Here is a 54,919-nt window from a genome sequence, read left to right on the forward strand (position 1 = left end):
GTACGGACCGGGCCCGGGGCGGTGGCGCAGGTCACGATCTCGTACAGCGGACGCCCCGAGGGGTCCTTGGCGCGGCCGAAGATCCGGTGCGGGATGCCCAGTTCGAACGGGAGCAGGCCGGGCAGGGCGAGCACGGCGACGCGATGCGGCGCGGCTGCGGTTCGCATCGTGGACTCCCTCCGTAAAGGAGTGGTGGTCCAGACCACCATCCTGATAGCAGTGTGGGTCGTGACGGACAACGCCTACAAGGGCAACACGTACGAGGATGACACCGACGAGGGCGCTACGTACAAGCCCGCGGGCGCCGCGCGGATTCCCGCCCCCCTGGGGTCCGGTCCGGCCGGGCCGCCGTCCGGACCACCGCCACCTTCGGGCCCGGACGCGCTCTGGAACCGCAACTTCCGGCTCTTCTTCGTCGCCCGCGCCGCCGCCGTCCTCGGCGAGGGCATGGTCCCGGTCGCCTTCGCCGCCGGACTCATCGGCGCCGGCCACTCCGGCTCCTCCGTCGGCTACGCGCTCGGCCTGTGGACCGCCGCCTTCGCCGTCTTCGTGCTGTTCGGCGGGGTGCTCGCGGACCGGTTCACCGCCCGCCGCATGATGATCATCGCCGACCTGGTCAGGCTGCCCGGCTCGCTGCTCCTCGCCGTCACCTTCGCGCTCGGCAGCCCGCCCCTGTGGGCGGTGTACGTGCTCTCCGGCGTCAGCGGCATCGGCGCCGCGCTCTTCCAGCCGGGCGTCGCCTCCACCATCCCGCGCATCGCCCCCGACGTGCAGCGCGCGAACGCCGTGCTCCGGGTCGTCGAAGCCCTGATGACGATGGCGGGCCCGGCCCTCGCCGGTCTGCTCGTCGCCTTCTGGAACGCGGGCGCCGCCTTCGCCGTCAACGGCGCCACCTTCGCCGTCAGCGCCTGCTGCTTCATCCTCCTGCGGGTCGCCCCGATGCCCTCCGACACCACCCGGCGCGGCTCGCTGCTCTCCGAAATGGCCCTCGGCTGGCGGGAGTTCACCTCGCGCAGCTGGCTGTGGGGAGTGATCGCGATCTGGACGGTGTACGGCCTGACGGTCGCCGGGCCCATGGTGCCGCTCACCGCGAGTCTCGTCACCGAACAGCACGGCTCCGCCACCTACGGCGTGCTGATGGCGGCGGGCGGCGCGGGCAGCGCCGTCGGCGGCCTCCTCGCGCTGCGGCTGCGCCCGGTCCGCCCGCTGGCGGCGGGCGCGGTGGCGCTGCTCGGCCTGCCGGTGAACCTCGTCCTGCTCGGCCTCGACGCGGCGGTGCCGGTGCTGTACGCGGGCCAGTTCCTCGGCGGCGCGGCCTTCGCCTTCTGGCTGGTGATGTGGTCGACCTCGGTGCAGACGCACGTGCCGCAGGACGCGCTGAACCGGATGCACGCGTACGACGTGGCCGGATCCTTGCTGATGATGGGAGTCGGCCGGACCCTGTCCGGGCCGGTCGCGGCGGTCGTCGGCACGGAGGAGGTGCTGCTGGCGGGGGCGGGGATCGCGGTGCTTGTGGTGGCGGCGCTGCTGGTGGTGCGGCCGGTGCGGACGTTGCCGCGGGTGTGACGCGGGTGTAGGGGGTTGTGTGTCCGTCGGACCCGTTGTCCGTGGTCCGTTGTCCGTTGTCCGTTGTCCGTTGTTTGATCCTTGGCCCGGCCCCCTTGGCCCGATCCGTTGGAAAGCTGTCGTTCGGGCCAATGGTGGGGGCGGGTCCCGGCCACGATCCTTGCTGACGTGACCCAGACAACCGACACCTCGGCCGCCGCCGCCAGTCCCGCCGCCCCCGTTCCGGGCCCCGGCCCGGGCCGTACGCCCCGCGTCCACCGCGCGTGGTTCGTCGCCGCCGTCACCTTCGTCACGATCATCGGCGCCGCCGCCTTCGCCTCCCTGCCGGGCCTGCTCATCGAGCCGCTGCACGGCGAGTTCCACTGGTCGCGGGGCACCATCGGCTTCGCGGTGTCGGTGAACCTCGCGCTGTACGGCCTGACGGCGCCGTTCGCCGCCGCGCTGATGGACCGGTTCGGCATCCGCCGGGTGGTGGCGGTCGCGCTGACCGTCATCGCCGCCGGATCGGTGCTGACCGTCTGGATGACCGAGCCCTGGCAGCTGATCCTGTTCTGGGGCGTCCTCGTCGGCCTCGGCAGCGGCTCGATGGCGCTGGCCTTCGCGGCGACCGTCACCAACCGCTGGTTCGTCGCGCGGCGCGGCCTGGTCACCGGCATCCTCACCGCCGCCGGGGCCTCGGGCCAGCTGATCTTCCTGCCGCTGCTGTCCTGGCTGGTCGAGGAGCACGGCTGGCGCCCGGCCGCGGTCACCGTCTCGCTCGCCGCGCTGGCGGTCGTACCGTTCGTGTGGCTGCTGCTGCGCGACCACCCGGCGGACGTCGGGCTCGCCCCGTACGGCGGGGAGTTCGCCCCCAAGCCCGCCCCCGTCACCGGCGCGGCCCGGCGCGCGGTCACGGTCCTCTTCAAGGCGGCCCGCACCGGCCCCTTCTGGCTCCTCGCGGGCACCTTCGCGATCTGCGGCGCCTCCACCAACGGCCTGGTCAAGACCCACTTCGTGCCCGCCGCCCACGACCACGGCATGCCCGTCACGGCGGCCGCAGGACTGCTCGCGGTGATCGGCGTCTTCGACGTCGTCGGCACGATCGCCTCCGGCTGGTTCACCGACCGCTTCGAGGCGCGGCGGCTGCTCGCCGTCTACTACGCGCTGCGCGGCGTCTCCCTGCTCTTCCTGCCGATGCTCCTGGCGCCCGCCGTGCACCCGCCGATGCTGTTCTTCATCGTCTTCTACGGCCTCGACTGGGTCGCCACGGTTCCGCCGACGATCGCCCTGTGCCGCGAGCACTACGGCGAGGACAGCGCCATCGTCTTCGGCTGGGTCCTCGCCTCCCACCAGGTCGGCGCGGCGGTCGTCGCCTTCCTGGGCGGGGTGGCGCGGGACGTCTTCGGCTCGTACGACGTGGTCTGGTACGCGTCGGGGGCGCTGTGCGCGGCGGCGGCGCTGATGGCTCTGATCATCCGGCGCCGCCCGGACACCGGGGCGGGGGCCCCGGCGGGGGCGGCGGTGACGGCGGGAGCATGATGGCCACCGGGGGTGAGGCTCATGGTGGGCACGGGGGATGCGGTGCGGGGCGTGGAGCGAGGTGTGGCCGGGGGCCCGGGTGAGGGTGCGGGGCCGCCGGGGCCGGACCCGGCGCGGGCGCGCGGCGACGGGCGGCGTTTCGATCGGATGATGCTGGTCTCGATGCTGGGGCTGTTCCTCGCGGCGGCGGTCCTCTGGTTCACGGACTTCCTGTTCCGGCTCGACGAGCCGGTGCCGAGTGCGGGCTACAGCGCGCTGGGGCTGTTCGCGGTGCCGTTCGTCGTGGCCCTCGGCTCCGTCGTCGGGGCGGTGCTCTCGGCCGGCCTGGTGCTTCCGGCGGTCCGGCTCGGCGAGTTCCTCGCCCGCCGCGCGGGCGGCCGCGCCGCCTGGTGGCACGCGGCCCTCGCGGCGCTCGTCACCGTGCCGCTCGCACTGGCCGCCCCGTTCATGGGCGCGGCCTGGTGGCTGGCCGTCGGGGCCTCCCTCTGGGGGACCGTCCTGCTCACTGCCCGGGCCGGGCGCGGCACCTTCGTGACGGTGCTGCTGTGGGGGACGCTGGGCCTGCTGGGTGTCGGTGCGGTGGGCGGTGGCCTGCTGTACGCCGATGTCATCGACGAGTACGCGCCGCCGCGGATGTCGCACCGGTCGCTGACCGGCGTGTGGGCGGACGCCGAGGGCGGCACCCTGACCCTGACGGCGGACGGCCGCGCGGTGGTGCGGGACATCGGCTACGAGGGCCCGGCCGCGGCCGACTCCTTCGAGCGCGACTGGAAGAGCTGCCGGGGCGAGGGGAGTTGGACGTTCCGCCCGGTGGCGGAGACCTGGCGCCAGTCCGTCGAGATCGCGGTAGGCGGCTGCGCCCTCGGCCCGTGGGAGGTCGGCGGCACCGAGTCCGCCCCGACCCTGTACGTCTACCGGGGCGACCCGGACCAGTGGGACCTGTACGAGCTGCGCGGGCCGCGGTAGCGCGGCGGTCGTTGCCGCTGGCCCCGGCCCCGGCCCCGTCGCCGCCGGATGCCGGATGTCCGGTCCGCCGACGCCCGGCCCGGCCCGCCCCCCCACTACCCCGCGAAGCGGCCGAACTTGCCCTGGTGGAAGAGGAGCGGCTCGCCGCGCTCCGTCGCGCCCAGGGCCTCCACGCGGCCCACCACCAGCAGGTGGTCGCCGCCCGTGTGGACCGCGGCGATCTCGCAGTCGATCCAGGCCGGGGCCTCCGGCAGGCGGGGGGAGCCGGTCACCGGGGTCGGGTGCCAGGGCACGCCCGCGAACTTGTCCGCGCCGCTCACCGCGAACGAGCGGCACAGGCCGCCCTGGTCCGCGCCCAGGATGTTGACGCAGAAGCGTCCCGCCCTGGCGATGCGCGGCCACGTCGTGGAGGTGCGGGCGACCATGAAGACGACCAGCGGCGGGTCGAGCGACAGCGAGGCGAAGGACTGGCAGGCGAAGCCCGTCGGGCCCTCGTCGTCCAGTGCCGTCACGATCGTGACGCCGCTCGCGAAGTGGCCGAGGACCCGGCGGAACTCGGCCGGGTCGACGGGCATCCGCTCGTCCTCGCGGACCGCCCGGAGCGCGGGGCGGGGCAGGGGGTCCACGGCCGTGGGCGCCCCGGCCGCTCTCAGGTATCGGACGGCGGTGGCCGCCATCCCAGCGTGTCCCATCACGCCACCCATTGAAGCTGACGGTTCGTCAGATGAGAAGGGGTGTGGGCGGTGTGGGTGCGGGGCGGGTGCGGGACGGGTGCGGGCAGGTCCGGGGTGGGTGCGCGTGGGCCGTCCAGGGGGGTGGGTCCTGGACTGCATGATGTACGACGCGGCCAGGTCCAAAGAGATGTGAAGCCCCGCCCCCGCGCCACAAATCACGCTTCACGTCCCGGACCCACCCCCCTGCCCGTCCCCCGCTCCCGCCACCCCAACTCCGTCAGCGCCGCCCGCAGTTCCTCGAACCCCACCCGCGCCAGCTCCGCCGCCACCGAGAGCGACCCGCTGCCGCTCACCGGACCCGTCGCCGACGAGGGCGATGCCGTACGGAACATCGCGGCGGTGATCGGCGGACGCCTCGGGCTGCCCGTACGGGCCCTGCGGGGTCCCGTACCCCCGAAAACCCCTACCTGCCCTCGTACTCCGCCGTCCGGCGCTCCACGAACGCCGCCACCCCCTCCTGCGCGTCCCGCGTCGTCATGCACAGCTCCTGCGCCGTCGCCTCCGCCGCGAACGCCGCCGCCCTGTCGCTGTCCAGGGACGCGTTCACCAACTGCTTGGTGAGCGCCAGCGCGCGCGTCGGGCCCTGGGCGAGCCGCTCCGCCCACTCCCGCGCCGTCTTCTCCAACTCCTCGGCGCCGACCACCCGGTTGACCAGGCCCATCGCCCGCGCCTCCGCCGCCGGCAGCGCGTCGCCGAAGAACATCAGCTCCTTCGCCCGCTGCGGCCCCACCAGCCGCGGCAGCAGATACGCGCCTCCGCCGTCCGGCACGATCCCGCGCCGTACGAACACCTCCACGAACTTCGCCGACTCGGCCGCGATCACCAGGTCGCACGCGAACGCCAGATGCGCCCCGATCCCGGCCGCCGTCCCGTTCACCGCCGCGATCACCGGCTTCTCGCAGTCCATGACCGCCGCGATGAAACGCTGCGCGCCCTGCCGGATCATCCGGGCCACGTCCCCGGCGACCCGCTCATCGGCGGGCCGGGCCGGCGGGCCGCCCCGCAGGTCCGCGCCCGCGCAGAAGCCGCGCCCGGTCGCGGTGATCACGACCGCGCGGACCGCCGGGTCCGCCGACGCCTCGGCCAGCAGCGCCATGATCCGCTCGCGCTGGTCCCAGGTGACCGCGTTCATCGCCTCGGGGCGGTTGAGGGTGATCCACGAGACGCCGTTCTCCACGGCGTGCAGCACATCCGTCACGACACAAGCCTCCTCAGTTCGCGTCACGCGGCCTCACGCGGCCTCACGCGGCCTCACGCGGCCTCACGCGGCCTCACGTGGCCTCAGCTCCGCTCAGGTCGCCTGGCGGCAGACCGCGAGCGCGTCGAGCGCCACCGCGCCCTGCCCCCGGGGCAGCACCATCAGCGGATTGATGTCCAACTCGGCCAGATCGCCGTCCAGTTCGAGCGCCATCCGCTGCACCCGCAGGACCACCTCCACCAGCGCGTCCACATCGGCGGGCGGCGCCCCCCGCACCCCGTCGAGCAGGGCCCGCCCCCGCAGTTCGCCGAGCATGTCGCGGGCCTCCCGCTCCCCGAACGGCGGTACGCGCACAGCGGCGTCGTTCAGGACCTCCACCAGGACCCCGCCGAGGCCGACGGTCACGGTCGGGCCGAAGAGGGAGTCATGGGTCACCCCGACCACCATCTCCACCCCGCGCCCGACCATCTGGCACACCAGGATGCCGTCCAGGTCGATCCCCTCGTAGCGGGCGATGTCCGTCAACTCCCGGTAGGCGTCCCTGATCTGGCTCGCCGACGTCAACCCGACCTTCACCAGGCCCAGTTCGGTCTTGTGGGCGAGCTGCGCGCCCGACGCCTTCATCACCACCGGGTAGCCGACGAGCCCGGCCGCCCGGACCGCCGCCGCCGCGCTCGTGACGAGCTGCTCGCGCGGGACCCGGATCCCGTACGCGCGCAGCAGCTGCTTCGCCCCGTGCTCGCTGAGCCGGTGGCCGGGGCGCATCAGGGCCTGGGCCTTGCGCAGCGAGGGGGAGGGGGTGCGCGGGGCCTCGTCGAAGGGGGAGCGGTAGCCGGTGGTGAAGCGGTGGTGGTCGAGGTACGCCTTGACCGCGCCGATGCAGTTGCCGAAGGTGCGGAAGGTGGCGACCCGGGAGGAGCCGAGCAGGGTGGTGCGGTAGGCGTCCTCGGTGCCGACCGGCGAGCCCCACACCACGCAGATCAGCTTGTCGGTGCGCTCGGCGGCGTCCACGAGGTCCTGCGCGAGCTTGTCGCTCATCGGCGGGAAGGGGCCGGTGATCGGGCAGATCAGCACCCCGACCGAGGGGTCCGCGAGGATCGCCTCGATGATCTTCGGGCCGCGCCAGTCGCCCACCGGGTGGCCGCCGTTGTCGACCGGGTTGGCGACGCTCAGGTACTCGGGGATCCACTGGTGCAGCTCGTCCTGCTTGGCCTGGCCGAGGGTGGGCAGGCTGAGCCCGGCGGCGGTGGCCAGGTCGGAGAAGTGGGCGCCGGTGCCGCCGGAGATGGAGTAGACGACGACGCCGTCCGCGACGGGCTTTCGGGCCCGGGCGAGCAGCGCGGCGGTGTCCTGGAGCTGGTCGAGCCCGTCGACCCGGATCACGCCGAACTGCCGCATGGCGGCGTCGACGACCTGGTCGGCGCCGGTCAGTTTGCCGGTGTGCGACGCCGCCATCCGGGCGCCCGCCTCGGTCCTGCCGACCTTGACCGCGACCACCGGGACCTGCCGCCGGGCGGCCTGGTCGGCGGCGAGCAGGAAGGACCGGCCGTCCTTCAGCCCTTCCACGTAGCAGGCGATGGCGCCGACCTCGGGGCGGTGCGCGAAGTACGAGATGAAGTCGGCGGTCTCCAGATCGGCCTCGTTGCCGGTGGGCGCCCAGTGCGAGAGCCGGACGCCCAGCTCCTGCATGGTGAAGACGGGGCGACCCTGGTGGCCGGACTGGGTGATCAGCGCGACGGCGGGGCCTTCGAGGTCGTCGCGGAACCGCTCGAAGGCGTTGAGGTTGGTGTTCGGGCCGAGCAGCCGGAGCCCGGAGCGCTCGACGGCGGCGGCGAGCCGTTCCTGCGCGGCGGCGCCCGCCTCACCGGTCTCGGCGAAGCCGGAGGCGAAGGCGACCGCGAACTTGACCTTGGACTCGGCCAGTTGCTCGATCACCGGCAGCGGATCGCCGACCAGCAGCACGGCCAGGTCGACGGACTCGTCGAGCTCGGTCACCGACGGCACGCACGGGATGCCGAACACGGCGGTACGGGTCGGGTGCACCGGCACCACCCGGGCGCCGACCCGCCCGGCCCAGTCCATCAGCTGCCGGGTGATCCCGGTGTTCGGGCGCCCCTCGGTGTCGGACGCGCCGACGACGGCGACCACCTCGGGCCGGAAGAACCGGTCGAGCTCGGGCACGGGCGCGTGCAGCGGACGCCCGCTGACGTCGGTGTCCCCCTCGACGGCCGTCACTCCGTGCACGACCGTCCGGTCGGGTTCGTCGCCGCAGGCGACGACGCGGGCGCGGAGGTCCGTGGTGAAGGTGCCGTGCGTGGATCCAAGCATCGTGTCGCTCCGCCCGTCCGTCGTCGTCGCTCTCCGTCTCTGACGCACAGTCAGATTACAGACCTGACGGTCAGTCAGGAATGCTCGTGCGTACACAGGATGCGGGGCGCTGGACGGGTTGCCCGCCGGGCGGGCCGCCGGGTTGCCCGTCGGGCGGCTGCTCCGCGGCTGCCCCGCGCCTGCCCCGCGCCCGCCGTGCGGGCGCCGTGCGGGACCCTGCGGGGCCGGTACGGGCACCGTACGGGAGCGGCGCCGGGCGCGGTACGGGTACGGGCGCGGGCGCGGGCGCGGTACGGGCACGGGGGAGGTGAGGGGCGGGGCACGATGCTCCGCCCGTACGAGCGCGGCGGCCCGGCGCGATGCTCCGCCCGTACGGGTGCTCCCGCTGCCGCTCAGCGCGGCGGCAGCGTCCGGGTCGTCCGGCCGATCGCCCGCGCGATCTTCTCCGCGTCCCGCGCCATCTCCCGGAACATCCCGCTGATCGGGTTCGTGAACCCGGTGAAGTACAGCCCCGGCGCCCGGCGCGGCGAGCGGCGGCCGTGTGACACCGGCCGCCCGTGCTCGTCGAGGACGTCGAGGTGGCCGAGCAGCGGTTCGAGGGCGCGGTCGTAGCCGGTCGCGGCGATCACCGCGTCCGGGGTGAGCCGGGTGCCGTCGGCGAGGAGGACATCGGGGCCGTCGAAGCCGGTCACCGCGGCCACCGGCAGCACCGTGCCCGCCTTCACCGCCGCCACCAGGCCCACGTCCTGCACCGGGATCGCGCCCGCCCGCACCCGGGAGTAGAGCCCGCCGTCGGGACGCGGGATGCCGTACGCCGAGAGGTCGGCCGCCACCGCCCCGCCGAGCAGCCGCGCGACCCGGTCCACCAGGCCCGTCGGCAGCCGCCGCACCAGGATCCCGGTGCGCTGGGCGGGCCAGCCGAGGGTGGCCCGGCGCAGGATGTACGGGGGCGTGCGGACGGCGAGCCGTACCCGCCCCGCACCGCCCGCCGCCAGGTCCGCCGCGATCTCCGCGCCCGTGTTGCCCGCGCCGACGACGAGCACGTCCTGCCCGGCGTACGGCTCCGGGTTCCGGTACGCGCCCGCGTGCGCGAACGTCCGTCCCGGCGCCGCCAGGAAGCCGTCGAGGCCCGGCCAGTCCGGGACGCGCGGGGTGTGGTTGTAGCCGGTGGCGACGACCACGGCGGCGCCGACGAGCCGCCGCCCGCCGGTCGCGTGCAGCACCCAGGTGCCGTCCGCGCCACCGTCCGCACCGTCGCCCGCGCCGTCGCCCGTGCCGCTGTCCGCGCCGTCGCCCGTGCGCTCGACCCGGCTCACCTCCACCCCGGTCACGATCTCCAGGTCGTGGAACTCCGCGTACTTCTCCAGGTACCGCACCACATCGGCGCGCGCGACCCACCGCCCGAACGCGCGCGGCATCCTGAGCCCCGGCAGCGCCGAGAGCCGTCGGGTGGTGTGCAGTCGCAGCCGGTCGTAGTGGTGGCGCCAGGAGTCGCCGACGGCGTCCGACTTCTCCAGGACGACGGCCCGCACGCCCCGCGCGCGCAACGCGGCGGCGACGGCGAGGCCGCCGGGTCCCGCGCCGATGACGTAGACGGGGTGGGTCTGGGGGGTGACGGTCATGACTGCTGAGCGTAATGACGCGTACACGCCGTGGGTCTCGGTCAAGAGGGAGTTCGGTTGCGAATCGATCACGCAGGCAGGGGTCTTGCGGAGAAGCGGTGCGATCCGCTGAACTGACGACCTGTCAGATACGAAGAGGTGAAGGGCGGTCGGGGCAATGCAGACGATCTGGCTCACCGGGGCCGAATGGCTCGCCGTCCTGCGCATCGGCCTCGGCCTGTGGTGGCTGGAGAGCTGGCGCCACAAGGACAAGAAGGGCTGGTTCGAGCGCGGCACCGGCATCGCCTGGGCCGCGGACGTCGCGGGCAAGCACCGCTGGGCGGCGGTCAGGAGCGGCTTCACCACCGTCGTCGCGCCCCGCCCCAAGCTGATGGCGTACGTCGTCGTGTACGCCGAACTCGCCCTGGGCCTCGGCCTGGTCACCGGCCTGCTGACCCCGGTCGCGCTCGTCGGCGGCCTGCTGCTCAACCTCCTCTACCTCGTCCTGATGATCCACGACTGGGCCGAGCAGGGACAGAACGCGATGATGGCGCTGATCTCGCTCGTCGCCCTCTTCGCGATGTCCTGGCAGACCTGGTCCCTCGACCACGCGATCGGACTCTTCTGATGACGGCCACGCCCCGCACCCCCGCCGCAGCTGCCTCCGCGAGCGTCCCGGACATCGACGCCTTCACCCGCCCCTACTGGGACGCCGCCGCCGACGGCCGCCTGCTGCTGCGCCACTGCACCGACTGCGACCGGCCGCACCACTACCCGCGCGAGTTCTGCCCGTACTGCTGGAGCGAAGCCGTCGAATGGCGCCAGGCGGCCGGCCGCGCGACCCTCTACACCTGGTCGGTCGTGCACCGCAACGACCTCCCGCCGTTCGGCGAGCGGGTGCCGTACGTGGCGGCGGTCGTCGACCTCGCCGAGGGCCCGCGGATGATGACCGAGGTGGTCGGCTGCGCCGAGGCCGACCTGCGGATCGGCATGGACCTGGAGGTCGCCTTCCGCCCCGAGGGCGAAGGCGGCGACCTCCAGGTCCCGGTGTTCACACCCCATCGACGGGGGAGCGGGCTCGGCTAGGACGCTCGCCTAAGGAGCGTCGACCCGCTCCACCGGGACCCACAGCTGCGAGTCCGTCGGCGTGCCGATCTCCACCGGCAGCGTCTTCAGGAGCTCGGGCCCCGGCCGCGACACGTACGACGGGTTCGACGGGAACCACTGCGTGAACACGTCCCGCCACAGTTCCTGGAGCGCGATCGGGTAGGGGCCGTGGTTGTCGAACACCGCCCAGGTCCCGCCCGGCACGTCCACGCCGTCCAGCTCGGGCGCCTCGGTCCCCGGGCCGGTCGCGACGCCGATCCAGTAGTCGACCTCCTCGCCCTCCTCCCGGCTCTCGGACAGGTACTGCACCGCCGACAGGACCCCGGCGGGCTCCCGGTCGGACAGCTCCTTCATCCGGACGATCGCCTCCATGCCGAGGCTCGCCACGTGCGCGGCGCCCGCCTCGTTCACGCCCTCGTGCACGAGGGGGATCCTGGCCTTCTTGCCGACGACCCGAAACGCGTCCTTCTCGACGATCCGGTACCGCATGGTCGTACTCCCTTCGACGACGACCCGGAAGGACATCCGCGGCTGGGCGGTGAGCACCGCGCCGGTACGGCGGGCCTCACCGGGCCCGATGCCGTGCACCGACCGGAACGCCCGGGCGAACGCCTCGCCCGACCCGTACCCGTACCGCACCGCCACATCGAGCAGCGTCCGCTCCCCGCCAAGCACCTCGGCGCCCGCGAGCGTCATGCGACGCCGTCGTACGTACACCGACAGCGGCATCCCGGCGAGCGCCGAGAACAGCCGCCGGAAGTGGTACTCGGAGGTCGCGGCGACCCGTGCGAGCGTGGCGACGTCGACCTCGGCCGCGCCACCACCGGCCCCGTCGGCCGCCGTGAGGCGCTCCTCGACGAGGTCGAGCGCCCGGTTGAGCCCTTCCAGCACGTGCGTCTTCCTTCGGTCTCGTTCCTGCTTCTGATGTCATCACCGTAGGAAGACCCACCCTCCCAGGACCCGACCATCCGTGCCCGGTCCTGTCGGGTACGGATGGTCGGGTACGGGACGGGGCGCGGTGGGCGCGGTGGACCGCCGGGTGACGACTTGCGGTTGCCGCAGCGTCAACTCCTACGGTCTTGGTGTGGGGCCGGAAGGACCGGCCCCGACGAGGGAAGGACCCGTCATGGCCTGGTCGATCGCGGAGGTCGCCCGGATGTCCGGAGTGACGTCACGGACGCTGCGGCACTACGACGAGATCGGCCTGCTGCCGCCCGCGTACCTCGCGGCCAACGGGCACCGCTACTACGAGGAGGCCGACCTGCTCCGCCTCCAGCAGATCCTGCTGATGCGCGAGCTGGACGTGGGCCTGAAGGAGATCCAGGCCGTCCTCGACAGCCAGGCCGACCGGGTCGCCGTGCTGCGCGAGCACCACGAGCGGCTGCTCGCGGAGCGGGACCGGATCGGCACGCTGGCCAGGACCGTGGCCCGCACGATCGCCGCCCTGACCCCCGACCCCCTGACCCCCGACGAACACCGAGAAAACGGCACGGAAGGAACGAGGAAGATGAAGATCAACCGCCCGGAGAACCTGTTCGAGGGCTTCGCACCCGACCCGGACATGGAGGCGGAGGTGCAGGAGCGCTGGCCGGCGGCGTACGAGGAGTCCCGGCAGGCCGTCGAGGGCATGACGCCCGAGGTCACCGAGGAGTGGCAGCGGGAGACCACCGCCCAGATGATCCGCTTCGCGGAGTTCATGGCGGCGGGCACCCCGGTCGCCGACCCGGCCGTGCAGGCCGAGGTCGACGTCCACTACCGGGCCGTGTGCCGCTTCTGGACGCCGAACGCGGAGGCGTACCGGGGCCTCGCCGCGATGTACGTCGACGACCCGCGCTTCCGCGCGAACTTCGACAAGATCGCGGAGGGGCTCGCGGAGTACCAGCGGGACGCGATGTCCGTGTACGCGGACCAGCGCCTGTCGTAGCCGGGCGTACGCGCCCCGTCGAGGGGCTGCAGACCCTCGACGACCGGGCCCCGCCCCCTTCGCCCCCCCCGCGTCCCGCGAGCCGTCAGTGCCCGGCAGACCCGGCAGACCCGGCAGACCCGGCGGCCCCGGCGGCCCGTTCCTTCTCGTCCGCCTCCATCGCCGCCTCGCCCTCCGTGTCCAGGTGCGGCAGCATCCGGTCCAGCCACTTCGGGGTCCACCACGCGTGCTTGCCGAGCAGCGTCATCACGGCCGGTACGAGCAGCAGCCGTACGACCGTCGCGTCGATCAGCACGCTCGCGGCGAGCCCGAGGCCCAGCATCTTGATCACGATGTTGTCCGAGACGATGAACGCGGCGAACACCGACACCATGATCAGCGCCGCACAGGTGATCACCCGCGCCGTGATCTCCAGGGCGTGCGCCACGGCCGCCTTCGGATCACCGGTCTTCAGCCACGCCTCCCGCACCCGGGACAGCAGGAAGATCTCGTAGTCCATGCTCAGGCCGAAGACGATCGCGAACATCATCATCGGCACGTAGCTCTCGATCGGCACCTTCCCCGACACCCCGAGCGCGGGCCCGCCCCAGCCCCACTGGAAGACGGCGACGACGACCCCGTACGAGGCGGCGATCGACAGCACGTTCAGGACCGCCGCCTTCACCGCCACGAGCAGGCCGCGGAAGACCACCAGGATGACGAGGAAGGCGAGCGCGACGACCACCGCGATGATCAGCGGGAGGCGGCTCGACACGATGTCCAGGAAGTCGACCTGCGCGGCCGTCGTGCCGGTCACGTACGTCTGCGCGTCCGTCCCGGCCACCGCCTGCGGCAGCACGTCGTCCACCAGGTGGTTGGTCAGCTCGGTCGTCTTCTCGTCCTGCGGCGAGGCCACCGAGTACGCCGTCCCGATCAGCACGTCGCCGTCGGGCGTGGCCCGCAGCGGGGTGATCGAGGCCGCGTCCGGCACGTGCGCCAGCGAGGACTGGAGCTTGGAGGCGAGCGCGGAGCGGTCCGCGGCCGGCACCTGCGACTGGTCGACGACGAGGGTCAGCGGGCCGTTCGCGCCCGGCCCGAAGGCCGTCGAGATCAGGTCGTACGCCCTGCGGTCCGTGAAGGACTTCGGATCGGCGCCGTCCCCGATGTGCCCGAGCTGGATGAAGAACAGCGGGAAGGCCAGGACCACGAGGGCCACCACCCCGCCCACCAGGAACCACCACGGCCGCCGCTCCACGCGCTGCGCGTACCGGTGCCAGGTGCCGTGCGCGGTGTCCGTCCCCGGGTCGGTCTCGGCGACCGGCTTCCGCACCCGGACGCGGTCGATCCGCTTCCCGACGAGCCCGAGCATCGCCGGTACGAGGGTGAGCGCGGCCAGGACCGCCGTGACCACCGTGAACGCCGCCGCGAGGCCCAGCTTCCCGATGAAGGTGACGCCCGAGACCCACAGCCCCGACAGCGCGATGATCACCGTGCAGCCGGACACGAGCACCGCGCGCCCGCTGGTGGTGGTCGCGAGGGCCGCCGCGTCGGCGGGATCGTGGCCGTTCATGATGTTCTGCCGGTGCCGGGTGACGAGGAACAGCGCGTAGTCGATGCCGACGCCCAGGCCGATCATCGTGGCCAGGGTCGGCGAGACCGTGCCGAAGGTGAAGGCCGCCGCCATCAGACCGAGCAGCGCGAGCCCGCAGACCGCCCCGAGCAGGGCGGTGACCAGCGGCATCACGGCCGCGAACACGCTGCCGAAGCCGATGAGCAGGACCACGATCGCGACGGCGAAGCCGATCGCCTCGCTGGTCCGGTCGTCGGCCGTCGGCCGGGCGAGCTCGCCGAGCGGACCGCCGTACTCGACGGTGACCCCGGCGTCGCGCAGCGGCTGCACGGCGGAGTCGACGCCGTTGAGGTAGTCGGTGCCGAGGGTGGACGGCGGTACGGAGAAGCGCACGGTGATGTACGCGGTCTTGCCGTCGGTCGAGAGCGGCCCGGTGTTCGGTGTGGTGGGCGGCGGCGTCGTCGTGTTCGGCGTGGTGGTGTTCGGTGTGGTGGGGGGCGTGGCGGGCGGCGGGGTGCCGGGCGGCGGCAGCGGGTTCTGCACGCTCAGCACGTCCGGCAGCTTCTGCAGCGCGGCGACGGTCGAGTTGACCGCCGTGGCCTCCTGGGTGAGCGGTCCGGACGGCCGGTTGAGGACGATCTGCGTGCCGTAGCCCCCGGCCGCCGGATCGTGCGCCTTCAGGACGTCCAGACCGTCGGCGGACTGGACGCCCGGCAGCGCGAAGTCGTCGGAGAACTGCCCGCCCACCGCCCGGTCGGCGATCTGGAGCCCGGCGACGGCGGCGAGCCAGAGCGCGATGACGACGAGGAAGCGCCGGGCGCACCAGTGCCCGAGGCGGTAGAGCAGGCCCTTGCCCTTGCCGGAGGGGCCGGACGGAGCCGGGTGCGCGGGGGCGAGGCTTCGAGCGTTCATGCTGCCGCCGAGTGCGGAGGTGGGTCCCGAGCATTACGTCCATGGTCCGCCCGGTGCGGACCCCCGTCATCTCGAACAGGCCGGGTACGGGGTGAACAGGCCGGGCCCTGGTCGCGGGGCGACGGTGGGGTCGCGGGGCGATAGTGGAGGGGTGAAGCGGTACCCGCTGATCGCCGACCACGGCCTGATCGGCGATCTGCAGACGTGCGCGCTCGTCTCGGACGAGGGCGTCGTGGACTGGTTCGCGGCGCCGCGCTTCGACTCGCCCGGAGTGTTCTCGGCCCTCCTCGACCACGACCGCGGCGGCTACTTCCGCGTCTCCGTCGACGCGGCGGAAGGCCGCGAGGTGACGGTGAAGCAGCTCTACTACCCGGACACGGCGCTGCTCGTGACCCGCTTCATGTCCCCCGACGGAGTAGGCGAGTTGATCGACTGGATGCCGCCGGACCGGACCGGCACGCCGAGCGACCGGCACACCGTCCTGCGGGTCCTTCGCTGCACCCGTGGCACGGTCACCTTCACCCTCGAATGCCGCCCGCGCTTCGGCTTCGGCCGCAACCCGCACACCACCCACCTCGAAGGCCCCACGGCGACCTTCCGCGCGCCCGGCCTGACCGCCTTCCTGCAGACCAACATCCCGCTGGAGCGGGACGGCCCGTACGACGTGCGCGGCAGCATCACCCTCACGGAGGGGGCGGGCGGCGAGCCAAAGGGTGGGTCGGGGGAAGGAGCCGGGTACGGGTCGGTCGCGGGGGCGTCGTTCACCGTCGCGGGCCCCGACGCGCCCGCCCCGCCGCTGCCCCGGGCCCACGAGGCCGAACGGGCCCTGTGGGACGCGGTCGACTTCTGGCAGGGCTGGGTGCGCACCGCGCGCTACCGGGGCCGCTGGCCCGACATGGTGCACCGGGCGGCGATCACCCTGAAGCTGCTGACCTACCTGCCGACCGGCGCGCCGATCGCCGCCGCGACCCTCGGACTGCCCGAGTTCGTCGGCGGCGAGCGCAACTGGGACTACCGCTACACCTGGATCAGGGACGGTTCGCTGTCCGTACGGGCGCTGCTCGACCTCGGTTTCGTGGCGGAGGCGGCGGCGTTCACGGACTGGCTGACCGAGCGGGTGAAGGAGCGGGTCGGGGCACCGGCCGACGGCGGGCGGCCGCTGCAGATCATGTACCGGGTGGACGGCGACCCGTGGCTGCCGGAGGAGATCCTGACCGAGTTCGAGGGCTATCGCGGCTCCGCGCCCGTACGGATCGGGAACGGCGCCGCCGACCAGCTCCAACTCGACATCTACGGCGAGGCGTTGTACGCGCTCGCGCAGGACAGAGGTGCGCAGGACCGCGGCGGGCGGGGCGGTGGCGGGCGGGGGCGGCGGGGGGACACCATGCCGACCCACCAGGGCTGGCAGGCGGTCTCGTCGATGCTCGACTGGCTGGCCAGGTCCTGGGACGCGCTGGACGAGGGGATCTGGGAAACCCGGGGCGGGCAGCGGGACTTCACCTTCAGCCGGGTGATGTCGTGGGTGGCGTTCGACCGGGGGCTGCGGCTCGCGGAGGAGTTCGGCCGCCCGGCCGCCCTGGAGACCTGGCGGGCGGCCCGCGACGAGATCCATGCCCAGGTCATGCGCCGCGGCTGGAGCGAGAGCCGCCAGGCCCTGGTGCAGTACTACGGCGGGGACGTCCTCGACGCGTCCTTGCTGCTCCTGCCCCGCTCGGGGCTGCTCAGCCCCACCGACCCGGCCTGGCTGAGCACCCTCGACGCCATCGAACGCACCCTGGTCCGCGACAGCCTCGTCCACCGGTACGACCCCGCCGCCTCCCCGGACGGTCTGCGCGGCGACGAGGGCACGTTCAGCCTGTGCACCTTCCTGTACGTGGACGCGCTGGCGCGCGCGGGCCGGGTGCGCCAGGCCCGTTTCACGTTCGAGAAGATGCTCACGTACGCGAACCACGTCGGCCTGTTCGCCGAGGAGATCGGCCCGAGCGGCGAGCAACTGGGCAACTTCCCGCAGGCGTTCACCCACCTGGCGCTGATCATGTCGGCGACGACGCTGGACGACGTCCTGGACGCGGCGGCGGAGGCGCGGGCCTGAGGGCTCTCAGGCCCGGGCCTCGGCCCGGCGGACCATCTCGTCGATCCACACGGGTGCGTACGGGGAGGTGCAGCCGGGGGACGTCGGGTAGTCCTTGAGGACCGCGAGGCGCTCGCCGATGGCGAGGGCACGGGCCCGGTGCGCCGGGTGCTCGATGCCGATCTGGGCGAGGCAGGTGTTCATGGCCCACTGGAGCCGGTCCGGGGCGTCCTTCAGCTCCGCCTCGACGGTGTCGAGCAGCCCGTCGAGATCGAGCCCGGCGGGCTTCTTCACCACCCGGTCGGCGGTCAGCGACCACCCGGCCGCCGCGACCGCCGGATCGGGGTCCTGGAGCCACCCGACCCGCAGCTCCTCGGCGTACGGGCTCTTCTTCACCACGTACGCCACCAGCCAGTCCTGCACCTTCGGCGTCCGCGCCTCGCGCATCATCGTGTCCAGCTCGTCCCGCCCGTACCCCTTCGGCCGGCACACGAGGAGGGCGAGCAGCCGCGCGGCGGAGTCCCCGGTCGCCCACAGCTCGCGGGCGAGCGCGGGCCGGGTCTTGAGCCGCTTGGCGACGGCGCGCAGCTTGGTCAGGTTCACCCCGTGATCGTCGCCGTGCCGCTCGTTGACGGCCCGCACCTTGGGCTCGTCGAGCGCGCGGAGCTCGTCCAGGACTGCCTGGAGGACCGCCGGAAGGTCGTTCTCGCTGGTGCCGCTCACGATGTCGCTCACCTCGCCAGAGTAGGTGGGAAAAGGATTGGACGAGGGGGCGGGCGGGCTCGTAACGTGGGTGATGACCGTGACTCTGCCGCAGGAGGTGGTACCCGTGAACGCTGTAACGACGTGGGTGCTCCCTCTGTGCGTCACGGCCGGCGACTGACGTAGGTGTCGCCGGGAGCGCCGTTCATTCAGGCACTCCCGAAAGGCCACACCATGGCTTCTCAGCTTTCCTCGCAGTCTCCCTCTTCCGCTCCGGCCTCCTCTTCCGCCTCGCTTTCCGAGCTGCCCTCGTTCCGGTTCACCGCCGAGTCGACGGCGGACGGCGTGATCGAGCGCGACTTCCTCCTCGGCGGCGCCGACGGGGACATCCCCGGCGTCCTCTGGTCCCCGGCCGGTGACGGCTCCGGTACGGGGTCGGGCTCCGCGCCTCTCGTGCTGCTGGCCCACGGCGGCGGCGCCGACAAGCGGCACCCCTCGATGATCGGCCGGGCCCGGCTGCTCACCCGGCACGGCATCCACGCGGCCGTCCTCGACGCACCCGGTCACGGCGACCGTCCGCGCTCCGAGGCGGACGAGCGGGACATCGCCGCGCTGCGCGCCGCGCAGGCGGCGGGCGAATCGGCCGCGGCGGTCGCGGCGGTCGTCGTGCCGTACAACGCCCGCCTCGCCGAGCAGGCCGTACCCGAGTACCGCGCACTCCTGGACGCCCTCCAGGCGCTCCCGGAGATCGGCCCCGGAGGACCGGTCGGCTTCGCCGGGGTCGCCATGGGCACGGCCGTCGGCATCCCGCTGGTGGCCGCCGAACCCCGCATCCGGGCCGCGGCCCTCGGCCTGATGTGGCCGGACGCCCTGATCGAGCACGCGAGGCGGATCACGGTGCCGGTCGAGTTCGGCATGCAGTGGGACGACGAGCGCATCCCGCGTGAGGCGTCCCTGGCCCTGTTCGACGCGTTCGGCTCGCGGGAGAAGTCCCTGCACGCCAACGCGGGCCTGCACATGGACTGGCCCAAGCTGGTGGAGGCGGACAGCGCGACGCGTTTCCTGGTCCGGAATCTGCTGGTCTGACGGCTTGATGGCTTGACCGCCTGACGGCTGACGGTCCGACGCGGTGTCCCGTCCGGGCGCGCCCTTTCGGGGGCGGGCCCGGACGGGGCCCGTTCAGACGCTGTCGCTGTGCCGCTCGGTGAGCGGCCCGACCCCGAGGTCCTCCCGCATCAGCTTGCGCATCCGGGCGGCCTCGATCCCGCGCTCCTCCCAGCGCTCCCGGTCCTCGGGGCCGCCGACGACGGTCCCGTCGGCGTACCCGTCGCAGATCCGCCGCAGACAGTGGAAGACCCCGTTGGACGCCTTCACGACGGGCTCCGGCGCGATGAGCCACATCCGCTCGGAGGCGACGGCTATCCCCGACTCCCGAAACGCCTCCCGCAACGCGAGCGCCCGCTCGTCGTCGGACTCGTGCTCCCGGCGGGCCAGGGCCTGGAGGGTCTCGCCGAGGACCTTCACGGCGGTCGTGTACTGCGTGTAGACCTCCATCCGCAGCCGGAGCGCGTCCTTGGAGTCCTCCCGCCGCCACCGGTTCCGATCCGCGACGAGCGTGGTGACGATCCCGATCGCGGCTCCGACGAGGGTGGAGAGGAGGGGAAGCAACAGATCCATGGGGGCCAGCTTGGGCCATGTGGGTGCCGGGGCACCAGATGGTCCGTGGGAGTGAAGTCGGGGGTGAGGGTTGGGCGTTGCCGGTGGGGTGGAGCCCTGGAAAACGGCCCGGCGGCCCCCACCGGACACCCGCGCACCCTCCCCCCGGGGCAGGTCGTTGAGCAGCTCATGAACAGGAAGATCGCTGTGGCCGCGCTGGCCGGTGCCGCGCTCATGGCCGTTGTCGGGCCCGCAGTCGCCGATGACGGAGGGCTCGATCAGGGGCGGGGGAGGGATCACGACGGTGCGCACAGTGCGGGGGAGTTCCCCGACTCGCCGGACCTGCCCGAGTTCCCCGAGGGTGTCGACGAGGAGGCCGACGACAGTGCCGAGGACAACGGCCTGATCGCCAAGCCCGTCAACCACCAGAGCAACTTCACGGCGGACCTCGCCCAGCAGCCTCCCCTGTAGGCAGGAGCACCCCCATGCGCAGCGTCACGTACTCGATGGCCGTCTCCCTCGACGGCTTCATCACCGGGCCCGACGGCGGGATCGACTGGACGACGCCCGACGACGAGATCTTCCGGCTGGTCACCGACGAGATGCGCGGTGTCGGGGTGCACTTCATGGGGCGGCGGCTCTACGAGGCGATGCTGTTCTGGGAGACCGCCGACGAGGAGACCGACTTCGACCCGGGCCTGCGGGAATGGGCGCGGCTCTGGAACGTGCTGCCGAAGGTCGTCTTCTCGTCGACGCTCACGGAGGTCGTGGGGGACCACACCCGGCTGGCCACCGGCAGCGTCGCCGAGGAGATCGAGCGGTGGCGGGCCGAGCCGGGCGACGGGGAGATCGCGGTCGGGGGCGCGGGGCTCGCCGCGCAGGTCGCCGGGCTCGGGCTGATCGACGAGTACCGGGCGCGGGTCTGCCCCGTGCTCCTCGGCGGCGGCACCCCGTACTTCGCCCGCGACGAGCGCCGGGTCGAACTCGAACGCGTCGAGTCCCGCCCCCTCGCCTCCGGCATCGTCTACCTCCGCCACCGCGTCAAGCGCTGAACCGAGGCCCGTGCACCTCGGCCCGAAAAGAATTCTCGCTCCCGTGTCACACGCTCCGCGCGGGCGGTGTCAGACCAGTGAGCCCGTCGGAAGGACGGGCCACCGCCCGGCACCGAGGAGCCCGAGATGTCCACCACCGCCACCGTCGTCACCGCCGTCGCCGCCTTCATGGCCGGGTTCTCCGGAGTCTCGGTCTTCGTCGGAGCGAAGTTCGTCGTCGAGCCGCTGGCGGCGTACGGCGTGCCGCGCCGCATCTGGAACCTGCTCGGCGCCGCCAAGCTCGCCGGGGCCATCGGCCTCCTGGTCGGGTACGCGGTCCCCGCGATCGGCATCGCCGCCGCGATCGGTCTGATCCTCTACTTCACCGGCGCCGTGATCACCGTCGTCCGCGCCCGCTCCTACGGTCACGTCCCCTTCCCGCTGATCTACATGGCCCCCGCCGTCGCCGCCCTCGCCCTCACCGTGTGAGGGGCGGGTGCCCCCGGCCTACGCCCGGCCACCCGCCGCCCACCCCAGGATCCCCGGCGCCGCCTCCGCCAGCGTCGCGAAGTGGCGCTGCGAACCCTCCGCCGCCTCGGGCGTGTTGACCGTCCACACGGTCATCCCGGCCGCCCGGCCCGACCGTACGCCGGACGGCGCGTCCTCGATGACGAGACAGTTCGCCGGGTCCGCGCCGAGCAGCTTCGCCGCCCGCAGGTACGGCGCGGGCGCGGGCTTCCCCTCGCTCACCGTCGCCGCGTCCACGACGACGGCCGGCATCGGAAGACCGGTCCGCTCGAACCGCCCCCGCACCCGGTGCTCGTAGTTCGAGGTGACGAGCGCCCAGCGGTCGGCGGGCAGCGCACCGAGCAGCTCCGCCGCCCCGGCGAACGCCCCGTACGTCCCCGTCCGCACGTCCTCGTCCTCCAGCGCGTGCAGGAGCGCCAGGCACGCGGCGGGATCCGCCCCCGGCGCGACGGCCGCGAAGGTCTCCACCGGCCGCGTCCGCAGCGCCACCGCGTGCACCTCGTCCCCGTCGAGTCCGTGCCGCGCGGCCCACTCGTGCCACACCTTGCGCTGGTTCTCGACGGCGTCCATCAACGTGCCGTCGACATCGAACAGGACGAAGTTCTCGCTGGTCATGGCGCCGAGGCTAGCCCGCGCCCCCGAAGGACCGGCAAGCGGGCGACGTATCCGCGAAGTCCGAGGTTGAGCGGGCATCAGGTGAAGTTGTTCACTTTGCCCGTCTTTGGAGATGCGACGAATCCGCTTGTCCGGCAGAGGAGAATCGGAGCATGAAGCTCTTGTTCATGGTTGCTTTAGTGATCGCCACCGTCGCGGAGATCGTCGTGGTCGCCGCGCTGATCTTCCAGGGCTTCCGTCATCGTGACGGCAGCGAGCCTTCCCGCAAGGTGCTCCGGGGTGACGACGTGCTGGCGTCCGCGGGCCTGTTCGGCGGGCTGATGACCGCGACCGCGCTCATCGCCCACGGCTGGGACGCGTACGACTCCATGAACGTCCTGCTCTTCGCCGCGACCTTCGGCATCGTCACGGCCGCGCTCCTCGAACGCTTCCGCGACAAGCCCGCCGCGCGGGCGGCCTACCTCCTGCCCGCCGGGTTCGGCATCGTGGCCGGACTGGCGGGCAGCGGTCTGTGACCTGAGCCGACCTGACGGGCGCGTCACGACATGTCGGCCCGTACGGCCCGCCGTCGAGCGGGTCGTACGGGCCGACTCGTCGTCACGCCGTCGCCGCGCCGCCCACGAAGGCGGCCCAGGCGGCGGGAGCGAGGGCCAGCTGCGGGCCGCCGGGGTTCTTGGAGTCGCGGACGTGGATGGTGGTGGGGTGCGCGGCGACCTCGACGCAGTTGCCGCCTTCGGAGCTGCTGTAGCTGGACTTGCGCCAGTCGTACGCGATCTCGACGCACTCGCCGCCCTCGGAGCTGCTGTAGCTGCTCTTGAACCAGGCCAGTTCCGCGGTGTTCATAGTTCTCCCAGCAGTTTTTCGATCCATACCAGGGACTCACGAGGCGAGAGAGCCCGCGCCCGGATGATCCCATACCGCTCGGCGTACTGGCGGACTTCGTCCGGCGCTGTGATGAGCCGGGCGTGCCCGTAGATCTCGGTGTACGCGACCTCCCGACGCCCCTTGGGCGTGAGCAGGGTGAATGCTCCGTCCAGGTAGGGGTGTTCGGTGTGGTCCTGCGGCATGATCTGGAGCTCGACGGTCCGTCGCTTGGCCACGTCCAGGATGCGGAGCAACTGTTCGCGGTGGACGTTCGGACCGCCGAACGGACGAAGCAGCACGGCCGCTTCCATGACGAAGCTGACCGTAGGCGCGGGCCACTTGTCGAAGAGCGACTGTCGGGAGATCCGGTCGGCCAGCCGCTTCTCGATCGTCGCCTCTTCCAACATGGGACGGCGGTTCTCGAAGAGATAGCGGGCGTACGCTTCCGTCTGCAGGATGCCGGGCACGGCCTGCACCTCGTAGTAGTGCAACGCCAGCGCCTTCGCCTCTTCGTCGGCGAAGTCCCGGAACCAGTCCGGGTGCCGCACCCGCGCACGCGCCAACGCCGCCCGTACGTCGTCCACCGCCGCGAGCAGAACACCCTCCGCGCCCAGCACCGGGTCCGCCCGCTCCAGGAACTCCGGCTGCGGAGTTCGTACACCTCGTTCCATCGCGGAGATCAGGTCCTCGCCACAGTGCGTGGCCTCGGCGAGGTCCACCTGGCTCATTCCGGCGTTGTTCCGGAACACCTTGATCATCTTGCCCAGCGCCTTGAACAGGTGCGCCGTGCCGTCGACTTCGGACGGCCGTTCCGGCCGGCCCTCTTTGTTTCCCGACATCCGTACCGCCCTTTTGGCGTGCTCGTACCGCTACTCAGCGTCGTCGTGTCGCCCCTGGTCAGCGTAGGACCGTGACGCCAATCTCGGTGCCATGAAGACGGAAATGACCACCCCAACCAGTGAGTTCGGGGCTGCTGGTGGCGAGTTCTCGCAACCCTTCGTGCAACGGCTGTCCGCGACCCGGCGAGGGGCTAGGCTCGCGCGCTTGCTCGCCGCGCAGCAGCTGCGGGACTGGGGGCTCGGCGGGGCGGTCGTCGAGGACGTGGAGCTGGTCGTGGGGGAGCTGGCGAGCAACGCGGTCACGCATGGGCGGGTGGCCGGGCGGGACTTCGAGGTACGGCTCTCGCTCGCGGGGGACCACGTACGGATCGAGGTGTCGGACGCCCGGGCCGAGCGGGAGCCGGAGGTCGCCGGGCGCACCGGCCCGCAGCCGGACGAACACGGGTACGGGCTGCTCCTCGTCGCCGCGCTCGCCACCGGGTGGGGGGTGAAGCGGCGGTGTGTCGGCAAGACGGTGTGGGCGACGGTCGCGTACCGATGAGTTTTCGGGGGCCCGGCCGTCCACCCCTCGTCGTGCGCGCCACCGCTTTCGTGTGAGAGGACCGATCACCATGCCTTACGTCGACGTCAACGGGGTCTCCCTCTGGTACGAGGAGTACGGCTCCGCCGACGGCGCCCCGCTCCCGCCGCTCGTCGTCCTCCACGGCGGATTCGGCTCGGGGGAGATGTTCCAGCCGCTCATCGAGCGCGGTGTCGGGGCCGGGCGGCGGGTGCTCGCCGTCGACCTCCAGGGGCACGGGCGGACGCCCGACGCCGCCGGACGGGAGATGTCGGCGGAGGCGATGGCCGACGACCTCGCCGGCCTGGTGAAGCACCTCGGCCTGGCGGCCGTCGACGTGCTCGGCTACTCCCTCGGCGCCGCCGCCGCCCTCCGGCTCGCGATCCAGCACCCGACCCTGGTCCGCCGGGCCGTCCTGATCTCCGTACCGGTCCGGAACGAGGACTGGTACCCCGAGGTCAGGGCGCAGATGGAGCTGATGAGCGAGGAGTCGGCCGGGATGCTGCGGCAGTCGCCGATGTATGAGCTGTACGAGCGGATCGCGCCGCGCGTCGAGGACTGGCCGGTGGTGGTGGGCAAGGTCGCCGAGATGATCAAGCGGCCGTACGACTGGAGCGGCGAGATCGCCGGGATCACGGCGGCCGTCCTGCTGGTGTTCGCCGACGCGGACTCGGTCGCCCCGGTGCGCGCCGCGGAGTTCTTCGCGCTGCTCGGCGGCGGCCAGGGCGACCCGGGTCCGGACGGCAGCGGTCGGCCCGCCTGTCAGTTGGCCGTGCTGCCCGGTGCGACGCACTACGACCTCATGGAGTCCCCGCTGCTCCCGGCCGCCGTGCGCGGGTTCCTGGACGGGGCGACGACGGAAGCGTGATGTCCAGGCGCGGGGTCCCGGGGTCCGTACTGGAACAAGGACCTCCGTGCCGTGCAGAAGGACACCTTCGCCCGCTGAAGGTGAAACCGGTCCGCCTGGAGAGTGAGTAAAGCACTCGTCATACGACCTTCGCGCTTGTCTCCCGAAATCATCTTGTTTTGGCAAAACGCCCGCGTGTTGATGAGGAGTCAGGCAGTGGTTCGGATCGACAAGGCAAGCCCCGGCGGCACCGGAAACGGCACCGGATACGGCAACGGCAACGGCAGCAGCTACGGGAACGACCTCCGGGCGCGGATCGCCGCGCCCGGCACCACCCCGCTGATCGGGGTGTACGACATGTACTCGGCGTCCGTCGCCGCCGAGCACTACGACGGCATGTTCGTGTCCGGCTTCGGCTTCGCCGCCTCCTACTACGGGCTGCCGGACATCGGCTTCATCGCCTGGCCCGACATGGTGGCGTTCGTGCAGCGGCTGCGCGGGGCCTTCCCCCGGCACCACCTCCTGGTCGACATCGACGACGGCTATGTCGACCCCGAGGTCGCCTGTCACGTCGTCGAGGGCCTGGAGCGGATCGGGGCCTCCGGGGTGATCCTGGAGGACCAGAAGCGCCCGCGCCGCTGCGGGCACGCGGACGGCAAGCAGGTGCTGCCGCTGGACGAGTACCTGGCCAAGCTCGACATGGTGCTGCAGACCCGGCGGGACATGGTCGTCGTGGCCCGGACGGACGCCACGGACGAGGACGACATCCTGCACCGCGCGGAGTGCCTGGCGGCGACGGACGCCGACGTCGTGCTCGTCGACGGGGTGCGGAGCGTGGAGTGGATCCGGCGGATCCGGGAGGTGGTCGGCGGCAAGCCGCTGCTCTTCAACCAGATCGCGGGCGGCAAGTCGCCCCGGCTCTCGCTCTCCGAGCTCTCCGACCTCGGCGTCGACGTGGCCATCTACAGCACGCCCTGCCTGTTCGCCGCGCACCGGGCGATGGACTCGGCACTGACCGAGCTGAAGGCGGCGGACGGCCGGCTGCCGTCGTTCGACCCGGACGGCGGGGTCGGTGTCGCCGTCTCCACCCGGCTCCTGGAGCGGAACATCGCCCGCCACCACGACACGGACACGGGCACTGCCACGCACACCGCCGCGGCCGAGTCTGCCGAGCGGGTCGGCGCGTGACCGCGCTCAAGGTGCTCGGGACGGTCGCCGTGATGATCGCGGCCGCGGCGGCGGGCGCCGCGCCCGCCGCAGCGGGCGGCAGCCTGGTCACGGTGATCGACAACTCGCACGCGGACTCGGTCGTCGAGGTCGACCGGGCGGCGAACCTCCAGTACGGCAGCAGCGGCACGGCGGGCAGCGACCACGACGGCAGCGCCGTCGACGCGATCAACGCGCTGGTCGGGACCGTGCACTCCGATCACGAGGAGTGACCTCGGGGACGGGGGCGGGGGCGGGGACGGCCGGGGCAGACGAACGGCCGGACACCGCCCTCGTGGTGTCCGGCCGTCATGCGTCACAGGGGTGGGACGGGGGCGGTCAGTCCTCGGTCTGGTCGGCCTGGCCGTCCTCGTTGAACTCGACCGGCTCCTCGCCGGTGCCCTCCGCGCCCTCCGGGCCGTCCTCGCCCTCGTGGCTCAGCACGAAGCCGGTGGCGTCGGGCGCGGTCGGGGCGGCGGGGGCCGCCGGGGTGGCCGCCTGGGCGGCGGAGGCGAAGCCGACGAGGCCGCCGGTCAGGGCGAGGGCGGCGACGAGGGCGCGGGGGGTGCTGGAGAGGTTCATGCCCGGCCAACGAGTCGGCGCCCGTGCCGGTCACGGAGTGTGACGCGGGAGAGGGAGAGGCGCGCGCCGATTGACCGGGCGCCCCCGGGACCGTACCGGCCCGGATCCCTCGGTACGGGGCTACTTCCGGCGCTCCACCAGGCCCCGTACGTACGCCGCCTGGCCCGCGTGCTGGTTGTCCTCGGCGATCACGCTGACGAGCCGGACGCCGAGGGTGACGGGCGGCTTCCAGCGGGTGTCGACCACCCGGTCGAGCGCGGGGCCCGTCACCCCGGAGACGTGCTCCAGGGTGCGGGCGTGGACGGCGTCGTAGTAGCCGAGGAGCAGCTCGGCGGGGGCGCGGACGGCGGCGACCTGGTCGCTGGTGTGGCCGAAACCCGTCGCGTGCTCGGGGAACGGCAGGCCGAACCGCCCGGACCAGCCGTCCTCGGTCCACACCTGTGCGGTGCCGAAGGCGTCGGCGACATGGTCGTCCTGGACCCGGGTCAGGTGCCAGACCAGCCAGGCGATCGAGTTGGCGTCGTCGTCGACCCGGACGGCCAGGTCGTCCTGCGAAAGGCCCTCGACGGCCTCGTGCACGGCCTCCTGGACCCGCCCGAGGGCGTCGACGAGAAGCTCGGCGCTCTTCATGACCCGGGGGCCTCCTCGCGGTGACGGTCCGGTCGTCCTCCCGCACCACGGTACGCCGAAGCCCGGGGCCGCGCCGGGCCCGCCCTGCCGGGCTCAGCCGCGCTCGTAGTGGTAGCCCTCCCCGTGGGACGGGCCCACGTAGTGGCGCAGGCCGGTCGGGGTGGCGAGGGCGAAGTACGTGGGGTCGGTGTCCTGGCAGAAGGTGGCGGAACGGGCCTGGTCCACGATCCCGCTGCCGAGGTTGAGCCGCTTGCCGCCGTCGGAGAGCGAGACGAACGTGGCGACGTACTCGCAGTGGATGCTGCTCTGGCTGTCGGTGATCATCTTGGCGGCGATCTGGCCGGGCGCGACCCGGTAGATGTACACCGTGGTCGGCTGGTCGATGTTGAACTGGGCGGTGTACTTCCAGGTGCCGACGAAGGCCGAGGGCACCTTGTTGGAGCTGCCGCCGCCGCTCGGCGGGGTGGTCTTGGCCGGGGGCTTCGGCGGGGTGGTGGCGGGCGGCCGGGTGGTGCCGGTGCCGCCGCCGGAGGCGGAGCCGGTTCCGGTGCCCTGGCTCGTACCGGAGCCCGATCCCGTACTGGAGCCCGAGCCCGAGCCCGAGCCGGAGCCCGTACCGGGTCCGGTGCCCGTGCCGCCGCCGCTCGCGGGCAGGCCGCCCGCGCCGCCTCCGCCGCCCGCGCCGCCGTTCGCCGCCGTGGCGGGCGGCTGGGCCGCCGGGCCCGTGGTGGTCGCGGCGGGCGGGGCGCTGGAACCGGGGGAGCCGGTGGTGCCCGGGGTGCCCGTGCCGGGGGTGCCGGTGGTGCCGGTGGTGGTCGGGGGAGTGGAGGCGCTGGGGGCGCCGCCCAGGTCGCTCTGGTGGGCGTCGTTGTCGATCAGCTTCACGACCGTGCCGCTGACGCCGAGGACGACGAACACGGCGGCGACCACCGCCCACACCCGCGAGACCCGGGAGGAGCCGCGGGGCTGCGCGCCCGGGACCGTACCGGGGCCTGCCGCGCCGCCGGGGGCGCCCTGCGGGCCCTGGGGGCCTTGGGGCAGCAGGCCGACCGTCCCGGTGTCCGTGGCGGCCGGGGTGCCCGCCGTGCCGGTGCCGGTGCCGGTGGCGGTGGCGGTACCGGGGGCCGCCTGGGTGGCCTCCCGCTCCAGTTCCTCCTTCAGCGCCTCCACGTCGAGCAGCCGGGCGGCCTGCCGGGCGAGGCGCGCCACCAGCTCGGGCGGCAGCCAGGCCCCGGCCGCGGCGGCGCCGCGCCCGGACTCCTCGCCGGGCAGCGCCGGGTCGGCGAGCAGCGCGGCGATGCCGGGGCGCTCGGCGGGGTCCTTCACCAGGCAGCGGGCCAGGAAGGCGCGCAGCTCGGGCGACTCGACCAGGTCGAGCGCGGGCTCCGCCTCGACGATCTGGAACATGATCGCGTGCTGGTTGCTGGCGCCGTGGCCGAACGGGAGCCGGCCGGTCGCCGCGTACATCAGGACGCAGCCGAGCGCGAAGACGTCGGCCGCCGGGCCGAGGGACTCGCCGCGGACCTGCTCGGGGGCCATGAAGCCGGGCGAGCCGACGACCATGCCGGTGCTGGTGAGCAGCGACTCGACGGAGGGTTCCAGGGCGCGGGCGATGCCGAAGTCGATCACCCGGGGGCCTTCGACGGTCAGCATCACGTTGGACGGCTTGAGGTCGCGGTGCAGGATCCCGGCGCCGTGGATGCCCTGGAGGGCCCGCAGCAGGCCGAGGGCGAGGGTCAGGACGGAGTCGGTGGGCAGCGGCCCGTGGTCGCGGACGACCTGTTCGAGGGAGGGGCCCGGGACGAAGCCGGTGGCCACCCAGGGGCGTTCGGCGTCCGGGTCGGCGTCGAGGACGGGGGCGGTGTAGTGCTCGCCCACCTTCCGTACGGCCTCGATCTCGCGCCGGAAGCGGGCCCGGAACTGCGGGTCCTGGGCGTGCTCGGTGTGCACGACCTTGACGGCGACCGTGCGGCCGCCCGCCGATCTGGCGAGGTACACCCGGCCCATGCCGCCCGCCCCGAGCCGCCCGAGCAGCCGGTACGGCCCGATCTCCCGCGGGTCCCCGGCCGCCAGCGGCTCCATGCCGACGCCGCCGAGCCCCCGCTCGCTCGCGTTCCCGCTCTTGCCCTTCTCGCCACTCATGCCGGTCCGGTCCCCCTGGTCAGCCTGTCCAGCCCTGATGCCTGGTCAATTCGAACGCGGTTCAGGGTAGATGAGGACTCTTGAAGAGGGCATGGCGGTTCCGGCCCCTGCCCTGGGGGGAAGGGGTGGCCGGGGTGCGGAGGCTCGGCTTCCGGTCTAGCGACGGGGGTGGGACCGGCGCCATTCGGCCACGACGGCCTCCACGTCGAACGGCTTCAGGTTCAGCGGCGGCCCGGCCGGGGGCCGGGCGAGGGCTTCGACGATCTTGGTGTTGATCTCGCCGAGCACCCGCCGCACCTGCGCCTCGGAGCCCGCGTCCCGGACCTCCCGGGCGGCGTCCTCGGCCTCCTTGCGCAGCGCGAGCGCCGGGGGCAGGGCGGACATGCCTTCCCGGTGCATCTTGCGCTTGACCCACCACATCTCGTCGTACGGGGCGGTGTCGTCGTCGAGCGGCTTGCCGAAACCGGGCAGTTGGGCGAATTCGCCGCGCTCGGTGGCCTCGCGGATCTGCTTGTCCACGAAAGACTCGAAGCTGACGCCGGGCGGTTTGCGTTCGGTCATGCGTCCAGCGTACGGAGGCGCGCTCCGGAACGGGCCCGGAACAGGCAGGAGCCCCGGTCCGTGGGCGCGGGGCTCACGGAGCGGGGCTCCTTGGGTACAGCTCTAGAGAAACGCGATCGTCCACCCGGGGCTTATTAGGCCGGGGTGACGTTCTCCGCCTGCGGGCCCTTCGGGCCCTGGGTGACGTCGAAGTTCACGGCCTGGTTCTCCTCGAGGGAGCGGAAGCCAGACGCGTTGATCGCGGAGTAGTGGACGAAGACATCCGGGCCGCCGCCTTCCTGGGCAATGAAGCCGAAGCCCTTTTCAGCGTTGAACCACTTCACGGTTCCGGTAGCCATGAGCCCTCCTATGGGCCAAAGGGTCGCCCTGCTCCAGAACCTGCAACCAAGTCTGAAAACTACAAAAGCCTGCGGGTTACATGCTCCGCAGGCTCTGTACTGCAAGGGAAACCAAACTGCAACTTGCGTCGAGCGTAGCACGCAGTGTGGCCAGAGCGATAGAGGGGAAGCTCACGTCACCCACAGGTTTGACGAGCCCAGTTGCGCTGACGCGAGCCACCCGACGGGGCCCCGGGAGACGCCTCGCGAGATGCCCGGGGAGATGGCTCGGGGATGCCCCGGGGATGTCCACGGTACGAGACGGGTCTAGCCTCGCGATGTGGACAATGCAACCGATGACCACCAGCGCAGCCGGCCCCGGGTCGGACACATCCAGTTCCTGAACTGCCTGCCCCTGTATTGGGGCCTCGCGCGGACCGGGACCCTCCTCGATCTGGAGCTGACGAAGGACACCCCGGAGAAGCTCAGCGAGCGGCTCGTGCGGGGCGATCTCGACATCGGCCCGATCACCCTCGTCGAGTACCTCCGGCACGCGGACGAGCTGGTCGCGCTCCCCGACATCGCGGTGGGCTGCGACGGCCCCGTGATGTCCTGCGTGATCGTCTCCCAGCGCCCCCTGGAGGAGCTGGACGGCGCCCGGGTCGCCCTCGGCTCGACCTCCCGGACCTCCGTGCGGCTGGCCCAGCTGCTCCTGGCGGAGTCGTACGGGGTGACCCCCGACTACTACACGTGCCCGCCCGACCTCGGTCTGATGATGCAGGAGGCGGACGCGGCGGTGCTGATCGGCGACGCGGCGCTGCGCGCCTCGCTGCACGACGCGCCCCGGCTCGGTCTCCAGGTCCATGACCTGGGGCTGATGTGGAAGGAGTGGACGGGCCTGCCGTTCGTCTTCGCGGTGTGGGCGGTCCGCCGGGACTTCCTGGCCCGCGAGCCGGAGACCGTCCACGAGGTGCACCGGGCGTTCCTGGCCTCCCGCGACCTGTCCCTGGAAGAGGTCACCAAGGTGGCCGAGCAGGCGGCGCGCTGGGAGACCTTCGACGCGGAGCTCCTGGAGAAGTACTTCCGTACGCTCGACTTCCGCTTCGGCCCGGAGCAGCTGGCGGGTGTGCGCGAGTTCGCCCGCAGGACGGGTGCGACGACCGGGTTCCCGGCGGACGTGCGGGTGGAGCTGCTGGCTCCCGACACCCCCTAGGGGCCGGTCAGGGGGCCGACCCGCCCGGCCTGCGTGTCCGGCCCGCCCACCGGGTCAGGACGCGGAGGGCGGGTTCGCCGCCGAGCGGATCGGGCCCTGGAGGTGGCTGCTCAGCCAGGCCATCGTGCCGTCGTTCATGCCCCGCATGTACGACCTGGCGTTGTGCTCGCCGTCCTGGATGATCTCCAGGCGGGTCTTCACCGGGCCCTTCCCGTACTTCCTCATGAACTTCCTGAGGTTGGTCAGGCCGGTCTCCTTGGTGCCGACCTGGAAGGCGATGAACACCTCGTTCCCGGGGGTGTCGGGCTTCTTGTTGAGCGCCGCGGCCAGCCGCTCCGGGTTGTTCGCCTGGCGCTCGGCCTCGTGGCCCTTCCAGAGCGGGGAGTCCGGCACGGTGTCCGGTCCTGAGGCGATGACGGCCTTGAACTTGTCCGGCTTCTGCAGCACCGACTTCAGGCCGACGAAACCGCCCGACGAGGAGCCCATGATGGCCCAGCCGTCGCGCGACTTGAAGGTGCGGAAATTGGCCCTGACGAAATCCGGGACGTCCTCGGTGAGCCAGGTGCCGATTTTCGGCTGGCCCGGAATATCACTGCCGTCGTAATAGAACTCGGCGTCCGGATTGAGGATGGGCATCACCACGATGAACGGAAGGCTCTTTCCCTCGTCCACCCAGCGGTTGATGTTGCCCTGGAGGTCGATCCCCTTCCCCGTCCAGTAATTCGTGGGGTAGCCCTTTCCACCCGGCAGGGTGATGAGCACGGGGAAGCCGCTGTCCGCGTACGCCGGGTCGAAATACTGCTTCGGCGCCCAGACCCACACCCGGCCGTTGAAGCCCGACTTTCCGCCGTGCACCTCGGTCACGCCGATCTTCGTGCCGTCGTCGAGGTCGCGCTGCACCGTGAACGCGTTCTTCGGCCCGGTCGGGAACACGGTCTCGGGCCCCGGCGGCTTCGCGCCGCCCTTGTGCTGCTGCAGGGCCTGCCGCTGCACCTGCTTGTCGCTGTGCGGGGTGTCGAAGGACACCGGGTCGCCCTCGTCGGAGGTGGCGCAGCCGGCGAGCAGGCCGAGACTGGTCCCCACGGCGAGGGCGGCGGCGAGCGGCCGGGTCAGGCGGCGGCGAAGCATCATGGCGGGCTCCGGGTGCGATTCGGGCGTTACGGCGGATTCCGGAGAAGGAGAGGGTCCTGGCGCCCGATCGGTTGGCTCGGGACCGGCACGAATCCGTCCCGACCCCCTGGCGTACGCTGGTTCGGTCCGTCAGGACACGACCGCACACCCCTCCGAAAGGGACACACCCGGTGACTGAGAAGGCCGAAATCCAGTCCGTTCTCGACCGCGCCGCCGCGGGTGGCCGGATCACCCCCGAGGAGGCGCTCGACCTCTACCGTTCGGCGCCGCTGCACGCGCTGGGCGCCGCCGCCGACGCGGTGCGCCGCAGGCGGTACGCGGGGACCGAGCACATCGCGACGTACATCATCGAGCGCAACATCAACTACACGAACGTCTGTGTGACGGCGTGCAAGTTCTGCGCGTTCTACGCGGCCCCCAAGGACACGAAGAAGGGCTGGACCCGCGACCTCGACGACATCCTGCGCCGCTGCGCGGAGACCGTCGAGCTCGGCGGCACCCAGATCATGTTCCAGGGCGGCCACCACCCGGACTTCGGCGTCGAGTACTACGAGCACCACTTCTCGGCCATCAAGAAGGAGTTCCCGCAGCTGGTCATCCACTCCCTCGGCGCGTCCGAGGTCGAGCACATGGCCCGGATCTCCAAGGTGTCCGTCGACGAGGCCATCTCCCGGATCCACGCGGCCGGGCTCGACTCCTTCGCGGGCGCCGGGGCCGAGCTGCTCCCGGCGCGCCCGCGCAAGGCGATCGCCCCGCTGAAGGAGAGCGGCGAGCGCTGGCTGGAGATCATGGAGATCGCCCACAAGCTGGGCGTCGAGTCGACCTCCACCATGCTGATGGGCACCGGCGAGACCAACGCGGAGCGCATCGAGCACCTGCGGATGATCCGTGACGTGCAGGACCGGACGGGTGGCTTCCGGGCCTTCATCCCCTACACGTACCAGCCGGAGAACAACCACCTGAAGGGCCGCACCCAGGCGACCCTCTTCGAGTACCTGCGGATGATCGCCATCGCGCGGCTGTTCTTCGACAACGTGGCCCACATCCAGGGCTCCTGGCTGACCACCGGCAAGGAGGTCGGCCAGCTGTCGCTGCACTACGGCGCCGACGACCTCGGCTCGATCATGCTGGAGGAGAACGTGGTCTCCTCGGCCGGTGCCAAGCACCGCTCGAACCGCCAGGAGATCATCGACCTGATCCGCAAGGCGGGCCGCGTCCCGGCGCAGCGCGCCACCACCTACGAGCACCTGGTCGTGCACGACGACCCGGCGAACGACCCGGTCGACGAGCGGGTCGCCTCGCACATCTCCTCGATCGCGATCGAGGGCGGCACGGCCCACCCCGAGCTGAAGCTCCTCGACGCGAACTGAGGCCCCGTTGCCCACGCTGCACGTCGCCGACGCCTCCCCCGAGGACGCGGTCCTGGTCGAGGGCGCCGTCGTCCTGGCCATCGGCCCGTACGAGGAACTGGCCGAGGCCCACCAGGACGCCAGGCTGCGCCGCTGGCCCGGCGTCCTGCTGCCCGGGCTGCTCAACCCGTACGGCCCCGAGCTGCTCGAACAGAGCTATCACCCGGACCCCCGGGAGGCCGACACGTACGGCACCGCGCCGCTGACCGGCGACGCGGCCCGCGCGGTGCTCGGTACCGACCAGGCCAGGCTGGGCGCCAGCGCGCGGCGCGGGGTGCAGCGGCTCCTCGCGCACGGGACGGTCGCCGTCGCCGGTGAGCTGAAGGCCCGGGTGGTGCAGGACGCGGTGCGGCGGGCCGGGCTCGCGCTCGGGCAGCGCCCGCCGGGGCTGCCGGGGCCGCCGTCGTTCTCGCCCGTCCCGCTGGTGCTGCTGCCCCGCCTGGTGGCGGGCGGCCCGGCCAGGTTCGCGGTCTTCGACGTGCCGGACCGGGCGGCGCTCGTCCGGGCGGGCGCGGACAGCTGCGTGGCGACCGTGATCGACGGGCGGCTGGTGTACCGGGCCCGCTGAGCCGGGGCCGCCGGGCGGGGGCCGCTGACCGGGCCGCCCGCCCGCTGCTGAGACAATGCGGACCTCAGTGATCCGCCCGTACGGCTCGATCCGTACGACCCGATCCGTACGACACGATGAGTGAGGCGAACGCCAGTGATCCGCGCCACCCTGGAGAAGCAGCCGCACGAGGTCGCCTCGATGTTCGACGACGTCGCGGCGAACTACGACCTCACCAACGACGTGCTGTCGCTCGGCCAGGACCGGCGCTGGCGCAAGGAGGTCGCCAAGGCGGTCGACGCCCGCCCCGCGCAGAAGGTCCTCGACCTGGCCGCCGGGACCGCGACCTCCTCGCAGCCGTTCGCGCGCGCCGGGGCGTACGTCGTGCCCTGCGACTTCTCGCTCGGGATGCTGCGGGTCGGCAAGAAGAACCACCCGTGGATGCCGTTCACGGCGGGCGACGGCACCAAGCTGCCGTTCAAGGACGACGTCTTCGACGCCGTCACCATCTCCTTCGGGCTGCGCAACATCCAGGACACCGATCAGGCGCTGCGCGAGCTGTACCGGGTGACGAAGCCCGGCGGCCGGGTCGTCATCTGCGAGTTCTCGCACGCCACCTGGGCCCCGTTCCGCACGGTGTACGAGGAGTACCTGATGCGGGCGCTGCCGCCGGTGGCGCGCGCGGTGTCGTCCAACCCGGACGCGTACGTCTACCTCGCCGAGTCGATCCGCTCCTGGCCCGACCAGCCGGCCCTGGCGTCGATGCTCCAGAAGGCCGGCTGGTCGAAGGTGGCGTGGCGGAACCTGAGCGGCGGCATCGTGGCCCTGCACCGGGGCTTCAAGGCCGAGTAGGCCGCCCGGAGTCCCGCTTCCCGCCGCCTACTTGGTCTTGGGCGGCTTGGCGTACATGCCGTAGCCGCCGGTGCCCGCGAACACCGCGTCCGCGACCTTGCGGTGGACGTCGGTGCCGCCCGGGCCCGGGTCGGTCGGCGGGGTGGCCGTCTCCTTGCCGGTGACGAGGGTGGTGGAGCCGCCGCCGTCCAGGTTGAGGGCGTCGACCAGGCCGAGTTCCTTGGAGTCGATCAGCGTCGCGAAGTCGCGCAGGTAGTCGCCGTCCTCGCGGCCGGGGCCGCCGGTGAGGGTGAGGAGCACCGTGTTGCCCTTGATGTTGGTGGCGAGCGCGGTGCGCGAGTCGGTGCAGATCGGCTGCCCGTCGTTGCCGACGCTGGTGCCGTCGTTGCAGGAGTTGGTCGGCGCGGGGCTGGGGAGGCTTCCGGCGGTCAGCAGCCGGTGGAAGGAACTGACCACGTCCACCGAGGCGTCGAGCGGGATGTCCCGGCCGAGCGTCATGTCCCGCAGCTTCTGGTCGAGCACCGCGCGGTCGTCGCGCACCAGGTGCTCGCGCAGCCAGGTCGCGCCGCTGCCCACGCCCTGCACGATCCGGCCGCCCTCCGGGACGGTGCTGCCGCCGCGGCCCGGGTGGGCGTCGAGGACGACGCCGTGCGCGTCGAGGACGACCTCGTAGCCGGGGTCGGCGGTGGCGGGCACCGCCGGGTCGGTGTACGGCTTCGGGGTCTCGGGACCGTAGTCGTCGGTGAACACCACGACCTCGTCCGCGTCCTTGTAGACCCGGGGCTTGTCGGTCGCCATGACGTCCTCGGCGTCGCGTTCGCAGTGCGGCACCCGGCCGGGGTTGCGGTTGATGTCGTCGACCCGCACCGAGGAGCCGTCCGACGAGGTCAGCCGCAGCTCGGTGGCGAGCTCGGTGATGTACGGGATGCCGTACTGGAGCACCGCGCCGGTGCTGCCCTTGCCGCGCTCCCAGCAGGCGGCGGAGTGGAGCACGCCGTCGACGGCGGTGGCGCTGGTGTGCACGACGCGGGGTTCGGCGGTGCCGATGGGGCGTTCCGCCTGGAACAGGCCGCCGTTGACGCCGACGGAGGGCCGCCGGGCGTCGACGACGGAGACGGTGCCGAGCTGGTCGAGCACGGTCTGGGAGCTCGCGTCGTCGCTGCCGACGGTGGAGCCGAGCACGACCGGGGCGACGGCGGTGTCGATCTCGACGACCTGGAGGACCCGGGCGCCCAGGGGGCGGTTGTTCGGGGTCTTCTCGGTCCAGACGGTACGGGTGACCCCGGGCGCCTGGGCGACCGGCGTGCCCTGCGTCCAGCCGGCGGCGAGCGGGCTCGGCGGCTCGACGGCGGTGGGCGCGGCCGGGGCGGCCGAGGCGGACGTGGTCAGCGTGAGGGCGGCGGTGGCGGCGGCGAGGGCCGCCAGCAGGCGCTGGTTCCGGGTCACTGGCACTCCGAGGTTCCGTTGACGAGCTCGTGCGAGCGGACGGTGCCCGCGTACGGGGCGGGCAGGCTGACGTTCTCGCCGAGCAGCACCACGTAGGCGCCGTACTTCCGCTGTTCGGCCTCGGTGGGGCCGTCGGTCCAGGTGCCGGTGAAGCCGGGCTCGGGGTAGAAGCAGGCGATCTTGCCGGTGCGGTTGAAGACGGACTTGACCGCGGTCTCGGGGCCGTAGCTGTTGCCGTAGTTGAGGGTCTTCGGGTCGGTCGCGGGCCGGTGGACGGTCATCGCGCCGCGCCCGCGCTCCTGGGTGAAGGTGCAGACCCGGTTGTCGGGGCAGCGCTCGTAGCCGGTGAAGCAGTGGGCGCGGGAGGGCACCAGCTTGTGGGAGCTGATGGTGTTCGTGAAGCGGGCGTCGCCCGTGTAGTCGTCGGGGTTGCCCGGCTTGATGGTCTGGAGGAGACCGCCGTAGGCGCCGTCGACGTAGACGCAGGCCCACAGACCGGTGTTGTTCTTCGCGGAGAGGGTCTTGTTGTCCCAGTCGGGGTAGCTCTCGGCGTTCTCGGAGCTTTGGGTGCTCCCCGCGGTGAAGTCGCGTCGTTCGCCGGTCCCGGCGGATCCGCTGTAGAGGCAGAGGGTGTTCGCCGGGCAGTCCTCGTAGGGCTGGGCCTCGGCGTTGGCGGGCAGCACGAGGAAGGCGGACAGGAAGGCGGAACAGAGCAGCGCGAGGAGCGCCGAGACCAGCGACGCTCTTCGTATATATGTGCGAATGAAGATCATGGCGCACGATCTTGCCCGTGCGGCGGCGGCTCCTCGCACCCGGGGGTGTCACCCGGGGGTGGCCCCCGGACACGCGCGGGGCCGCCCCCTAGACTGCCGGGGTACTTCGAGCGTTCGTGTACGCCTCACCGTCGAGCTTCCGGGAGACCCCGCCGTGACCCAGCAGCCCCTCTCCGAGCACAGCGCGGACGTGATCGTCGTCGGGGCGGGCCCGGCCGGTTCGACCACCGCGTACTACCTGGCCAAGGCGGGACTCGACGTCCTGCTCCTGGAGAAGACCGCGTTCCCGCGCGAGAAGGTCTGCGGCGACGGGCTCACCCCGCGCGCGACCAAGCAGCTGGTGTCGATGGGCATCGACATCTCCGAGGAGGCCGGCTGGCTGCGGAACAAGGGCCTGCGGATCATCGGCGGCGGGGTACGGCTCCAGCTCGACTGGCCGGATCTCGCCTCCTACCCGGACTACGGACTGGTCCGCAAGCGCGAGGACTTCGACGAGGTGCTGGCCCGGCAGGCGCAGAAGGCCGGGGCGCGGCTGTACGAGCGCTGCAACGTGGGCGCGCCGATCGTCGACGACCGGACCGGGCGGATCACCGGGGTGCACGCGAAGCTCGGCGAGGAGAAGCGGGAGGTCACCTTCCACGCGCCGCTGGTCGTGGCCGCCGACGGCAACTCGACCCGGCTGTCCCTCGCGATGGGCCTGCACCGGCGCGAGGACCGGCCGATGGGCGTCGCCGTCCGCACGTACTTCACCTCGCCGCGGCACGACGACGACTACCTGGAGTCCTGGCTGGAGCTGTGGGACCGGCGCGGTCCGCAGGACCGGCTGCTGCCGGGCTACGGCTGGATCTTCGGCATGGGCGACGGCACGTCCAACGTCGGCCTCGGCATCCTCAACTCGTCGTCCGCGTTCCGTGAGCTGGACTGGCGCGAGGTCCTGAAGGCGTGGTGCGCGTCGATGCCGGAGGACTGGGGCTACACCCCGGACAACATGACCCAGCCGATCCGCGGCGCGGCGCTGCCGATGGCCTTCAACCGGCAGCCGCACTACACCAAGGGCCTGCTGCTGGTCGGCGACGCGGGCGGCCTGGTCAACCCGTTCAACGGCGAGGGCATCGCGTACGCGATGGAATCCGGCCAGATCGCGGCCGACGTCATCGTCCAGGCCCACGCCCGCAGCACCCCGGCCCAGCGCGAACTGGCGCTGCGCAACTACCCGCGGATCCTGAAGGACACCTACGGCGGCTACTACACGCTGGGCCGCGCCTTCGTGAAGCTCATCGGCAACCCGAAGGTCATGAAGATCGCGACCCAGCGCGGCCTGACCCACCCGCTGCTGATGAAGTTCACCCTGAAGATGCTGGCCAACCTGACCGACCCGACGGGCGGCGACGCGATGGACCGGATCATCAACGGGCTGTCGAAGGTGGCTCCCCGGTCTTGACGGTTCAACGCCGGGCCGCTCGTGGGACGGTCGAGCGGCCCGGCTCGTGGAATGTGGCCGTCACACGTTGATGATCTTCACCTTGGGCGAGCCCGGAAGCTCCTCGGTTCGTCACCGTGACGTGCAGTGAAAGCCCCTGGACGTCCAGGACGAGCGTGCCCTCGTTCTTCGCCTTGATCTTGAGGCGCTTGCTTACCACTCCTCCTCCGCCTGACGCCGTGCTTCGACGGAGACGGGGCCGAACGCCTCGCGGTCGGCGGTCACGACCTCTCGGAGCTTCTGTGCGGCGAGCCATTCCTCCAGGGCTTCGGCCACGACGGAGGAGAATCCGCTCTTGCCGGCCCGCTCGGCGGCCTGGGGTGCCACGTGACTGCTCATACCTAAAGACGTACCACCGCCGGTAGGAAATTCCCGTCGGACGCCCGCCGCGCGCGCGTACGACGAAGGGCCGTCCCTCCCCCGAGGAGTGACGGCCCTTCGTCATGAGCGGATCGTGCCGGGTGGTGCGGGTGTGCCCCGTGGGGACGGGGGTGGATCAGAGGATGCGGACGGCGCCCGAGGGGGTGTCCCAGTCCAGGGAGCGCTCGACGACGCCGGTCGAGGGGTTCTGCGCGCCGACGTACTTGCCGCCGCCGACGTAGATGGCGACGTGGTACGAGCCGCTGCGGCTGCCCCAGTAGAGGAGGTCGCCCGGCTGGAGGTTGCTCAGCGAGACGGAGGTGCCGCGGCTCGACTGGTCGCCGGAGACGCGCGGCAGGTCGATGCCTGCGGCACGGTAGGCGGCCTGGACGAGGCCCGAGCAGTCCCAGGAGTTGGGGCCGGTGCCGCCGCGGACGTAGGCGTCGCCGACCTGGGCGCGCGCGAACGCCACGATCGCCGCGGCGGAGCCGGTGGCGACCTGCGAGTCGCTGGAGGAGCCCGCGGAGCTGTCCGAGGACGAGGAGGAGGACGAGGACTTCGCCGCGAGGGAGGTGCGGGCCGCGGTGCGCGAGGCGCGCTCGTTGGCCTCGGCACGGGCCTCGGCGCGGGCCTTCTCGGCCTTCTCCGCCTTCTCGGCCTCGGCCTTGCGGTCCGCCTCGGCCTTGGCCTTCTTGGCGTCCTTGGCGGCCTTCTGCAGCGCGGCGTTCTCCTGGGCCGCGAGGCTCTGGTCGAGGGCCTCCTGCTGGCTCGCCTCGGCGGAGGCGGAGACGGCGCTGGCGAGGTCGGCCTGGAGGGAGCCCAGGGTGGGCATCTCGAGCGTCGTCTCGGTCAGCGGCTCGGCGTTCGCCGGGGCGGCGGCGCCGGCCACCGCGATGGTGCTGAGGACGCCACCGGCAACTCCGGCCCGGAACGCCATCTTCGAGGCGCTGCGGCGGGGCTTCCGGTGGCTACGTATGGGAGCGGTCTGGGACATGGGAACAACCGCTATCAGGGCTTCACGGTTCCCTTCAAGAAACGTGGGTTGCGCCACAGTTACGTTCGGAACCAGTGAATCCGCTTCCTGAGCGCCCTTATTGACGCCGTAACGGGCAAATCGGGCACGGCTCAATCGGGCCTTGATCATGGGTTTTCAATGAAATGTCCGAATGGCCCGTCGCTTACCACCTCTTCACCTCCATGGCCAAGCCCCGTTCTTTCAGGCCACTCTCATCTGTGACGCAGGTCACAGCGACCCCATCGTCGGCCCCGCCCGGGGCTCGTGAACGCGTGCACACGTCCACTCCCGTCCGCCGGGACCCCCGACCGGGCGACGGGCGTCCGGTGGCGCGCGCTTTATCACTCGTACGCGTACCAGCACCAATTTGCGTGTAGCGCCCACGGCTTGATAGTGCAACACCCCCCCCGACCAGCGATTTCCGGTCCGGTTGTCACATCTGGTGATCACCTGGGCGCTTCGAGTGGCAAGATCACCGCTCATCCGACTTCATGATCCTTCGTCAGGTGGTGGAGATCACAAAGTCGTTGGCGCACCCCGTGTCGCAGATCACAGAGGGGCGGGCTTAAGATACGCGGCAGTCGGCTTGTGAACTGCCTCACATGGGGGCGATCTTCGTCGACAGTGCGGTCCAACGGTCAAGGACGACTGGAAGGAGCGAGGAGCGTGAATGCTTACGCACCCATCCTCGTGCTCGGTGCCCTGGGAGCGGGGTTTGCGATCTTCTCCGTGGTCATGGCCACGCTTATCGGGCCAAAGCGGTACAACAGGGCAAAACTTGAGGCGTACGAGTGCGGCATCGAGCCCACCCCGACGCCGACCGGGGGCGGTCGCTTCCCGATCAAGTACTACCTGACGGCGATGCTCTTCATCGTCTTCGACATCGAGATCGTCTTCCTCTACCCCTGGGCGGTCACCTTCGACGCCCTGGGGCTTTTCGGGCTCGTGGAGATGCTGCTCTTCGTGCTCACCGTCTTCGTCGCCTACGCGTACGTGTGGCGGCGCGGCGGCCTGGAATGGGACTGAGGGGCTGAGGAGCACCCATGGGACTCGAAGAGAAGCTGCCGAGCGGCTTTCTGCTGACGACGGTCGAGCAGGCCGCGGGCTGGGTCCGGAAGGCGTCCGTCTTCCCCGCGACCTTCGGCCTCGCCTGCTGCGCGATCGAGATGATGACGACCGGCGCGGGCCGCTACGACCTGGCCCGCTTCGGCATGGAGGTCTTCCGGGGCTCTCCGCGCCAGGCGGACCTGATGATCGTGGCCGGCCGGGTGAGCCAGAAGATGGCGCCCGTTCTGCGGCAGGTGTACGACCAGATGCCTGACCCCAAGTGGGTTATTTCCATGGGGGTTTGTGCATCTTCGGGCGGAATGTTCAATAACTACGCAATTGTGCAGGGCGTCGACCACATCGTTCCGGTCGACATCTATCTGCCGGGCTGTCCGCCCCGCCCGGAGATGCTGCTGGACGCGATCCTCAAGCTCCACCAGAAGATCCAGGGCTCCAAGCTCGGCGTGAACGCGAAGGAAGCGGCCCGCGAGGCGGAGGAGGCGGCGCTGAAGGCGCTGCCGACGATTGAGATGAAGGGCCTGCTGAGGTGAGCGACGCACGCGCGGCCGCCGGGCCGCAGGCGACGACGAAGCGCGCGCCGCTGCGCCGCGTGGGCGGAGAAGCGAAGGGGTTCGCATCGTGAGCGACGAGACACCCAACCCCGACAAGGAGCTCAGCGAGCAGAACCTGCCGGGGCAGCGCGGGGAGCACGGGGAGGAGGTCCGCGTCCAGCGCGGCATGTTCGGCGCCGACAACGGCGGGGACACCTCCGGCTACGGCGGCCTGGTCCGCTCGGTGCGGCTGCCGGGGCCGGCGAGCCGGCCGTACGGCGGCTGGTTCGACGAGGTCGCCGACGAGCTGGAGGGCGCCCTGGAGGAGCAGGGCCTCGTCCCGGACAACGCGATCGAGAAGACGGTCGTCGACCGCGGCGAACTCACCTTCCACATCGCCCGCGAGCACCTGGTCCGGGTGGCCCGCACGCTGCGCGACGACCCGGCGCTCCGCTTCGAGCTGTGCACCGGCGTCTCCGGCGTCCACTACCCGGGCGACAAGGGCCGCGAGCTGCACGCCGTCTACCACCTGCGTTCGCTGACCCACGGACGGCTGCTGCGCCTTGAGGTGTCCGCGCCGGACCGCGAGCCGCGGATCCCGTCGCTCGTCGCCGTCTACCCGACGAACGACTGGCACGAGCGCGAGACGTACGACTTCTTCGGCATCGTCTTCGACGGCCACCCCGCCCTGACCCGGATCATGATGCCGGACGACTGGCAGGGCCACCCGCAGCGCAAGGACTACCCGCTCGGCGGCATCGCCGTCGAGTACAAGGGCGCCCAGATCCCGGCTCCGGACCAGCGGAGGTCGTACTCGTGAACACCCCTTCAGCAGGCGCCCGGGACACCACCGAAGGCACCGTCTACACCGTCACCGGCGGCGACTGGGACGAGGTCGTCCGGTCGGCGGCCAAGGCCGACGACGAGCGCATCGTCGTCAACATGGGTCCCCAGCACCCGTCCACCCACGGGGTGCTGCGGCTGATCCTGGAGATCGACGGCGAGACCGTCACCGAGGCCCGCTGCGGCATCGGCTACCTCCACACCGGCATCGAGAAGAACCTCGAATACCGGACCTGGACGCAGGGCACCACCTTCGTCACGCGCATGGACTACCTCACCTCGTTCTACAACGAGACGGCGTACTGCCTCGGCGTGGAGAAGCTGCTCGGCATCACCGACGAGGTGCCGGACCGGGCGAGCGTCGTCCGGGTGCTCCTGATGGAGCTCAACCGGCTCTCCTCGCACCTGGTGTGCATCGCCACCGGCGGCATGGAGCTCGGCGCCACCACGATCATGATCTACGGCTTCCGGGACCGCGAACTGATCCTGGACCTGTACGAGCTGATCACCGGGCTCCGGATGAACCACGCGTTCATCCGCCCCGGCGGCCTCGCCCAGGACCTGCCGCCCGGCGCCGTCGACGCCGTCCGCGAGTTCGTGAAGACCATGAAGAAGAACCTGCCGGAGTACGACAAGCTCGCCACCGGCAACCCCATCTTCAAGGCCCGCATGCAGGACGTCGGCTACCTCGACCTCACCGGCTGCATGGCGCTCGGCGCCACCGGACCGATCCTGCGCTCCGCGGGCCTCCCGCACGACCTGCGCAAGACCGACCCGTACTGCGGCTACGAGAACTACGACTTCGAGGTCCCGACCGCCGACAGCTGCGACGCCTACGGCCGCTTCCTGGTCCGCCTCGAAGAGATGCGGCAGTCGCTGCGGATCGTCGAGCAGTGCCTGGACCGGCTCGCGCCGGGCCCGGTCATGGTCGGCGACAAGAAGATCGCCTGGCCCGCGCAGCTCGCGCTCGGCCCGGACGGTCTCGGCAACTCCCTCGACCACATCAAGAAGATCATGGGCACCTCCATGGAGGCCCTGATCCACCACTTCAAGCTGGTCACCGAGGGCTTCCGGGTCCCCGCCGGGCAGGCGTACGCGGCGGTCGAGTCGCCCAAGGGCGAACTCGGCGTGCACGTCGTCTCCGACGGCGCCACCCGCCCCTTCCGGGTCCACTTCCGCGACCCGTCGTTCACCAACCTCCAGGCCATGGCCGCGATGTGTGAGGGCGGCCAGGTCGCCGACGTCATCGTCGCGGTCGCGTCCATCGACCCCGTGATGGGAGGCGTCGACCGATGACGGACGGAAACACCACCGCACCCACCAGTCTCGGGATGCCCCAACTGCCCGCGCCCGACTACCCGGCCGAGGTCCGCACCCGGCTGGACGAGGACGCGAAGGCGATCGTCGCCCGCTACCCGGGGTCCCGCTCCGCGCTGCTCCCGCTGCTGCACCTGGTGCAGTCGGAGGAGGGCCACGTCACCCGTACCGGCATGCGGTTCTGTGCCGAGACGCTCGGCCTGACCACCGCCGAGGTGACCGCGGTCGCCACCTTCTACTCCATGTACCGGCGCAAGGCGTCCGGCGACTACCAGGTCGGCGTCTGCACCAACACGCTGTGCGCGGTGATGGGCGGCGACGCCATCTACGCCGAGCTGAAGGAGCACCTGGGGGTCGGCGGGCACGGCGAGGACGACACCACCGCCGACGGCAAGGTCACCCTCGAACACATCGAGTGCAACGCGGCCTGCGACTTCGCCCCGGTGGTGATGGTCAACTGGGAGTTCTTCGACAACCAGACGCCCGACTCCGCCAAGCAACTCGTCGACGACCTGCGGGAGGGCCGGCCGGTGTCGCCCACCCGGGGCGCGCCGCTGTGCACGTTCAAGGAGACCGCGCGGATCCTCGCGGGCTTCCCCGACGAGCGCCCGGGCGCCGTCGAGGCCACCGGCGGCGCCGGACCGGCCTCGCTGGTCGGCCTGCGGCTCGCCAAGGGCGAGCAGCCGCAGCGCCGTGTCGTCCACCCGCGCGGTGAGGCAGCCAGCGAGGAGGGAGGGGAATGACCTTGGCGGCCGAGATCAACAACAGCAGCCCCGAGAAACTGCTCGCGCCGGTCCTGTCGGCGTTCTGGGACGAGCCCGACTCGTGGACCCTGGACACCTACCGGCGGCACGAGGGCTACGAGGGCCTGCGCAAGGCGCTCGCGATGTCGCCCGACGACCTCATCGCGTACGTGAAGGACTCCGGTCTGCGCGGACGCGGCGGCGCCGGGTTCCCGACCGGCATGAAGTGGCAGTTCATCCCGCAGGGCGACGGCAAGCCGCACTACCTCGTCGTCAACGCCGACGAGTCGGAGCCGGGCACCTGCAAGGACATCCCGCTGCTCTTCGCCAACCCGCACTCCCTCATCGAGGGAATGATCATCGCCTGCTACGCGATCCGTTCCGAGCACGCGTTCATCTATCTGCGCGGCGAGGTCGTGCCGGTGCTGCGGCGCCTGCACGAGGCGGTGCGCGAGGCGTACGACGCCGGGCTGCTCGGCCGGGACATCCTCGGCAGCGGCCTGAACGTCGACATCACCGTGCACGCGGGCGCGGGCGCGTACATCTGCGGCGAGGAGACCGCTCTCCTCGACTCGTTGGAGGGCCGCCGCGGCCAGCCCCGGCTGCGTCCCCCCTTCCCCGCGGTCGCCGGTCTGTACGCCTGCCCCACCGTGGTGAACAACGTCGAGTCCATCGCCTCCGTTCCCGCGATCCTGAACCGGGGCAAGGAATGGTTCACGTCGATGGGCACCGAGAAGTCGCCCGGCTTCACGCTGTACTCGCTGAGCGGGCACGTGACCTCGCCCGGCCAGTACGAGGCGCCGCTCGGCATCACGCTGCGCCAGCTGCTCGACATGAGCGGCGGGATGCGGGCCGGGCACCGGCTCAAGTTCTGGACCCCGGGCGGCTCGTCGACGCCGATGTTCACCGAGGAGCACCTCGACGTGCCCCTCGACTACGAGGGCGTCGGCGCCGCCGGTTCCATGCTCGGCACCAAGGCGCTGCAGTGCTTCGACGAGACGACGTGCGTGGTGCGGGCGGTCACCCGGTGGACCGAGTTCTACGCGCACGAGTCCTGCGGCAAGTGCACGCCGTGCCGTGAAGGCACCTACTGGCTGGTCCAGTTGCTCCGCGACATCGAGGCCGGCAAGGGCCTGATGTCGGATCTGGACAAGCTGAACGACATCGCCGACAACATCAACGGCAAGTCCTTCTGCGCCCTCGGTGACGGCGCCGCCTCGCCGATCTTCTCTTCCCTGAAGTACTTCCGGGACGAGTACGAGCAGCACATCACGGGCAAGGGCTGCCCCTTCGACCCCGCCAAGTCGACCGCCTGGGCCGACCGGAACCGGGAGGTGAACGCATGACCGTCACCACGTCCGCCCCCGGCGGGGGCGGGGCAGCGGCGGTGCCGCCGGAGGACCTCGTCACGCTGACGATCGACGGCGTCGAGGTCTCCGTCCCCAAGGGGACCCTGGTGATCCGGGCCGCCGAGCAGCTGGGCATCGAGATCCCGCGGTTCTGCGACCATCCGCTGCTGGACCCGGCGGGCGCCTGCCGCCAGTGCATCGTGGAGGTGGAGGGCCAGCGCAAGCCGATGGCGTCCTGCACCATCACCTGCACCGACGGCATGGTGGTCAGGTCGCAGCTGACCAGCCAGGTCGCCGAGAAGGCCCAGCACGGGGTGATGGAGCTGCTGCTCATCAACCACCCGCTGGACTGCCCGGTCTGCGACAAGGGCGGCGAGTGCCCGCTGCAGAACCAGGCGATGTCGCACGGCCAGGCCGAGTCCCGGTTCGAGGGCCGCAAGCGGACCTACGAGAAGCCGGTGCCGATCTCCACCCAGGTGCTGCTCGACCGCGAGCGGTGTGTGCTGTGCGCGCGCTGCACCCGGTTCTCCAACCAGGTCGCGGGCGACCCGATGATCGAGCTGATCGAGCGCGGCGCGCTCCAGCAGGTCGGCACCGGCGAGGGCGACCCGTTCGAGTCGTACTTCTCCGGCAACACCATCCAGATCTGCCCGGTCGGCGCGCTCACCTCGGCCGCCTACCGGTTCCGGTCGCGGCCGTTCGACCTGGTGTCGACGCCGAGCGTGTGCGAGCACTGCGCGGGCGGCTGCGCGACCCGCACCGACCACCGGCGCGGCAAGGTCATGCGGCGGCTCGCGGCCGAGGACCCCGAGGTCAACGAGGAGTGGATCTGCGACAAGGGGCGGTTCGGCTTCCGGTACGCGCAACAGCGCGACCGGCTGACGAGCCCGCTGGTGCGCAACCCCGAGACCGGGGTCCTGGAGCAGGCGTCCTGGCCGGAGGCCCTGGAGGCGGCGGCGCGCGGTCTGGTGCGCGGGCGCACCGGGGTGCTCGCGGGCGGCCGGCTGACGGTCGAGGACTCCTACGCGTACGCCAAGTTCGCCCGGGTCGCGCTCGACACCAACGACGTCGACTTCCGGGCCCGCGCGCACTCCGGCGAGGAGGCCGACTTCCTGGCCTCGGTTGTCGCCGGGCGCGGCCGTGACCTGGACGGCGCGGGTGTCACGTACACCTCGCTCGAAGCCGCTCCGGCGGTGCTCCTGGTCGGTCTTGAGGCCGAGGAGGAGGCGCCGGGGGTGTTCCTGCGGCTGCGGAAGGCGTGGCGGAAGAAGGGCCAGAAGACGTTCGCGGTGGCCTCGTTCGCCACCCGGGGTCTGGAGAAGGCGGGCGGCACGCTGCTGCCCGCGGCGCCGGGCACCGAGACCGAGTGGCTGGACGCGCTGACCTCGCGGGTCGGGCTTTCCGGCGACGGGCAGGCCGCCGCGGAGGCGCTGCGGCAGGACGGCGCGGTCATCGTGGTCGGCGAGCGGCTGGCCGCCGTGCCGGGCGCGCTGACCGCGGCCGTCCGGGCGGCGACCGCGACCGGCGCGCGCCTGGTGTGGATCCCGCGCCGGGCCGGTGAGCGCGGCGCCGTCGAGGCGGGCGCCATCCCGGCGCTGCTGCCGGGCGGCCGTCCGGCGACCGACCCGCGCGCGCGGGAGGAGGTCGCCGCCGTCTGGGGCGTACGGGACCTCCCGCACGGTTACGGCCGGGACACCGGGCAGATCGTGGAGGCGGCCGCGACCGGCGAGCTGGCGGCGCTGCTCGTCGGCGGTGTCGACGTCGACGACCTGCCGGACTCGGTACGCGCGCGTGAGGCGCTCGACGCGGCCTTCGTGGTCTCGCTCGAACTGCGGCCTGGCGCGGTGACCGAGCGGGCCGACGTGGTCCTGCCGGTCGCGGCGGTCGCCGAGAAGCCGGGCACCTTCCTCAACTGGGAGGGCCGGGCCCGGATGTTCGAGGCGGCCCTGAAGCCCGAGCAGATGACCAGGACGCTGCCCCCGGCGGACGCCCGGGTGCTGCACATGCTGGCCGACGCGCTCGACGTCCACCTGGGCCTGCCCGACCTGCGGTCGGTGCGGCGCGAGCTGGACCGGCTGGGCGGCTGGACCGGCGAGCGGGCCACCGAGCCCGCCGAGCCCGGCCAGGCCGCGGCCCGCCCGGGCGACGGCGAGGCCGTCCTCGCCGGGCACCGGCTGCTGCTCGACCTCGGCCGGCTCCAGGAGGGCGACACCGCGCTCGCCGGGACCCGGCACGCGGCCGTCGCCCGGCTGTCCGCGGCGACCGCCGCCGACACCGGCGTCAAGGACGGCGACGTCCTCGAAGTCACCGGCCCCGCCGGGTCGGTGGGCTTCCCGCTGGCCGTCACCGAGATGCCCGACCGGGTGGTGTGGCTGCCGCTGAACTCGGCAGGGCGTGGTGTCCTCGCCGACACCGGCGCCCGCCCCGGCGACCTGGTCCGGATCGGCCCGGCGACTTCGAAGGAGGTGCAGGCGTGAGCGCCCACCTGTTGGCCGCCGAGGACCTGTCGATGTTCGGCACCGACCCCTGGTGGCTGGTCGTCGTCAAGGCCGTCTTCTGCTTCGCGTTCCTGATGGTGACCGTGCTGTTCTCCATCGTGTGGGAGCGCAAGGTCGTCGCCTGGATGCAGCTGCGCATCGGACCCAACCGGCACGGGCCCTGGGGCATGCTCCAGTCGCTCGCCGACGGCGTCAAGCTGATGCTGAAGGAGGACGTGATCGTCCGCCGGGCCGACAAGGTGGTCTACGTCCTGGCCCCGATCGTCGCCGCCATCCCGGCCTTCATGGCGATCGCGGTGATCCCGTTCGGCCCGTCCGGCAACGAGGTGTCGATCTTCGGGCACCGCACCACGATGCAGCTCACCGACCTGCCGATCGCGATGCTGTACGTCCTCGCGGTCGCCTCCGTCGGCATCTACGGCATCGTCCTCGCGGGCTGGTCGTCGGGCTCGACGTACCCGCTGCTCGGCGGACTGCGCTCGTGCGCCCAGATGATCTCGTACGAGATCGCCATGGGCGCCGCGTTCGCCTCGGTGTTCCTCTACTCCGGGTCGATGTCGACCTCGAAGATCGTCGAGGCGCAGGCCGACCGCTGGTACATCGTGCTGCTGCCGGTCTCCTTCATCATCTACATCATCACGATGGTGGGCGAGACCAACCGCGCCCCCTTCGACATGCCGGAGTCCGAGGGCGACCTCGTCGGCGGCTTCAACACCGAGTACTCGTCGATCAAGTTCGCGATGTTCATGCTCGCCGAGTACGTGAACATGGTGACCGTCTCGGCGGTCTCGGTGACGCTGTTCCTCGGCGGCTGGCGGGCCCCCTGGCCGGTGTCCACCTTCTGGGAGGGCGCGAACCACGGCTGGTGGCCGATGCTCTGGTTCGTCCTCAAGGTCCAGGTGCTGCTGTTCTTCTTCATCTGGCTGCGCGGCACGCTGCCCCGCGTCCGCTACGACCAGCTGATGAAGCTCGGCTGGAAGGTCCTCATCCCCGTCTCGGTGGTCTGGCTGATGCTGGTCGCCACCGTCCGGGCGCTGCGCAACGAGAACTACGACTTCCAGTCGATCGTGCTGTACGTCGCCGGAGCCGTCCTCGCGGTGCTGCTGCTGTCGTTCGTGGCCGACCTGTTCCGCGACAAGCGGGGCAAGGACGGCGCCGAACGGGACGCGGACGAGGACGCGTTCGACCCGATGGCGGGCGGCTTCCCCGTACCGCCGAAGCCCGGACAGTCCCTGCCGCCCGTACCGCGGCGTCGGCCCCGCTCGGAGCGGGAGCTGATTGTCAGTGGTGGCCCCGATACTGCTACTGCGAGTGATGGAAAGGAGACGGACGGTGTCTGACTTCCAGAATCCGGTGGCCGGCTTCGGCGTGACCTTCAAGGCCATGTTCAAGAAGCGGCTGACCGAGCAGTACCCGGAGCAGCAGAAGACGACGGCGCCCCGCTTCCACGGCCGGCACCAGCTGAACCGGCACCCCGACGGCCTGGAGAAGTGCGTCGGCTGCGAGTTGTGCGCCTGGGCCTGCCCGGCCGACGCCATCTATGTGGAGGGCGCCGACAACACCGAGGAGGAGCGCTACTCCCCGGGCGAGCGCTACGGGCGGGTGTACCAGATCAACTACGCCCGCTGCATTCTGTGCGGACTCTGCATCGAGGCGTGCCCCACCCGGGCGCTCACCATGACCAACGAGTTCGAGCTCGCCGACTCCTCCCGCGAGAACCTGATCTACACCAAGGAGCAGCTGCTCGCGGGCCTCACCGAGGGCATGGTCGACAGCCCGCACGCCATCTTTCCGGGCACCGACGAGCAGGACTACTACCGGGGCCTGGTCACCGAGGCCGCGCCCGGCACGGTCCAGCAGGTCGCGGTGTCCAAGGGCGAGACGGCCGACGGCGAGCCCGCCGAGGGTGCGCCGGAGGAGGTGGACGCATGAGCGCGGACCTCACGGCCGGTGCGGTGGGCACCCTCGCCGCGTACACCACCTCCACCGGTGAGGCGTTCCAGTTCTGGGTGCTCGGCACCGTCGCCGTCATCGGCGCGCTGTGCACCATCCTGATGCGCAAGGCCGTCCACTCGGCCCTCTGCCTCGCCGGGACGATGATCGTCCTCGCGGTGTTCTACCTCGCCAACGGCGCCTACTTCCTGGGCATCGTGCAGATCGTCGTCTACACCGGCGCGATCATGATGCTGTTCCTCTTCGTGGTCATGCTCGTCGGCGTCACCGCCGCCGACTCCGTGAAGGAGACCATCAAGGGCCAGCGCTGGTGGGCCGCCCTGTGCGGACTCGGCTTCGGCGTCCTGCTGTTCGTCGGCATCGGCAACGCCTCGCTGAAGGAGTTCAACGGCCTCGGCGCGGCGAACGCGGCCTACGGGGGGAACGTCGAGGGCATCGCCGCCCTCGTCTTCACCAAGTACGTCTTCGCGTTCGAGATCACCGGCGCCCTGCTGATCACCGCCGCCGTCGGCGCGATGGTGCTCACCCACCGGGAGCGCACCGAGCGCGCCCGCACCCAGCGCGAGCTGTCCGAGCAGCGGGTCCGCGAGGGCAAGCACCTGCCGCCGCTGCCCGCCCCCGGCGTCTACGCCCGGCACAACGCCGTGGACATCGCCGGTCTGCTGCCCGACGGCACCCCGGCCGAGCTCACCGTGATCTCCACCCTGCGCGAGCGGGGCCAGATCCGGGACGTGTCCGGCCAGGCGCTCGCCGACCTCAAGGCCCTGGAACAGCGCTCCGAGGAGCGCCTCGGCCGGGACCGGGACGAAGAGGAGGCCCCGCGGTGAACCCCGTCAACTATCTGTATCTCGCCGCCCTGTTGTTCACCATCGGCGCGGTCGGGGTGCTCATCCGGCGCAACGCGATCGTGCTCTTCATGTGCGTCGAGCTGATGCTCAACGCCTGCAACCTGGCGTTCGTCGCCTTCTCCCGTATGCACGGCAACCTCGACGGACAGGTCATCGCCTTCTTCACGATGGTCGTGGCCGCCGCCGAGGTCGTCGTCGGACTCGCGATCATCGTGTCCGTCTTCCGTTCCCGCCACTCGGCCTCGGTCGACGACGCCAGCCTGATGAAGCTGTGAGGGGCTGACCGTGGACAACCTCATCGCGCTGCTCGTCGCGGCGCCCCTGCTCGGAGCGGCCGTCCTGCTGTGCGGCGGACGGCGGCTCGACAAGGCCGGGCACTGGCTCGGCACCCTGCTCGCGCTGTCCTCGTTCGTGATCGGCCTGGTGCTGTTCGCGGACATGCTCGGCAAGAGCGCCGACGACCGGGCCCTGCACCAGCGGCTGTTCAGCTGGATCCCGGTCGAGGGCTTCCAGGCGGACATCGGCTTCCAGCTCGACCAGCTGTCGATGACCTTCGTGCTGCTGATCACCGGCGTCGGCACGCTCATCCACGTGTACTCGATCGGGTACATGGAGCACGACGAGCGCCGCCGCCGTTTCTTCGGCTACCTCAACCTGTTCGTCGCGGCGATGCTGCTCCTGGTCCTCGCCGACAACTACCTGCTGCTGTACTTCGGCTGGGAGGGCGTCGGCCTCGCCTCGTACCTCCTGATCGGCTTCTGGCAGCACAAGCCCAGCGCGGCCACCGCCGCGAAGAAGGCGTTCCTGGTCAACCGGGTCGGCGACATGGGCCTGTCGATCGCGATCATGCTGATGTTCACCACCTTCGGCACCTTCGCCTTCGGCCCGGTCCTGGCGTCGACCGGCGAGGCGAGCGAGGGCAAGCTCACCGCGATCGCGCTGATGCTGCTGCTCGCCGCCTGCGGCAAGTCCGCCCAGGTGCCGCTGCAGTCCTGGCTCGGTGACGCGATGGAGGGTCCGACCCCGGTCTCCGCCCTCATCCACGCCGCCACCATGGTCACCGCCGGTGTCTATCTGATCGTCCGCTCCGCCGACATCTTCAACGCGGCACCGGACGCCCAGCTCGTCGTCACCATCGTCGGCGCCGTCACGCTCCTCTTCGGTGCGATCGTCGGTTGCGCCAAGGACGACATCAAGAAGGCGCTGGCCGGCTCGACCATGTCGCAGATCGGCTACATGGTCCTGGCCGCCGGACTCGGCCCCATCGGCTACGCCTTCGCGATCATGCACCTGGTCACCCACGGCTTCTTCAAGGCCGGGCTGTTCCTCGGTGCGGGCTCCGTGATGCACGGCATGAACGACGAGGTCGACATGCGCAAGTACGGCGGCCTGCGGAAGTACATGCCGGTCACCTTCATCACCTTCGGCCTCGGCTACCTCGCGATCATCGGCTTCCCCGGCCTGTCCGGCTTCTTCTCCAAGGACAAGATCATCGAGGCGGCCTTCGCCAAGGGCGGCACCGAGGGCTGGATCCTCGGCGCCTGCGCCCTGCTCGGCGCCGCCATCACCGCGTACTACATGACCCGCGTGATGCTGATGACCTTCTTCGGCGAGAAGCGCTGGCAGCCCGACGCCCAGGGCGAGCTGCCGCACCCGCACGAGTCGCCGAAGAGCATGACGATCCCGATGATCCTGCTGGCCTTCGGCTCGGTCTTCGCGGGCGGCGTCTTCGGCATCGGCGACCGGTTCGTGAAGTGGCTGGAGCCGGTCACCTCCTTCGAGCACGGCCACCCGCCGATCGGCGCCACCGCCATCACCGCCGCCACCGTCGTGGTGATGGTCCTCGGCGTCGGCGTCGCCTGGCTCCAGTACGGGCGCCGCCCGGTGCCGGTCACCGCCCCGCGCGGCTCGGTCCTCACCCGCGCCGCCCGCCGCGACCTGCTCCAGGACGACTTCAACAACATCGTCTTCGTCCGCGGCGGCACCCACCTGACCCGCTCCCTGGTCTACGTCGACCACACCCTGGTCGACGGCGTGGTCAACGGGACCGCGGCCTCCGTCGGCGGCCTCTCCGGCCGCCTGCGCAAGCTCCAGAACGGCTACGCCCGCTCCTACGCGGTCTCGATGCTCGGAGGCACGGCGGTGCTCATCGCCGCGACCCTCCTGATGAGGGCGGTGTAACTGCTATGTCCTTCCCGCTCCTTACGGCGACGGCAGCGGTCCCGGCGGTCGGTGCGATCCTCACCGCCGCCGTCCCGGCCGCCCGCCGCACCGCCGCCAAGTGGCTGGCGCTGCTGGTCTCGCTGATCACCCTCGGGCTCGCCGCCGTGATCTTCGTACGGTTCGAGCCCGGCGGCGACCGCTACCAGCTCACCGAGTCGCACGCCTGGATCAAGGACTTCGGCGTGCGCTACGAGCTCGGCGTGGACGGCATCGGGGTGGCGCTCATCGCGCTCACCGCGCTGCTCATCCCGTTCATCGTGCTCGCCGGCTGGCACGACGCCGACCCCCTGTCCGAGTCGACGAGCGGCTCCGCCGCGGGCTCCTCCAAGCGGTGGCGGCCCACCCAGGGCTTCTTCGCCCTGATCCTCATGGTCGAGGCGATGGTGATCCTCTCCTTCGAGGCCACCGACGTCTTCCTCTTCTACATCCTGTTCGAAGCCATGCTCATCCCGATGTACTTCCTCATCGGCGGCTTCGGCGACCGCGCCCACAGCGGCTCCGAAGAGAACGCGGCGGCCCAGCGCTCCTACGCGGCCGTCAAGTTCCTGCTCTACAACCTGGTCGGCGGCCTCATCATGCTGGCCGCCGTCATCGGCCTCTACGTGGTCGCGGGGAACTTCTCGCTCACCGAGATCGCCGAGGCCCGCGCCAACGGCAGCCTGGAGATCGCGACCAGCACCGAGCGCTGGCTGTTCCTCGGCTTCTTCTTCGCCTTCGCGGTGAAGGCGCCGCTGTGGCCGCTGCACACCTGGCTGCCCAACGCGATGG

Annotated in this window: 56 protein-coding genes (2 of these 56 only partly in view); 34 read left to right on the plus strand and 22 right to left on the minus strand. The window is 71.8% G+C overall.

Annotation, left to right across the window (positions count from 1 at the left end; all coding sequences use genetic code 11):
• Positions 1–167, minus strand: partial view of a GlxA family transcriptional regulator gene (locus ACIPXM_RS01795; RefSeq protein WP_401650739.1) — the 5' portion only. Its footprint begins 838 nt before the window's first position; only the first 167 of its 1,005 coding nucleotides appear in the window; its start codon is at positions 165–167; its stop codon lies off the left edge, out of view.
• Between the two features lie 25 nt (positions 168–192).
• Here ACIPXM_RS01795 and ACIPXM_RS01800 point away from each other — a divergent pair, with 25 nt between their 5' ends.
• The 3 genes from ACIPXM_RS01800 (at position 193) to ACIPXM_RS01810 (ending at position 4,050) form a co-directional block, all read left to right on the plus strand.
• Positions 193–1,566: an MFS transporter gene (locus ACIPXM_RS01800; protein WP_401650742.1), complete on the plus strand. Its 1,374-nt coding sequence runs from the start codon at positions 193–195 to the stop codon at positions 1,564–1,566.
• A 168-nt stretch (positions 1,567–1,734) separates the two neighbouring features.
• Positions 1,735–3,084: an MFS transporter gene (locus tag ACIPXM_RS01805; RefSeq protein WP_401650745.1), complete on the plus strand. Its 1,350-nt coding sequence runs from the start codon at positions 1,735–1,737 to the stop codon at positions 3,082–3,084.
• Between the two features lie 162 nt (positions 3,085–3,246).
• A complete protein-coding gene (locus ACIPXM_RS01810) occupies positions 3,247–4,050 on the plus strand; it encodes a hypothetical protein (RefSeq protein ID WP_401650748.1) in 804 nt (267 codons plus the stop codon).
• Positions 4,051–4,145: 95 nt separating this feature from the next.
• Here ACIPXM_RS01810 and ACIPXM_RS01815 read toward each other — a convergent pair whose 3' ends face one another.
• The 4 genes from ACIPXM_RS01815 to ACIPXM_RS01830 form a co-directional block, all read right to left on the minus strand.
• On the minus strand, positions 4,146–4,727 hold the full coding sequence (locus ACIPXM_RS01815) for a flavin reductase family protein (RefSeq protein ID WP_401652441.1): 582 nt from the start codon (positions 4,725–4,727) through the stop codon (positions 4,146–4,148).
• Between the two features lie 460 nt (positions 4,728–5,187).
• Positions 5,188–5,916: an enoyl-CoA hydratase/isomerase family protein gene (locus tag ACIPXM_RS01820; RefSeq protein ID WP_401652443.1), complete on the minus strand. Its 729-nt coding sequence runs from the start codon at positions 5,914–5,916 to the stop codon at positions 5,188–5,190.
• A gap of 159 nt (positions 5,917–6,075) precedes the next feature.
• The gene (locus ACIPXM_RS01825) at positions 6,076–8,310 is read right to left on the minus strand and encodes an acetate--CoA ligase family protein (protein ID WP_401650751.1); all 2,235 of its coding nucleotides are present in this window, start codon (positions 8,308–8,310) and stop codon (positions 6,076–6,078) included.
• 392 nt (positions 8,311–8,702) lie between these two features.
• Positions 8,703–9,932, minus strand: a complete 1,230-nt coding sequence (locus ACIPXM_RS01830; protein WP_401650753.1) for a flavin-containing monooxygenase — start codon at positions 9,930–9,932, stop codon at positions 8,703–8,705.
• A 157-nt stretch (positions 9,933–10,089) separates the two neighbouring features.
• On the opposite strand from ACIPXM_RS01830, the gene ACIPXM_RS01835 reads away from it, so the two are divergent.
• Together ACIPXM_RS01835 and ACIPXM_RS01840 are read left to right on the plus strand one after the other, a co-directional pair.
• A complete protein-coding gene (locus ACIPXM_RS01835) occupies positions 10,090–10,539 on the plus strand; it encodes a DoxX family protein (protein ID WP_401650756.1) in 450 nt (149 codons plus the stop codon).
• Positions 10,539–10,997 carry a Zn-ribbon domain-containing OB-fold protein gene (locus tag ACIPXM_RS01840; protein ID WP_401650759.1) on the plus strand — a complete coding sequence of 153 codons (459 nt, stop codon included), beginning with the start codon at positions 10,539–10,541 and terminating at the stop codon, positions 10,995–10,997. The genes ACIPXM_RS01835 and ACIPXM_RS01840 overlap by 1 nt, the downstream gene beginning before the upstream one ends.
• Positions 10,998–11,006: 9 nt before the next feature.
• On the opposite strand, the gene ACIPXM_RS01845 is transcribed toward ACIPXM_RS01840, so the two are convergent.
• Positions 11,007–11,909: a helix-turn-helix domain-containing protein gene (locus tag ACIPXM_RS01845; RefSeq protein WP_401650761.1), complete on the minus strand. Its 903-nt coding sequence runs from the start codon at positions 11,907–11,909 to the stop codon at positions 11,007–11,009.
• Between the two features lie 235 nt (positions 11,910–12,144).
• Here ACIPXM_RS01845 and ACIPXM_RS01850 point away from each other — a divergent pair, with 235 nt between their 5' ends.
• A complete protein-coding gene (locus ACIPXM_RS01850; protein WP_401650764.1) occupies positions 12,145–12,942 on the plus strand; it encodes a MerR family transcriptional regulator in 798 nt (265 codons plus the stop codon).
• 85 nt (positions 12,943–13,027) lie between these two features.
• Here ACIPXM_RS01850 and ACIPXM_RS01855 read toward each other — a convergent pair whose 3' ends face one another.
• A complete protein-coding gene (locus ACIPXM_RS01855) occupies positions 13,028–15,403 on the minus strand; it encodes an MMPL family transporter (RefSeq protein ID WP_401650766.1) in 2,376 nt (791 codons plus the stop codon).
• Positions 15,404–15,554: 151 nt separating this feature from the next.
• Between ACIPXM_RS01855 and ACIPXM_RS01860 the strand changes: the two genes are divergently transcribed.
• A complete protein-coding gene (locus ACIPXM_RS01860; RefSeq protein WP_401650769.1) occupies positions 15,555–17,495 on the plus strand; it encodes a glycoside hydrolase family 15 protein in 1,941 nt (646 codons plus the stop codon).
• Positions 17,496–17,501: 6 nt separating this feature from the next.
• Here ACIPXM_RS01860 and ACIPXM_RS01865 read toward each other — a convergent pair whose 3' ends face one another.
• Positions 17,502–18,200 (minus strand): DNA alkylation repair protein, encoded by a 699-nt coding sequence (locus ACIPXM_RS01865; protein ID WP_401652445.1) that lies wholly within the window; start codon positions 18,198–18,200, stop codon positions 17,502–17,504.
• 279 nt (positions 18,201–18,479) lie between these two features.
• Here ACIPXM_RS01865 and ACIPXM_RS01870 point away from each other — a divergent pair, with 279 nt between their 5' ends.
• A complete protein-coding gene (locus ACIPXM_RS01870; protein ID WP_401652447.1) occupies positions 18,480–19,262 on the plus strand; it encodes a dienelactone hydrolase family protein in 783 nt (260 codons plus the stop codon).
• A gap of 93 nt (positions 19,263–19,355) precedes the next feature.
• Here ACIPXM_RS01870 and ACIPXM_RS01875 read toward each other — a convergent pair whose 3' ends face one another.
• Positions 19,356–19,853, minus strand: a complete 498-nt coding sequence (locus ACIPXM_RS01875; RefSeq protein WP_401650770.1) for a hypothetical protein — start codon at positions 19,851–19,853, stop codon at positions 19,356–19,358.
• Between the two features lie 168 nt (positions 19,854–20,021).
• On the opposite strand from ACIPXM_RS01875, the gene ACIPXM_RS01880 reads away from it, so the two are divergent.
• From ACIPXM_RS01880 to ACIPXM_RS01890, 3 genes are all read left to right on the plus strand, one after another.
• The gene (locus ACIPXM_RS01880) at positions 20,022–20,303 is read left to right on the plus strand and encodes a hypothetical protein (protein ID WP_401650773.1); all 282 of its coding nucleotides are present in this window, start codon (positions 20,022–20,024) and stop codon (positions 20,301–20,303) included.
• A gap of 14 nt (positions 20,304–20,317) precedes the next feature.
• On the plus strand, positions 20,318–20,884 hold the full coding sequence (locus ACIPXM_RS01885; protein ID WP_401650776.1) for a dihydrofolate reductase family protein: 567 nt from the start codon (positions 20,318–20,320) through the stop codon (positions 20,882–20,884).
• 126 nt (positions 20,885–21,010) lie between these two features.
• Positions 21,011–21,352, plus strand: a complete 342-nt coding sequence (locus ACIPXM_RS01890) for a DoxX family protein (RefSeq protein ID WP_401650779.1) — start codon at positions 21,011–21,013, stop codon at positions 21,350–21,352.
• Between the two features lie 18 nt (positions 21,353–21,370).
• Here ACIPXM_RS01890 and ACIPXM_RS01895 read toward each other — a convergent pair whose 3' ends face one another.
• Positions 21,371–22,006, minus strand: a complete 636-nt coding sequence (locus ACIPXM_RS01895) for an HAD-IA family hydrolase (RefSeq protein WP_401650782.1) — start codon at positions 22,004–22,006, stop codon at positions 21,371–21,373.
• A gap of 152 nt (positions 22,007–22,158) precedes the next feature.
• Here ACIPXM_RS01895 and ACIPXM_RS01900 point away from each other — a divergent pair, with 152 nt between their 5' ends.
• Positions 22,159–22,521, plus strand: coding sequence for a hypothetical protein (locus ACIPXM_RS01900; protein WP_401650785.1), 363 nt, complete (start codon positions 22,159–22,161; stop codon positions 22,519–22,521).
• Between the two features lie 82 nt (positions 22,522–22,603).
• On the opposite strand, the gene ACIPXM_RS01905 is transcribed toward ACIPXM_RS01900, so the two are convergent.
• On the minus strand, positions 22,604–22,849 hold the full coding sequence (locus ACIPXM_RS01905; protein ID WP_401650787.1) for a DUF397 domain-containing protein: 246 nt from the start codon (positions 22,847–22,849) through the stop codon (positions 22,604–22,606).
• Positions 22,846–23,709, minus strand: coding sequence for a helix-turn-helix domain-containing protein (locus tag ACIPXM_RS01910; protein WP_401650790.1), 864 nt, complete (start codon positions 23,707–23,709; stop codon positions 22,846–22,848). The genes ACIPXM_RS01905 and ACIPXM_RS01910 overlap by 4 nt, the downstream gene beginning before the upstream one ends.
• Positions 23,710–23,800: 91 nt before the next feature.
• On the opposite strand from ACIPXM_RS01910, the gene ACIPXM_RS01915 reads away from it, so the two are divergent.
• The 4 genes from ACIPXM_RS01915 (at position 23,801) to ACIPXM_RS01930 (ending at position 26,554) form a co-directional block, all read left to right on the plus strand.
• Positions 23,801–24,250 (plus strand): ATP-binding protein, encoded by a 450-nt coding sequence (locus ACIPXM_RS01915; protein ID WP_401650793.1) that lies wholly within the window; start codon positions 23,801–23,803, stop codon positions 24,248–24,250.
• A gap of 70 nt (positions 24,251–24,320) precedes the next feature.
• Entirely contained in the window at positions 24,321–25,136 is an 816-nt protein-coding gene (locus tag ACIPXM_RS01920; protein ID WP_401650797.1) for an alpha/beta fold hydrolase, read from the plus strand.
• 294 nt (positions 25,137–25,430) lie between these two features.
• Positions 25,431–26,303: an oxaloacetate decarboxylase gene (locus tag ACIPXM_RS01925; protein WP_401652449.1), complete on the plus strand. Its 873-nt coding sequence runs from the start codon at positions 25,431–25,433 to the stop codon at positions 26,301–26,303.
• A complete protein-coding gene (locus ACIPXM_RS01930) occupies positions 26,300–26,554 on the plus strand; it encodes a hypothetical protein (RefSeq protein ID WP_401650800.1) in 255 nt (84 codons plus the stop codon). The genes ACIPXM_RS01925 and ACIPXM_RS01930 overlap by 4 nt, the downstream gene beginning before the upstream one ends.
• 106 nt (positions 26,555–26,660) lie before the next feature.
• On the opposite strand, the gene ACIPXM_RS01935 is transcribed toward ACIPXM_RS01930, so the two are convergent.
• The 5 genes from ACIPXM_RS01935 to ACIPXM_RS01955 all read right to left on the minus strand — a co-directional run bounded on the left by ACIPXM_RS01935 (position 26,661) and on the right by ACIPXM_RS01955 (position 30,574).
• Positions 26,661–26,903 carry a hypothetical protein gene (locus ACIPXM_RS01935; RefSeq protein WP_401650803.1) on the minus strand — a complete coding sequence of 81 codons (243 nt, stop codon included), beginning with the start codon at positions 26,901–26,903 and terminating at the stop codon, positions 26,661–26,663.
• A gap of 120 nt (positions 26,904–27,023) precedes the next feature.
• Positions 27,024–27,533 carry a DUF664 domain-containing protein gene (locus ACIPXM_RS01940; RefSeq protein WP_401650806.1) on the minus strand — a complete coding sequence of 170 codons (510 nt, stop codon included), beginning with the start codon at positions 27,531–27,533 and terminating at the stop codon, positions 27,024–27,026.
• Between the two features lie 93 nt (positions 27,534–27,626).
• Complete coding sequence (locus tag ACIPXM_RS01945) at positions 27,627–29,675, minus strand: serine/threonine-protein kinase (protein WP_401650809.1); 2,049 nt, start codon at positions 29,673–29,675, stop codon at positions 27,627–27,629.
• Positions 29,676–29,831: 156 nt separating this feature from the next.
• Positions 29,832–30,236, minus strand: coding sequence for a DnaJ family domain-containing protein (locus ACIPXM_RS01950; protein WP_401650812.1), 405 nt, complete (start codon positions 30,234–30,236; stop codon positions 29,832–29,834).
• Between the two features lie 134 nt (positions 30,237–30,370).
• The gene (locus ACIPXM_RS01955; protein ID WP_401650815.1) at positions 30,371–30,574 is read right to left on the minus strand and encodes a cold-shock protein; all 204 of its coding nucleotides are present in this window, start codon (positions 30,572–30,574) and stop codon (positions 30,371–30,373) included.
• 319 nt (positions 30,575–30,893) lie between these two features.
• Between ACIPXM_RS01955 and ACIPXM_RS01960 the strand changes: the two genes are divergently transcribed.
• Positions 30,894–31,766, plus strand: coding sequence for a menaquinone biosynthetic enzyme MqnA/MqnD family protein (locus ACIPXM_RS01960; RefSeq protein WP_401650818.1), 873 nt, complete (start codon positions 30,894–30,896; stop codon positions 31,764–31,766).
• A 54-nt stretch (positions 31,767–31,820) separates the two neighbouring features.
• Here ACIPXM_RS01960 and ACIPXM_RS01965 read toward each other — a convergent pair whose 3' ends face one another.
• Positions 31,821–32,897, minus strand: a complete 1,077-nt coding sequence (locus ACIPXM_RS01965; protein WP_401650821.1) for an alpha/beta hydrolase — start codon at positions 32,895–32,897, stop codon at positions 31,821–31,823.
• A gap of 170 nt (positions 32,898–33,067) precedes the next feature.
• Between ACIPXM_RS01965 and mqnC the strand changes: the two genes are divergently transcribed.
• The 3 genes from mqnC (at position 33,068) to ACIPXM_RS01980 (ending at position 35,705) form a co-directional block, all read left to right on the plus strand.
• Complete coding sequence (gene mqnC, locus ACIPXM_RS01970) at positions 33,068–34,267, plus strand: cyclic dehypoxanthinyl futalosine synthase (RefSeq protein ID WP_401650824.1); 1,200 nt, start codon at positions 33,068–33,070, stop codon at positions 34,265–34,267.
• Positions 34,268–34,274: 7 nt separating this feature from the next.
• Complete coding sequence (locus tag ACIPXM_RS01975; protein WP_401650826.1) at positions 34,275–34,874, plus strand: hypothetical protein; 600 nt, start codon at positions 34,275–34,277, stop codon at positions 34,872–34,874.
• Positions 34,875–35,009: 135 nt separating this feature from the next.
• Positions 35,010–35,705 (plus strand): demethylmenaquinone methyltransferase, encoded by a 696-nt coding sequence (locus ACIPXM_RS01980; RefSeq protein WP_401652451.1) that lies wholly within the window; start codon positions 35,010–35,012, stop codon positions 35,703–35,705.
• Between the two features lie 27 nt (positions 35,706–35,732).
• On the opposite strand, the gene ACIPXM_RS01985 is transcribed toward ACIPXM_RS01980, so the two are convergent.
• Together ACIPXM_RS01985 and ACIPXM_RS01990 are read right to left on the minus strand one after the other, a co-directional pair.
• A complete protein-coding gene (locus ACIPXM_RS01985) occupies positions 35,733–37,151 on the minus strand; it encodes a phosphodiester glycosidase family protein (RefSeq protein WP_401650828.1) in 1,419 nt (472 codons plus the stop codon).
• Entirely contained in the window at positions 37,148–37,924 is a 777-nt protein-coding gene (locus ACIPXM_RS01990; protein WP_401650831.1) for a peptidase inhibitor family I36 protein, read from the minus strand. The genes ACIPXM_RS01985 and ACIPXM_RS01990 overlap by 4 nt, the downstream gene beginning before the upstream one ends.
• On the opposite strand from ACIPXM_RS01990, the gene ACIPXM_RS01995 reads away from it, so the two are divergent.
• Positions 37,923–39,365, plus strand: coding sequence for a geranylgeranyl reductase family protein (locus ACIPXM_RS01995; protein ID WP_401652453.1), 1,443 nt, complete (start codon positions 37,923–37,925; stop codon positions 39,363–39,365). The genes ACIPXM_RS01990 and ACIPXM_RS01995 overlap by 2 nt on opposite strands.
• Before the next feature lie 192 nt (positions 39,366–39,557).
• Here the strand turns inward: ACIPXM_RS01995 and ACIPXM_RS02000 are convergent, their stop codons facing one another.
• Both ACIPXM_RS02000 and ACIPXM_RS02005 read right to left on the minus strand, forming a co-directional pair.
• Positions 39,558–39,743, minus strand: coding sequence for a hypothetical protein (locus ACIPXM_RS02000; protein WP_401650834.1), 186 nt, complete (start codon positions 39,741–39,743; stop codon positions 39,558–39,560).
• A 157-nt stretch (positions 39,744–39,900) separates the two neighbouring features.
• Positions 39,901–40,758, minus strand: a complete 858-nt coding sequence (locus ACIPXM_RS02005; protein ID WP_401650837.1) for a C40 family peptidase — start codon at positions 40,756–40,758, stop codon at positions 39,901–39,903.
• 687 nt (positions 40,759–41,445) lie between these two features.
• Between ACIPXM_RS02005 and ACIPXM_RS02010 the strand changes: the two genes are divergently transcribed.
• The 13 genes from ACIPXM_RS02010 to ACIPXM_RS02070 form a co-directional block, all read left to right on the plus strand.
• Complete coding sequence (locus tag ACIPXM_RS02010; protein ID WP_376633154.1) at positions 41,446–41,805, plus strand: NADH-quinone oxidoreductase subunit A; 360 nt, start codon at positions 41,446–41,448, stop codon at positions 41,803–41,805.
• 17 nt (positions 41,806–41,822) lie between these two features.
• Entirely contained in the window at positions 41,823–42,377 is a 555-nt protein-coding gene (locus ACIPXM_RS02015) for a NuoB/complex I 20 kDa subunit family protein (RefSeq protein ID WP_401650840.1), read from the plus strand.
• An 88-nt stretch (positions 42,378–42,465) separates the two neighbouring features.
• Positions 42,466–43,197 carry an NADH-quinone oxidoreductase subunit C gene (locus tag ACIPXM_RS02020; protein ID WP_401650843.1) on the plus strand — a complete coding sequence of 244 codons (732 nt, stop codon included), beginning with the start codon at positions 42,466–42,468 and terminating at the stop codon, positions 43,195–43,197.
• Positions 43,194–44,516 carry an NADH-quinone oxidoreductase subunit D gene (locus tag ACIPXM_RS02025; RefSeq protein WP_401650845.1) on the plus strand — a complete coding sequence of 441 codons (1,323 nt, stop codon included), beginning with the start codon at positions 43,194–43,196 and terminating at the stop codon, positions 44,514–44,516. Before ACIPXM_RS02020 ends, ACIPXM_RS02025 begins: the two co-directional genes overlap by 4 nt.
• Positions 44,513–45,280, plus strand: a complete 768-nt coding sequence (nuoE, locus tag ACIPXM_RS02030; RefSeq protein WP_401650846.1) for an NADH-quinone oxidoreductase subunit NuoE — start codon at positions 44,513–44,515, stop codon at positions 45,278–45,280. The genes ACIPXM_RS02025 and nuoE overlap by 4 nt, the downstream gene beginning before the upstream one ends.
• The gene (nuoF, locus tag ACIPXM_RS02035) at positions 45,277–46,626 is read left to right on the plus strand and encodes an NADH-quinone oxidoreductase subunit NuoF (RefSeq protein ID WP_401650849.1); all 1,350 of its coding nucleotides are present in this window, start codon (positions 45,277–45,279) and stop codon (positions 46,624–46,626) included. Before nuoE ends, nuoF begins: the two co-directional genes overlap by 4 nt.
• Positions 46,623–49,106, plus strand: a complete 2,484-nt coding sequence (locus ACIPXM_RS02040; protein WP_401650851.1) for an NADH-quinone oxidoreductase subunit G — start codon at positions 46,623–46,625, stop codon at positions 49,104–49,106. Before nuoF ends, ACIPXM_RS02040 begins: the two co-directional genes overlap by 4 nt.
• Positions 49,107–49,138: 32 nt before the next feature.
• The gene (gene nuoH / locus ACIPXM_RS02045) at positions 49,139–50,467 is read left to right on the plus strand and encodes an NADH-quinone oxidoreductase subunit NuoH (protein WP_401652455.1); all 1,329 of its coding nucleotides are present in this window, start codon (positions 49,139–49,141) and stop codon (positions 50,465–50,467) included.
• Complete coding sequence (gene nuoI / locus ACIPXM_RS02050) at positions 50,442–51,059, plus strand: NADH-quinone oxidoreductase subunit NuoI (protein ID WP_401650854.1); 618 nt, start codon at positions 50,442–50,444, stop codon at positions 51,057–51,059. The genes nuoH and nuoI overlap by 26 nt, the downstream gene beginning before the upstream one ends.
• Positions 51,056–51,907: an NADH-quinone oxidoreductase subunit J gene (locus tag ACIPXM_RS02055; protein ID WP_401650857.1), complete on the plus strand. Its 852-nt coding sequence runs from the start codon at positions 51,056–51,058 to the stop codon at positions 51,905–51,907. The genes nuoI and ACIPXM_RS02055 overlap by 4 nt, the downstream gene beginning before the upstream one ends.
• A complete protein-coding gene (gene nuoK / locus ACIPXM_RS02060) occupies positions 51,904–52,203 on the plus strand; it encodes an NADH-quinone oxidoreductase subunit NuoK (protein ID WP_401650859.1) in 300 nt (99 codons plus the stop codon). Before ACIPXM_RS02055 ends, nuoK begins: the two co-directional genes overlap by 4 nt.
• 10 nt (positions 52,204–52,213) lie before the next feature.
• Positions 52,214–54,109, plus strand: coding sequence for an NADH-quinone oxidoreductase subunit L (gene nuoL / locus ACIPXM_RS02065; RefSeq protein WP_401650862.1), 1,896 nt, complete (start codon positions 52,214–52,216; stop codon positions 54,107–54,109).
• A 5-nt stretch (positions 54,110–54,114) separates the two neighbouring features.
• Positions 54,115–54,919, plus strand: partial view of an NADH-quinone oxidoreductase subunit M gene (locus tag ACIPXM_RS02070; RefSeq protein ID WP_401650864.1) — the 5' portion only. 794 nt of this gene lie beyond the right edge of the window; only the first 805 of its 1,599 coding nucleotides appear in the window; it begins with the start codon at positions 54,115–54,117; its stop codon lies beyond the right edge, outside the window.

The organism is Streptomyces sp. NPDC090025 (assembly GCF_044748125.1).
Lineage (GTDB): Bacteria > Actinomycetota > Actinomycetes > Streptomycetales > Streptomycetaceae > Streptomyces.

Excerpts from the sequence above, each read along its gene's own strand:
- ACIPXM_RS01810 (WP_401650748.1), top strand. The coding sequence starts at position 3,247 with ATGCTGGGGCTGTTCCTCGCGGCGGCGGTCCTCTGGTTCACGGACTTC.
- ACIPXM_RS01815 (WP_401652441.1), bottom strand. The coding sequence starts at position 4,727 with ATGGCGGCCACCGCCGTCCGATACCTGAGAGCGGCCGGGGCGCCCACG.
- ACIPXM_RS01820 (WP_401652443.1), bottom strand. The coding sequence starts at position 5,916 with ATGAACGCGGTCACCTGGGACCAGCGCGAGCGGATCATGGCGCTGCTG.
- ACIPXM_RS01825 (WP_401650751.1), bottom strand. The coding sequence starts at position 8,310 with ATGCTTGGATCCACGCACGGCACCTTCACCACGGACCTCCGCGCCCGC.
- ACIPXM_RS01830 (WP_401650753.1), bottom strand. The coding sequence starts at position 9,932 with ATGACCGTCACCCCCCAGACCCACCCCGTCTACGTCATCGGCGCGGGA.
- ACIPXM_RS01835 (WP_401650756.1), top strand. The coding sequence starts at position 10,090 with ATGCAGACGATCTGGCTCACCGGGGCCGAATGGCTCGCCGTCCTGCGC.
- ACIPXM_RS01840 (WP_401650759.1), top strand. The coding sequence starts at position 10,539 with ATGACGGCCACGCCCCGCACCCCCGCCGCAGCTGCCTCCGCGAGCGTC.
- ACIPXM_RS01850 (WP_401650764.1), top strand. The coding sequence starts at position 12,145 with ATGGCCTGGTCGATCGCGGAGGTCGCCCGGATGTCCGGAGTGACGTCA.
- ACIPXM_RS01855 (WP_401650766.1), bottom strand. The coding sequence starts at position 15,403 with ATGAACGCTCGAAGCCTCGCCCCCGCGCACCCGGCTCCGTCCGGCCCC.
- ACIPXM_RS01875 (WP_401650770.1), bottom strand. The coding sequence starts at position 19,853 with ATGGATCTGTTGCTTCCCCTCCTCTCCACCCTCGTCGGAGCCGCGATC.
- ACIPXM_RS01880 (WP_401650773.1), top strand. The coding sequence starts at position 20,022 with ATGAACAGGAAGATCGCTGTGGCCGCGCTGGCCGGTGCCGCGCTCATG.
- ACIPXM_RS01885 (WP_401650776.1), top strand. The coding sequence starts at position 20,318 with ATGCGCAGCGTCACGTACTCGATGGCCGTCTCCCTCGACGGCTTCATC.
- ACIPXM_RS01890 (WP_401650779.1), top strand. The coding sequence starts at position 21,011 with ATGTCCACCACCGCCACCGTCGTCACCGCCGTCGCCGCCTTCATGGCC.
- ACIPXM_RS01895 (WP_401650782.1), bottom strand. The coding sequence starts at position 22,006 with ATGACCAGCGAGAACTTCGTCCTGTTCGATGTCGACGGCACGTTGATG.
- ACIPXM_RS01900 (WP_401650785.1), top strand. The coding sequence starts at position 22,159 with ATGAAGCTCTTGTTCATGGTTGCTTTAGTGATCGCCACCGTCGCGGAG.
- ACIPXM_RS01905 (WP_401650787.1), bottom strand. The coding sequence starts at position 22,849 with ATGAACACCGCGGAACTGGCCTGGTTCAAGAGCAGCTACAGCAGCTCC.
- ACIPXM_RS01910 (WP_401650790.1), bottom strand. The coding sequence starts at position 23,709 with ATGTCGGGAAACAAAGAGGGCCGGCCGGAACGGCCGTCCGAAGTCGAC.
- ACIPXM_RS01915 (WP_401650793.1), top strand. The coding sequence starts at position 23,801 with ATGAAGACGGAAATGACCACCCCAACCAGTGAGTTCGGGGCTGCTGGT.
- ACIPXM_RS01920 (WP_401650797.1), top strand. The coding sequence starts at position 24,321 with ATGCCTTACGTCGACGTCAACGGGGTCTCCCTCTGGTACGAGGAGTAC.
- ACIPXM_RS01935 (WP_401650803.1), bottom strand. The coding sequence starts at position 26,903 with ATGAACCTCTCCAGCACCCCCCGCGCCCTCGTCGCCGCCCTCGCCCTG.
- ACIPXM_RS01940 (WP_401650806.1), bottom strand. The coding sequence starts at position 27,533 with ATGAAGAGCGCCGAGCTTCTCGTCGACGCCCTCGGGCGGGTCCAGGAG.
- ACIPXM_RS01945 (WP_401650809.1), bottom strand. The coding sequence starts at position 29,675 with ATGAGTGGCGAGAAGGGCAAGAGCGGGAACGCGAGCGAGCGGGGGCTC.
- ACIPXM_RS01950 (WP_401650812.1), bottom strand. The coding sequence starts at position 30,236 with ATGACCGAACGCAAACCGCCCGGCGTCAGCTTCGAGTCTTTCGTGGAC.
- ACIPXM_RS01955 (WP_401650815.1), bottom strand. The coding sequence starts at position 30,574 with ATGGCTACCGGAACCGTGAAGTGGTTCAACGCTGAAAAGGGCTTCGGC.
- ACIPXM_RS01965 (WP_401650821.1), bottom strand. The coding sequence starts at position 32,897 with ATGATGCTTCGCCGCCGCCTGACCCGGCCGCTCGCCGCCGCCCTCGCC.
- ACIPXM_RS01995 (WP_401652453.1), top strand. The coding sequence starts at position 37,923 with ATGGCGCACGATCTTGCCCGTGCGGCGGCGGCTCCTCGCACCCGGGGG.
- ACIPXM_RS01990 (WP_401650831.1), bottom strand. The coding sequence starts at position 37,924 with ATGATCTTCATTCGCACATATATACGAAGAGCGTCGCTGGTCTCGGCG.
- ACIPXM_RS02000 (WP_401650834.1), bottom strand. The coding sequence starts at position 39,743 with ATGAGCAGTCACGTGGCACCCCAGGCCGCCGAGCGGGCCGGCAAGAGC.
- ACIPXM_RS02005 (WP_401650837.1), bottom strand. The coding sequence starts at position 40,758 with ATGTCCCAGACCGCTCCCATACGTAGCCACCGGAAGCCCCGCCGCAGC.
- ACIPXM_RS02015 (WP_401650840.1), top strand. The coding sequence starts at position 41,823 with ATGGGACTCGAAGAGAAGCTGCCGAGCGGCTTTCTGCTGACGACGGTC.
- nuoE (WP_401650846.1), top strand. The coding sequence starts at position 44,513 with ATGACGGACGGAAACACCACCGCACCCACCAGTCTCGGGATGCCCCAA.
- nuoF (WP_401650849.1), top strand. The coding sequence starts at position 45,277 with ATGACCTTGGCGGCCGAGATCAACAACAGCAGCCCCGAGAAACTGCTC.
- ACIPXM_RS02040 (WP_401650851.1), top strand. The coding sequence starts at position 46,623 with ATGACCGTCACCACGTCCGCCCCCGGCGGGGGCGGGGCAGCGGCGGTG.
- nuoH (WP_401652455.1), top strand. The coding sequence starts at position 49,139 with ATGTTCGGCACCGACCCCTGGTGGCTGGTCGTCGTCAAGGCCGTCTTC.
- nuoI (WP_401650854.1), top strand. The coding sequence starts at position 50,442 with ATGGAAAGGAGACGGACGGTGTCTGACTTCCAGAATCCGGTGGCCGGC.
- ACIPXM_RS02055 (WP_401650857.1), top strand. The coding sequence starts at position 51,056 with ATGAGCGCGGACCTCACGGCCGGTGCGGTGGGCACCCTCGCCGCGTAC.